General features: G+C 44.1%; 61 protein-coding genes (2 of these 61 running past the window's edge). 21 read left to right on the top strand and 40 right to left on the bottom strand.

Going from position 1 to position 56,214, the window contains the following annotated elements:
* The 6 genes from B158_RS0110215 to mpl form a co-directional block, all read right to left on the bottom strand.
* Positions 1–25 carry the start of a hypothetical protein gene (locus tag B158_RS0110215; protein WP_018625276.1) on the bottom strand. Its footprint begins 524 nt before the window's first position, so the window shows 25 of its 549 coding nt (coding positions 1–25); its start codon is at positions 23–25; its stop codon lies off the left edge, out of view.
* A gap of 82 nt (positions 26–107) precedes the next feature.
* Complete coding sequence (locus tag B158_RS0110210; protein WP_018625274.1) at positions 108–701, bottom strand: LON peptidase substrate-binding domain-containing protein; 594 nt, start codon at positions 699–701, stop codon at positions 108–110.
* Positions 694–1,455 (bottom strand): ABC transporter permease, encoded by a 762-nt coding sequence (locus B158_RS0110205; RefSeq protein WP_018625272.1) that lies wholly within the window; start codon positions 1,453–1,455, stop codon positions 694–696. The genes B158_RS0110210 and B158_RS0110205 overlap by 8 nt, the downstream gene beginning before the upstream one ends.
* Positions 1,452–2,384, bottom strand: a complete 933-nt coding sequence (locus B158_RS0110200) for an ABC transporter ATP-binding protein (RefSeq protein WP_018625271.1) — start codon at positions 2,382–2,384, stop codon at positions 1,452–1,454. The genes B158_RS0110205 and B158_RS0110200 overlap by 4 nt, the downstream gene beginning before the upstream one ends.
* A 123-nt stretch (positions 2,385–2,507) precedes the next feature.
* Entirely contained in the window at positions 2,508–3,143 is a 636-nt protein-coding gene (locus B158_RS0110195; protein WP_018625270.1) for a flavin prenyltransferase UbiX, read from the bottom strand.
* Positions 3,143–4,495, bottom strand: a complete 1,353-nt coding sequence (gene mpl / locus B158_RS0110190) for a UDP-N-acetylmuramate:L-alanyl-gamma-D-glutamyl-meso-diaminopimelate ligase (protein WP_018625269.1) — start codon at positions 4,493–4,495, stop codon at positions 3,143–3,145. Before mpl ends, B158_RS0110195 begins: the two co-directional genes overlap by 1 nt.
* 601 nt (positions 4,496–5,096) lie before the next feature.
* On the opposite strand from mpl, the gene B158_RS0110185 reads away from it, so the two are divergent.
* Positions 5,097–6,362: a 6-phosphofructokinase gene (locus B158_RS0110185; protein WP_018625268.1), complete on the top strand. Its 1,266-nt coding sequence runs from the start codon at positions 5,097–5,099 to the stop codon at positions 6,360–6,362.
* 66 nt (positions 6,363–6,428) lie between these two features.
* On the opposite strand, the gene B158_RS0110180 is transcribed toward B158_RS0110185, so the two are convergent.
* On the bottom strand, positions 6,429–7,043 hold the full coding sequence (locus tag B158_RS0110180; RefSeq protein WP_018625267.1) for an energy transducer TonB: 615 nt from the start codon (positions 7,041–7,043) through the stop codon (positions 6,429–6,431).
* 139 nt (positions 7,044–7,182) lie between these two features.
* Here B158_RS0110180 and B158_RS0110175 point away from each other — a divergent pair, with 139 nt between their 5' ends.
* Complete coding sequence (locus B158_RS0110175) at positions 7,183–8,658, top strand: rhomboid family intramembrane serine protease (protein WP_018625266.1); 1,476 nt, start codon at positions 7,183–7,185, stop codon at positions 8,656–8,658.
* 35 nt (positions 8,659–8,693) lie between these two features.
* On the opposite strand, the gene B158_RS0110170 is transcribed toward B158_RS0110175, so the two are convergent.
* Positions 8,694–10,139 (bottom strand): B-box zinc finger protein, encoded by a 1,446-nt coding sequence (locus tag B158_RS0110170; protein WP_033414106.1) that lies wholly within the window; start codon positions 10,137–10,139, stop codon positions 8,694–8,696.
* A 360-nt stretch (positions 10,140–10,499) separates the two neighbouring features.
* The gene (locus B158_RS0110165; protein WP_018625264.1) at positions 10,500–12,503 is read right to left on the bottom strand and encodes a sodium-translocating pyrophosphatase; all 2,004 of its coding nucleotides are present in this window, start codon (positions 12,501–12,503) and stop codon (positions 10,500–10,502) included.
* A 267-nt stretch (positions 12,504–12,770) separates the two neighbouring features.
* Between B158_RS0110165 and ppa the strand changes: the two genes are divergently transcribed.
* Positions 12,771–13,301: an inorganic diphosphatase gene (ppa, locus tag B158_RS0110160; RefSeq protein WP_018625263.1), complete on the top strand. Its 531-nt coding sequence runs from the start codon at positions 12,771–12,773 to the stop codon at positions 13,299–13,301.
* A 57-nt stretch (positions 13,302–13,358) separates the two neighbouring features.
* Here ppa and B158_RS0110155 read toward each other — a convergent pair whose 3' ends face one another.
* From B158_RS0110155 to B158_RS0110140, 4 genes are all read right to left on the bottom strand, one after another.
* Positions 13,359–13,931 (bottom strand): hypothetical protein, encoded by a 573-nt coding sequence (locus B158_RS0110155; RefSeq protein WP_018625262.1) that lies wholly within the window; start codon positions 13,929–13,931, stop codon positions 13,359–13,361.
* A gap of 54 nt (positions 13,932–13,985) precedes the next feature.
* Positions 13,986–14,510 (bottom strand): RNA polymerase sigma factor, encoded by a 525-nt coding sequence (locus tag B158_RS0110150; RefSeq protein ID WP_018625261.1) that lies wholly within the window; start codon positions 14,508–14,510, stop codon positions 13,986–13,988.
* 498 nt (positions 14,511–15,008) lie between these two features.
* Positions 15,009–16,028, bottom strand: coding sequence for a DUF2333 family protein (locus B158_RS0110145; protein ID WP_018625260.1), 1,020 nt, complete (start codon positions 16,026–16,028; stop codon positions 15,009–15,011).
* Positions 16,029–16,069: 41 nt separating this feature from the next.
* Positions 16,070–16,504 (bottom strand): copper chaperone PCu(A)C, encoded by a 435-nt coding sequence (locus tag B158_RS0110140; RefSeq protein ID WP_018625259.1) that lies wholly within the window; start codon positions 16,502–16,504, stop codon positions 16,070–16,072.
* Positions 16,505–16,580: 76 nt separating this feature from the next.
* Between B158_RS0110140 and B158_RS0110135 the strand changes: the two genes are divergently transcribed.
* Complete coding sequence (locus B158_RS0110135; protein ID WP_018625258.1) at positions 16,581–17,315, top strand: fumarylacetoacetate hydrolase family protein; 735 nt, start codon at positions 16,581–16,583, stop codon at positions 17,313–17,315.
* A gap of 69 nt (positions 17,316–17,384) precedes the next feature.
* Here the strand turns inward: B158_RS0110135 and B158_RS0110130 are convergent, their stop codons facing one another.
* Positions 17,385–18,278, bottom strand: a complete 894-nt coding sequence (locus B158_RS0110130) for an MBL fold metallo-hydrolase (RefSeq protein WP_033414149.1) — start codon at positions 18,276–18,278, stop codon at positions 17,385–17,387.
* Positions 18,279–18,407: 129 nt separating this feature from the next.
* Here B158_RS0110130 and B158_RS13065 point away from each other — a divergent pair, with 129 nt between their 5' ends.
* Complete coding sequence (locus B158_RS13065; RefSeq protein WP_018625256.1) at positions 18,408–19,835, top strand: M20 family metallopeptidase; 1,428 nt, start codon at positions 18,408–18,410, stop codon at positions 19,833–19,835.
* 439 nt (positions 19,836–20,274) lie between these two features.
* Here B158_RS13065 and B158_RS0110120 read toward each other — a convergent pair whose 3' ends face one another.
* From B158_RS0110120 to dusA, 4 genes are all read right to left on the bottom strand, one after another.
* Positions 20,275–21,438, bottom strand: coding sequence for a phospholipase A (locus tag B158_RS0110120; protein WP_018625255.1), 1,164 nt, complete (start codon positions 21,436–21,438; stop codon positions 20,275–20,277).
* 144 nt (positions 21,439–21,582) lie between these two features.
* Positions 21,583–22,122 carry an SRPBCC family protein gene (locus tag B158_RS0110115; protein ID WP_018625254.1) on the bottom strand — a complete coding sequence of 180 codons (540 nt, stop codon included), beginning with the start codon at positions 22,120–22,122 and terminating at the stop codon, positions 21,583–21,585.
* A gap of 109 nt (positions 22,123–22,231) precedes the next feature.
* Positions 22,232–23,212 (bottom strand): hypothetical protein, encoded by a 981-nt coding sequence (locus tag B158_RS0110110; RefSeq protein WP_018625253.1) that lies wholly within the window; start codon positions 23,210–23,212, stop codon positions 22,232–22,234.
* Entirely contained in the window at positions 23,178–24,137 is a 960-nt protein-coding gene (gene dusA / locus B158_RS0110105; protein WP_018625252.1) for a tRNA dihydrouridine(20/20a) synthase DusA, read from the bottom strand. Before dusA ends, B158_RS0110110 begins: the two co-directional genes overlap by 35 nt.
* 181 nt (positions 24,138–24,318) lie before the next feature.
* On the opposite strand from dusA, the gene B158_RS0110100 reads away from it, so the two are divergent.
* Positions 24,319–24,861 carry a DUF2799 domain-containing protein gene (locus B158_RS0110100; protein ID WP_018625251.1) on the top strand — a complete coding sequence of 181 codons (543 nt, stop codon included), beginning with the start codon at positions 24,319–24,321 and terminating at the stop codon, positions 24,859–24,861.
* 56 nt (positions 24,862–24,917) lie between these two features.
* On the opposite strand, the gene htpX is transcribed toward B158_RS0110100, so the two are convergent.
* The 5 genes from htpX to dnaB form a co-directional block, all read right to left on the bottom strand.
* A complete protein-coding gene (gene htpX, locus B158_RS0110095) occupies positions 24,918–25,814 on the bottom strand; it encodes a protease HtpX (protein ID WP_018625250.1) in 897 nt (298 codons plus the stop codon).
* A gap of 267 nt (positions 25,815–26,081) precedes the next feature.
* Positions 26,082–26,795: a PepSY domain-containing protein gene (locus B158_RS0110090; protein WP_018625249.1), complete on the bottom strand. Its 714-nt coding sequence runs from the start codon at positions 26,793–26,795 to the stop codon at positions 26,082–26,084.
* Positions 26,796–26,825: 30 nt separating this feature from the next.
* Positions 26,826–27,239: a secondary thiamine-phosphate synthase enzyme YjbQ gene (locus B158_RS0110085; RefSeq protein WP_018625248.1), complete on the bottom strand. Its 414-nt coding sequence runs from the start codon at positions 27,237–27,239 to the stop codon at positions 26,826–26,828.
* A gap of 1 nt (position 27,240) precedes the next feature.
* Positions 27,241–28,335 carry an alanine racemase gene (gene alr / locus B158_RS0110080; protein ID WP_018625247.1) on the bottom strand — a complete coding sequence of 365 codons (1,095 nt, stop codon included), beginning with the start codon at positions 28,333–28,335 and terminating at the stop codon, positions 27,241–27,243.
* Positions 28,336–28,349: 14 nt separating this feature from the next.
* Complete coding sequence (dnaB, locus tag B158_RS0110075; protein ID WP_018625246.1) at positions 28,350–29,735, bottom strand: replicative DNA helicase; 1,386 nt, start codon at positions 29,733–29,735, stop codon at positions 28,350–28,352.
* 363 nt (positions 29,736–30,098) lie between these two features.
* Here dnaB and B158_RS0110070 point away from each other — a divergent pair, with 363 nt between their 5' ends.
* The 6 genes from B158_RS0110070 to B158_RS0110040 all read left to right on the top strand — a co-directional run bounded on the left by B158_RS0110070 (position 30,099) and on the right by B158_RS0110040 (position 33,308).
* Positions 30,099–30,446, top strand: a complete 348-nt coding sequence (locus tag B158_RS0110070) for a hypothetical protein (protein ID WP_018625245.1) — start codon at positions 30,099–30,101, stop codon at positions 30,444–30,446.
* A 471-nt stretch (positions 30,447–30,917) separates the two neighbouring features.
* Positions 30,918–31,172: a hypothetical protein gene (locus B158_RS0110060; RefSeq protein ID WP_018625243.1), complete on the top strand. Its 255-nt coding sequence runs from the start codon at positions 30,918–30,920 to the stop codon at positions 31,170–31,172.
* Between the two features lie 15 nt (positions 31,173–31,187).
* Positions 31,188–31,586, top strand: coding sequence for a thiol-disulfide oxidoreductase DCC family protein (locus B158_RS0110055; RefSeq protein ID WP_026309355.1), 399 nt, complete (start codon positions 31,188–31,190; stop codon positions 31,584–31,586).
* Complete coding sequence (locus B158_RS0110050) at positions 31,583–32,005, top strand: hypothetical protein (protein WP_156823096.1); 423 nt, start codon at positions 31,583–31,585, stop codon at positions 32,003–32,005. The genes B158_RS0110055 and B158_RS0110050 overlap by 4 nt, the downstream gene beginning before the upstream one ends.
* A gap of 50 nt (positions 32,006–32,055) precedes the next feature.
* Positions 32,056–32,454 (top strand): GFA family protein, encoded by a 399-nt coding sequence (locus B158_RS0110045; protein WP_018625240.1) that lies wholly within the window; start codon positions 32,056–32,058, stop codon positions 32,452–32,454.
* 23 nt (positions 32,455–32,477) lie between these two features.
* Positions 32,478–33,308 (top strand): hypothetical protein, encoded by an 831-nt coding sequence (locus B158_RS0110040; protein ID WP_018625239.1) that lies wholly within the window; start codon positions 32,478–32,480, stop codon positions 33,306–33,308.
* Between the two features lie 140 nt (positions 33,309–33,448).
* Here the strand turns inward: B158_RS0110040 and rplI are convergent, their stop codons facing one another.
* Genes rplI through rpsF form a run of 3 tightly spaced genes read right to left on the bottom strand, consistent with a single transcriptional unit; the run spans position 33,449 to position 34,570 of the window.
* Positions 33,449–33,904, bottom strand: a complete 456-nt coding sequence (gene rplI, locus B158_RS0110035; protein ID WP_018625238.1) for a 50S ribosomal protein L9 — start codon at positions 33,902–33,904, stop codon at positions 33,449–33,451.
* A 25-nt stretch (positions 33,905–33,929) separates the two neighbouring features.
* Positions 33,930–34,157 carry a 30S ribosomal protein S18 gene (gene rpsR / locus B158_RS0110030; protein ID WP_012800504.1) on the bottom strand — a complete coding sequence of 76 codons (228 nt, stop codon included), beginning with the start codon at positions 34,155–34,157 and terminating at the stop codon, positions 33,930–33,932.
* Positions 34,158–34,171: 14 nt separating this feature from the next.
* On the bottom strand, positions 34,172–34,570 hold the full coding sequence (gene rpsF / locus B158_RS0110025) for a 30S ribosomal protein S6 (protein ID WP_018625237.1): 399 nt from the start codon (positions 34,568–34,570) through the stop codon (positions 34,172–34,174).
* A 137-nt stretch (positions 34,571–34,707) separates the two neighbouring features.
* On the opposite strand from rpsF, the gene B158_RS0110020 reads away from it, so the two are divergent.
* The 3 genes from B158_RS0110020 to B158_RS0110010 are packed head-to-tail and all read left to right on the top strand — an operon-like array spanning position 34,708 to position 36,776.
* On the top strand, positions 34,708–35,289 hold the full coding sequence (locus B158_RS0110020) for a hypothetical protein (RefSeq protein WP_018625236.1): 582 nt from the start codon (positions 34,708–34,710) through the stop codon (positions 35,287–35,289).
* A gap of 24 nt (positions 35,290–35,313) precedes the next feature.
* A complete protein-coding gene (locus tag B158_RS0110015; protein WP_018625235.1) occupies positions 35,314–36,294 on the top strand; it encodes a type II secretion system F family protein in 981 nt (326 codons plus the stop codon).
* Between the two features lie 2 nt (positions 36,295–36,296).
* Positions 36,297–36,776: a pilin gene (locus tag B158_RS0110010; RefSeq protein ID WP_018625234.1), complete on the top strand. Its 480-nt coding sequence runs from the start codon at positions 36,297–36,299 to the stop codon at positions 36,774–36,776.
* 8 nt (positions 36,777–36,784) lie between these two features.
* Here the strand turns inward: B158_RS0110010 and asnC are convergent, their stop codons facing one another.
* Positions 36,785–37,255, bottom strand: coding sequence for a transcriptional regulator AsnC (asnC, locus tag B158_RS0110005; RefSeq protein ID WP_018625233.1), 471 nt, complete (start codon positions 37,253–37,255; stop codon positions 36,785–36,787).
* Between the two features lie 166 nt (positions 37,256–37,421).
* On the opposite strand from asnC, the gene asnA reads away from it, so the two are divergent.
* Entirely contained in the window at positions 37,422–38,414 is a 993-nt protein-coding gene (asnA, locus tag B158_RS0110000) for an aspartate--ammonia ligase (protein ID WP_018625232.1), read from the top strand.
* Between the two features lie 350 nt (positions 38,415–38,764).
* On the opposite strand, the gene B158_RS13255 is transcribed toward asnA, so the two are convergent.
* A complete protein-coding gene (locus B158_RS13255; RefSeq protein ID WP_018625231.1) occupies positions 38,765–39,457 on the bottom strand; it encodes a hypothetical protein in 693 nt (230 codons plus the stop codon).
* Between the two features lie 124 nt (positions 39,458–39,581).
* Here B158_RS13255 and B158_RS0109990 point away from each other — a divergent pair, with 124 nt between their 5' ends.
* From B158_RS0109990 to B158_RS0109975, 4 genes are read left to right on the top strand one after another with little or no spacing between them, the layout of a single operon-like run.
* A complete protein-coding gene (locus tag B158_RS0109990) occupies positions 39,582–40,805 on the top strand; it encodes an Nramp family divalent metal transporter (protein WP_018625230.1) in 1,224 nt (407 codons plus the stop codon).
* 38 nt (positions 40,806–40,843) lie between these two features.
* Entirely contained in the window at positions 40,844–41,602 is a 759-nt protein-coding gene (gene pxpA, locus B158_RS0109985; protein WP_026309354.1) for a 5-oxoprolinase subunit PxpA, read from the top strand.
* Between the two features lie 12 nt (positions 41,603–41,614).
* Complete coding sequence (pxpB, locus tag B158_RS0109980; protein WP_018625228.1) at positions 41,615–42,313, top strand: 5-oxoprolinase subunit PxpB; 699 nt, start codon at positions 41,615–41,617, stop codon at positions 42,311–42,313.
* Positions 42,303–43,232 (top strand): 5-oxoprolinase subunit C family protein, encoded by a 930-nt coding sequence (locus B158_RS0109975; protein WP_018625227.1) that lies wholly within the window; start codon positions 42,303–42,305, stop codon positions 43,230–43,232. Before pxpB ends, B158_RS0109975 begins: the two co-directional genes overlap by 11 nt.
* Here B158_RS0109975 and B158_RS0109970 read toward each other — a convergent pair.
* From B158_RS0109970 to B158_RS0109955, 4 genes are all read right to left on the bottom strand, one after another.
* Complete coding sequence (locus B158_RS0109970; protein WP_018625226.1) at positions 43,229–43,906, bottom strand: hypothetical protein; 678 nt, start codon at positions 43,904–43,906, stop codon at positions 43,229–43,231. The two genes, B158_RS0109975 and B158_RS0109970, sit on opposite strands and share 4 nt — an antisense overlap.
* 29 nt (positions 43,907–43,935) lie before the next feature.
* Positions 43,936–44,676: a 23S rRNA (guanosine(2251)-2'-O)-methyltransferase RlmB gene (gene rlmB / locus B158_RS0109965; RefSeq protein WP_018625225.1), complete on the bottom strand. Its 741-nt coding sequence runs from the start codon at positions 44,674–44,676 to the stop codon at positions 43,936–43,938.
* 72 nt (positions 44,677–44,748) lie between these two features.
* Positions 44,749–47,163 (bottom strand): ribonuclease R, encoded by a 2,415-nt coding sequence (gene rnr / locus B158_RS0109960; protein WP_018625224.1) that lies wholly within the window; start codon positions 47,161–47,163, stop codon positions 44,749–44,751.
* Positions 47,164–47,308: 145 nt separating this feature from the next.
* On the bottom strand, positions 47,309–47,599 hold the full coding sequence (locus B158_RS0109955; protein WP_018625223.1) for a hypothetical protein: 291 nt from the start codon (positions 47,597–47,599) through the stop codon (positions 47,309–47,311).
* A 150-nt stretch (positions 47,600–47,749) separates the two neighbouring features.
* On the opposite strand from B158_RS0109955, the gene hldE reads away from it, so the two are divergent.
* The gene (gene hldE, locus B158_RS0109950; RefSeq protein WP_026309353.1) at positions 47,750–49,168 is read left to right on the top strand and encodes a bifunctional D-glycero-beta-D-manno-heptose-7-phosphate kinase/D-glycero-beta-D-manno-heptose 1-phosphate adenylyltransferase HldE; all 1,419 of its coding nucleotides are present in this window, start codon (positions 47,750–47,752) and stop codon (positions 49,166–49,168) included.
* A gap of 77 nt (positions 49,169–49,245) precedes the next feature.
* On the opposite strand, the gene B158_RS13250 is transcribed toward hldE, so the two are convergent.
* From B158_RS13250 to argC, 8 genes are all read right to left on the bottom strand, one after another.
* Positions 49,246–49,782, bottom strand: coding sequence for a hypothetical protein (locus B158_RS13250; protein WP_018625221.1), 537 nt, complete (start codon positions 49,780–49,782; stop codon positions 49,246–49,248).
* A 52-nt stretch (positions 49,783–49,834) separates the two neighbouring features.
* Positions 49,835–50,254 carry a hypothetical protein gene (locus B158_RS0109940; protein ID WP_018625220.1) on the bottom strand — a complete coding sequence of 140 codons (420 nt, stop codon included), beginning with the start codon at positions 50,252–50,254 and terminating at the stop codon, positions 49,835–49,837.
* A gap of 285 nt (positions 50,255–50,539) precedes the next feature.
* Entirely contained in the window at positions 50,540–51,301 is a 762-nt protein-coding gene (locus B158_RS0109935; protein WP_018625219.1) for a class I SAM-dependent methyltransferase, read from the bottom strand.
* 162 nt (positions 51,302–51,463) lie between these two features.
* On the bottom strand, positions 51,464–52,060 hold the full coding sequence (locus B158_RS0109930; protein ID WP_018625218.1) for a Yip1 family protein: 597 nt from the start codon (positions 52,058–52,060) through the stop codon (positions 51,464–51,466).
* Between the two features lie 45 nt (positions 52,061–52,105).
* On the bottom strand, positions 52,106–52,819 hold the full coding sequence (gene fnr / locus B158_RS0109925; protein ID WP_018625217.1) for a fumarate/nitrate reduction transcriptional regulator Fnr: 714 nt from the start codon (positions 52,817–52,819) through the stop codon (positions 52,106–52,108).
* Between the two features lie 72 nt (positions 52,820–52,891).
* Positions 52,892–54,268, bottom strand: a complete 1,377-nt coding sequence (hemN, locus tag B158_RS0109920; protein WP_018625216.1) for an oxygen-independent coproporphyrinogen III oxidase — start codon at positions 54,266–54,268, stop codon at positions 52,892–52,894.
* Positions 54,269–54,398: 130 nt separating this feature from the next.
* Positions 54,399–55,703, bottom strand: a complete 1,305-nt coding sequence (gene argH, locus B158_RS0109915; RefSeq protein WP_018625215.1) for an argininosuccinate lyase — start codon at positions 55,701–55,703, stop codon at positions 54,399–54,401.
* A protein-coding gene (argC, locus tag B158_RS0109910; RefSeq protein ID WP_018625214.1) for an N-acetyl-gamma-glutamyl-phosphate reductase crosses the window boundary here: on the bottom strand, positions 55,696–56,214 show its 3' portion. Its footprint extends 432 nt past the window's final position; 519 of the gene's 951 nt are visible here — the last part of the coding sequence; its start codon lies off the right edge, out of view; it ends in the stop codon at positions 55,696–55,698. Before argC ends, argH begins: the two co-directional genes overlap by 8 nt.

Genomic DNA, 56,214 nt, shown 5'->3' with positions numbered 1-56,214 from the left:
GTATTGCTATTCTTATTGTCTTCATATGTTCCCTCGGTTTGTTAATATGTAAATAAAACAGTCAAAAACCGAAAGATTCTCGCAAAATTACCTGATCTTGACAATAACTACTTAATCCAGCCTAGCATCTGATACAACATCGCAATTCGAGTGTCCAGATCATTTTCTTCTAAGACGGCCTGTTTCTGACGTTCACTGATTGGCATATATTCGGTTAGTCGTTCAAGCACAAAACTGAGTTCGGTCCAGCGCTCGGGAATATCAAGAATATCTACCTGAGGGTGTTTTGATAAATCACTAAGAAGATTAACCAGCTCCGACTGATCATCGGTCATGGGGCGTTGCAATACATTATCTAACCAAGACACGTTTGCTGTAATCAGTTTGTCCGGCATGATGGTCTGGCTATTAATACGAAAGCGTTGTTTGCCAACACAGGTAATCAGTAGCAAGCCATTATCTCTTTGATCAAAGTCGACAATTTCAACGTAGGTTCCATATTCAAATGGCGTCGCTGGAATACCGGCTTCATTACCTTTCTTTATCAGGGTAACGCCGAACCCTTGTTGCTGAGAAAGCTGCCTGGCGATCATGTCCAGATAGCGTTGCTCGAATATCTGTAATCTGAGAACGCTATCCGGAAAGACGACCCGCTGTAGCGGGAAGATGGGAATAACACGACTGGCTTCTTGATCAGGCACGAAGTCCTATACCTCGATTGAGCAAATAAATGGCAAGGCTGGTTAGTGCGGCAATGAAAACCAAAATCAGTGCGAATGCGACTTCAATGGCAATGTCTGAAGCTCCCAGGAAGCCGTAACGGAAAGCATTTACCATGTAAATAATTGGGTTGGCTTTTGATACGCCCTGCCAGAACTCTGGCAATAAACTAATTGAATAAAAGACGCCCCCCAGGTAAGTCAGCGGTGTCAGAATAAAGGTCGGCACAATTGCTACATCATCAAATTTACGTGCGAAAACGGCATTGATGAAGCCGCCAATAGCAAATAAGACTGAAGTCAAAAAGACCACACTGATAACCACAAAATAATTGTAGATTTTTAAGTCGACGAAGAATGAAGCAATAATGGTCACAATAAAACCAGTCAACAATCCTCGTAACACTCCACCACCAACATAACCAAACAGAATCACCCAATTCGAGACCGGAGAAACCATCATTTCTTCAATCGATCGCTGATACTTTGCACTAAAAAATGATGAGACCACATTACCATATGAGTTGGTAATCACCGACATCATGATTAAACCTGGCACGATGTATTCCATGTAGCCAAAGCCATCCATTTCGCCAACGCGCGATCCAATTAGATTACCGAAGATGACAAAATATAAAGTCATAGTGATTGCTGGCGGCAACAAGGTCTGACTCCAGATACGCGTCCAGCGAATAATTTCTTTGGTGACAATGGTTTTAAAGGCAACTAGATTCATGATGCTTGCCCTCCAGCTTTATTTTCAGTCAGTCTGACAAATAATTCCTCCAGACGGTTTGCCTTGTTACGCATACTGAGTACCGTAATATCATGCTGGCTTAAAGCAGAGAAAACACCATTAACGCCAAGTCCTTTGTGAACGTCTACTTCTAAGGTAGTTTCATCACGACGACGTACTTCATAGCCATCGATTGGCGGTAACTGCTCAGGAAGGCCGGTGGTATCCAGCACAAAGGTTTCCATATCCAATTTGGCAAGCAACGATTTCATGTTGGTATTTTCAACTATCTCGCCATGATTAATAATTGCAATATTGCGGCACAGGCTTTCTGCCTCTTCAAGGTAGTGGGTCGTTAATACAATCGTCGTACCTTTCTCATTCAAATCCTGCATGAAGTCCCACATAGAGCGACGAATCTCAATATCCACGCCTGCTGTAGGCTCATCCAGAATTAATAACTTTGGATCATGAATCAAACCGCGAGCAATCATCAGACGACGCTTCATACCACCCGATAATTCACGGGCTGGAGTATCGCGTTTATCCCACAGACCAAGCTGCTCCAATAAAGGCTGCGCACGCTTTCTGGCTTCTTTGCGACCGATGCCGTAATAACCGGCCTGTTGCCAGATAATCTGTTCAACGCCCTCAAAGATATTGAAATTAAACTCCTGCGGCACCAGACCAAGCATTTTCTTAGCGTTAGTCAGATCACTATCAATATCATGGCCAAATACCTTCACCTTGCCGCCAGTCTTATTGACCAGCGAACTGATGATACCAATGGTGGTTGATTTACCAGCGCCGTTCGGCCCCAGCAGCGCGAAAAAATCACCCTGCTCAACTTCAAGGTCTATCCCCTTCAAAGCCTGGACGCCATTTTTATAGGTCTTGCTTAAATTCGAAATAGATAATGCTTTTGTCATTTAATTACCATGCGTTTGATTGTTTTGATGTGCCTTGCAGTCCCTAGCCCACGGCTCACCCTACAAATTGAGAGTATTGGACAGGCATATCGGCCTGCCTCTACCAAGAACAAATCCCTGGAACTAATCTTTTGAATAACCCCATCTATGACCTAAGTTATGGTCAATATCCAAATGATCAAGGATACGCGCCACCACAAAGTCTACTAAGTCATCAATGGTCTTTGGCTCATTATAAAAGCCAGGGGATGCTGGCATGATGGTTACACCCATCTCCGACAGCTTGGTCATATTCTGTAGATGAATAGTGTTATAGGGCATTTCGCGCGGCACCAGTAATAATTGGCCGCGTTCTTTAAGTACCACATCGGCAGCCCGTTCTATTAAATTATCGGAAGCGCCATGAGCAATGGCACTTAAGGTACCGGTGCTACAGGGGCAAACGATCATCTGTTTCGGGGCGCTGGATCCACTGGCGACCGGTGACATCCAGTTATCACTGGAAAATGCCTTTATTTTACCCTCAGCAATGCCCAGGTGTTCGGTCAGCTCTTTTTCAATGACACTTGGCGCTTTGCTGACCTGTACCAGAACCTCAGTAGCAAACACTACTCGGGCTGCACTAGAAAGCATTAAATAGACAGTGTCGTAATGGTGTGTAAGCTGTTCCAGCAGACGCAGGGCATAAGGAGCACCGGAAGCCCCGGTCACCGCCAACGTTATTGCCTTACCTGCTTGTTGTTTTGAGGATTCGCTCATTAAGCCGCCAGTTGTTGCAATAGTTTCTGATGAATGGCGCCAAAACCGCCATTGCTCATCACGAGAATGTTATCGCCCGATTGTACCATTTCCTTGAGTGAATTCAGTATCGAATCCACGTCTGGCAATATCTGTAGATTATCGAAGTCATTGACCTGCTCTATCGGAAATTGCCAGTCAAACTCTGCGGGCTTGTGAATGATCACCTGATCGGCACCTTTCAGTGAGGCAAGCAAGGTATCTTTATGAATGCCCGAACGCATCGTGGCAGAGCGCAGATCAACGATGGCTATGACCCGCTGCTGGCCAACTTTGGCGCGGAAACCGTCCAATGTGGTTTTAACAGCGGTAGGATGATGGGCAAAATCATCATAGACTTTAACGCCACCTGCTTCGCCTTTCAGTTCCATGCGCCGTTTAACGTTTCGAAACTCCGCCAGTGCATCACAACAGTGACCGGCAGGAACGCCTGCGTGGCGAGCTGCTGCAATTGCCGCCAATGCATTATTCACATTGTGCAAGCCGATTAATGGCCAATTAACCTCGCCCTGTTTTTGACCGGCGAAATAGACTTCAAAGTGACCACCGTCGTCCTGTAATAATGTGTATTGCCAGCCCTGTTCATCGCCTATTAGCTCTTTACCCGACCATAAGCCGCGATCGACTACGTCCTGCAAATTGGCATCATCTTTCGGATAAATCACCAGACCATTACCGGGGACAATTCGTAGCAAATGATGGAACTGAGTTTTAATCGCCTCAAGATTGGGGAAAATATCCGCGTGATCGTATTCAAGATTATTCATGATCAAGGTACGCGGCCGATAGTGAACAAATTTGGAACGTTTATCGAAGAAGGCTGTGTCATATTCGTCGGCTTCAACAACGAAGAATGGTGACTCTGTAACGCGTGCGGACAGACCAAAATTTTCAGGCACCCCACCAATCAGGAAACCGGGATTAAGATTGGCATACTCAAGAATCCAGGCCAGCATACTGGCTGTCGTCGTCTTACCATGCGTACCTGATGCAGCCAGAACCCATTTGTCGTGGATGATATTCTCGGCCAGCCATTGTGGGCCCGAGCGATAGGTCAAACCCTGCTCCAGGACATATTCGACCGATGGATTGCCACGCGACATGGCATTGCCCACCACCACACAGTCGGTATGTTCAGGAATATGTTTCGGGTCAAAACCCTGAATCAACTCAATCCCCTGCTCTTCCAGTTGTGTACTCATGGGGGGATAAACATTCTGATCACTGCCACTGACTGAAATCCCACGTTGCTTCGCCAGCAGAGCAATACCGCCCATGAAAGTGCCACAAATGCCAAGAATATGAATATGCATGTTATCGATGTTGTTTCTAAGATGTGGGGATAATCATAAGCGAAGCAGAAAAATCCGTCATCTATTGATTAGAATTAATATTGTTTAACTTAGTGAGTATACTTTAAAGCCCTGCTTGTAACTTAATGCATAACATCACTCAAATATGGGTTTCGCTTCTCAGCGAGTTACTTTTCTTAGGTGGATAAGAAAAGTAACCAAAAGAAGTCCACCCCGTATATTGAGGTCGTCTAAACGACTACCCTCACCTCCATCAAGCCACTTAACGCACCGTAAAATACGTTCCATCCATGGCCCGAATTTTACTATTCAAAACGTCCTGTTTTGAATTGCTATGTCTGGATGGAGCTTCGGCTCAATATAAATGGGGGATAATTGGCAGTCGCTTAACCTACGTACTCACAAGCATCATTTCTTTGAACTCGGTACTTTGTAGATAAAAAACCTCTATCTATTGAAGCGATAATTCTCTAAATAAGGTAAAATCGCGTCAATTTTGTGGGTCATAACACCCTGCACAACCAGAATTTGTTAAAGGGCTGATTCACTCGCGTCATGAACAGTGAGCAGCCCGATGGCACAAGCTTTACGAGGAAATACGATGGCTAAGAAAAAATACAACGCCTTCTACGCCCAGTCCGGTGGTGTAACGGCTGTAATCAACGCAACCGCCTGTGGCGTTATCGAGGCGGCTCGCGCTTCTAAAAACATCGGCAAAGTTTACGCCGGTAAGAATGGCATCATCGGCGCTTTACGCGAAGAGCTGATCGACACCAGTAAAGAATCGAAAAAAGATATTGCTGGCCTGAAATTCACACCATCGGGTGCTTTCGGTTCTTGCCGCCATAAGTTAAAAAGCATTGAGGAAAACAAAGCTGAATACGAGCGTTTAATTGAAGTATTCAAGGCACATGATATTCGCTATTTCTTCTATAACGGTGGCGGTGACTCGCAAGATACCGCGCATAAAGTTTCCCAGTTAAGTGAAACCATGGGCTACCCGATCACCTGTATCGGTATTCCAAAAACCGTTGATAACGATTTACCAATCACTGATAACTGCCCAGGCTTCGGTTCGGTCGCTAAGTATGTTGCAGTATCGATTCGCGAAGCAGCTTTTGATGTTAAGTCGATGGCTGAGACCTCAACCAAAGTATTTGTTATGGAAGTGATGGGCCGTCACGCTGGCTGGATTGCTGCTGCGGGTGGCCTTGCCTGTGAAAAAGAAGGTGATGCTCCGCATATTATTCTGTTCCCTGAAATTGCATTCAACAAAGAAAAATTCCTCAAGAAAGTTGATCGTACCGTCAAGAAATTCGGTTACTGTGCAATCGTGGTTTCTGAAGGTACGGCATACAAAGACGGTACTTTCCTGGCAGATGCAGGAACGGTTGATGCCTTTGGTCATAAACAATTAGGTGGCGTAGCTCCAGTTGTTGCGAACATGATTAAAGACGAGCTGGGTTATAAATATCACTGGGCTGTTTCTGATTATCTGCAACGCGCTGCGCGCCACATCGCTTCAGCAACCGACGTAGACCAGGCTTATGCCATGGGTAAAGCAGCGGTTGAATTTGCTGATGCCGGAAAAAATGCGGTAATGCCGACGATTGTGCGTAAGAAAACCAAAAAATACAGCTGGACAGTTGGCGAAGCTAAGTTAGCGGATGTTGCCAATGTTGAGAAGATGATGCCACGCAGCTATATCACTCGTGATGGTTTTGGCATTACTGAAGAGTGCCGCCAATATCTACAGCCACTGATTCAGGGCGAATCATATCCTCCTTATAAAAACGGCTTGCCGCAATACGTTGAGCTAAAAAACGAATTGGTGAAAAAGAAGCTTAAAACTAAGTTTAAGATTTAGGTTTGTATTGTTCTAATTGCTCTCTTGTAGGGTGCGTCGTGACGCACCCTACAACTGCAGCTACCTTCATCTCTCCTGCTCCAAATTAAACTCAATCTTCACAGTCTGACCTTTAACAGAAATTGGTTGTCCATTATCCATTGCCGGTCTGAATTTCCATTTTTTCAATGCAGCTACAGCTTCTTTATCAAATGTTCTTCTTGGCTGCGCATCTAACACGTTAATATTAGACAGAGTTCCGCTAGTATCTACATCATATTGCAATAAGACCCAGCCCTCGATGCCCTGGCTTGCAGCAATAATAGGATAGTTAGGCTGCGCCTGAAACAGCGGCAAAGCACTGCGGCTATCCAATAACTCGTGTGGCGCTGGCGCTCCAATGATAGGTGCTTGGTAACTAACATCTACAGGTTCGAAATCTACTGTAGGAATATCCGGCGTATCAATAGTGGAAGCTCTTAACGGAACGGCCTCTCCGGCAGATGGTGCCACCGCTGGCGGCTGAGGCTTTGGCAACCTATTGGTTTTTGGCTGCTTCTCTGGAGGTAATGGTGTATCTACCAGTGTCACAACCTTTTGCTTTTCTACAACCTGATGATCACTATTAATCAGTTGGCTCATCAATAGCAATAACACCCCTGTTACAATCAGACCAATAAAACCCGCAGTGAAAATTTTCATACCCTTCTCCTTTGCTTTTTAAACTTTATTGTTCACCTATACAAACGACTATTCCTGGAGAAAGGGTTAATTTATTTTTAACAATGATTCTAAAATCAGTTAGAGTAAGGCCTTTGAGGGATATATATAATTATAAACAATGCTACTGATACCAGCCGAAAACCGAATTTCAAAGCAGAATCCGCCGATTCTGACCGTGCTTCTTATCATCGTTAACTGCTTCATTTTCTTTGTGCTCCAGTCAGGGGACGATGAGGTCTTCTATGAGGCAATGACGTTTTATGTTGAAGAAGATCTGCTCACTCTTGAGCAAAAAGCTTTAGAGGAGTACACACTTGAAGATAAAGGTGAGATATACGATCTACTTATAAATCCGAATGTACCCCAGGAAGCTTTGGTCCCGTATATACTGAATGATGGCCAATTTGCAAAATATGTTAAGACTCGCTCAGATTACTCAATGGAATGGCGTATAAAAAGAGAAAAGTTAGAGGCCATATTAGAAAATTCCATTACTGAAACTTATAGTTTTTCTACAACCGAAAGAAGCTTACTTACAGCTTTCACCAGCATGTTTTTGCATGCCGACTACATGCACTTACTCTCTAATATGGTGTTTCTTTTCTTGTTCGGCTACAACCTGGAGCTACTCATAGGTCGACCTAAAATGCTGTCCTTATACGTTATCTCCGGCCTATCGGCTGTCGCTTTCTTCTACATTACTTCAGGCGATAATGCTACAGGTTTACTTGGCGCTTCGGGTGCTATCGCAGGATTAATGGGCGGCTTTGCTGCATGGTACGGGTTGAAAAGTATCCGCTACTTTTATTGGTTTCTTATCTACTTTAATTATGTACGACTTCCTGGTGCCTTGGCCCTACTGTTCTTTTTAGCAAAAGAAGTCATTTATGATGTTACCAGCGAAGACAATGTTGCCTATATGGCTCACTTTGGTGGTTTGTTGGGCGGTGCTATCTGTGTCTGGCTATTTAAACTTATGAGCTTTAATCGTGAACGATCAATAGCCGGAGCTACAACCGAGTCCGTAGATATTCCAATAGAAGATGAAAGTGCCGATCGCATTGATGAGCATTATCGCCAAGGACTTGCAGCAACCCAAAACCTCGACTTCGATCAGGCCAAAACCCACTTTTATGCTGTCCTTAACGATCAGCCACACAACAAAGATGTGCTTAGTCGCCTATACAATCTGGAAAAGACCTCACCAGAATCAACCAGTTATGCACGGTTATGTGCGGACATTATGCAAGTTTCTATCCACAATGATTCAATAGCACCTCTTGCTGAGCAATGCATGAATGACCTGAAGCACAACGGTATTGGCTTTAAACCTATACCGGGAAATGTATTGTTAGATTATGCCCGTAAGCAGGTTCGCCATAAAAAAACCGAACCAATTAAACCCATCATCACCTTACTGGTTCAGCACTACAGTCATTTAGAAAAGTTACCAGACTTGTTGCTGCACTTTGCTTTTGCTGCTGGTCAAAATGGCGATTGGCAAGGAAAACAGAAAGTTCTGGGATTCGTTAGCAATAAGTATCCAGATACCTTTGCAGGTCAAGAAGCAAAAAAAGCGCTACAGGAAGGTTAACCCTGTGGCGCTTTCAATTGCTCATTAAAGATGCTTTATGGATTAGGGCTAAGCGTCTGTTTCATATTCATGCAAACTCCTAATAACTTTTCTGCTTCAATTTTATGGCTTCCATGCGGAAACTTGGCCAATAATTTGTTCAGCAAATCGATTGCCTTATCATCGTCGTTCATGACTTCAGCATAAAATTTAGCTTCTGCAGATAGAGCTTTTGCTAAATCCGGATCCTGCTCTAGTTTCTCTTGCATATCAGTAGTCAATTTTTCAACAACCGGCAAGAGCTTAGGATTACGGACTGCGCCAATCAATACAGCACGAGCATTCGCGTTCATGGGCTTAAAACGAGGCTCAAAGGAATCAATTTCCTGATAAAGTGCCAAAGCCTTCGGTGCGTGTTTGAATAGGTCTTTTTGCTCATAATAGGCTCGAGCAGCTTTAACGGTCGCTACTGGATTCTTACGCGCCATATTTAACTTAATAAGTCGCTCCAGAGCCTGTGAACTGTATTGGGTATTCTTAGCGGCTTCATATAAGGCTGACTCAGCATCATCAAAACGCCCTTCCTGAATATACACATCGGCATGCGCCAGCTTTCTTAACTCAGGTACCTGCTGAACATTTTCATTATTCATAATTTGCTCAGCGTCGATGCCATAACCTAATTCTGCATGGTATTGATAAACGGCATAGCCAAGCATACTGTGGATGTAAAGAAGTGACCATGATGCCAAGGCAAAAATTAAAAGGAAGGCGATTGGACCAGGAAACCAAAAATAAATTGAAACACTGGCCTTAATCAAACCTACCCCTAATAGCAATATAAATACTTTAAGGAGTAGGTATGGGAATCCAATGGCAATGATTGTTTTCAGTAATTCATTGGGCATCAAAGCGCTTGAAAGGTGTCTTGTCATAGCCAAGTTGATGATCATCGCAGAGTAGAGCAATCCAAATGCTATTGCTGAAATAAGAACAGCTTCATACATCTGAAACCAAAATAGGAGCACGAAATACAAGGATATAAAAAGATCTAAAGCTAGACCGGCTTTTCCTACTTCATCATCATTAAATGTAATGGCTTCATCGTAAGTTGGCGCTTCAAAGTCACCCCTCGCAACTTTTGTAACCACCTTCAAAGAATAACTGATTAATATGAAATAAAGAGCTAAATAAGTAAGCCATGTCAAAATAGATATGGACAAGAACGAAGTTATAAAACCTGCAGCTACACATATCGCTAAGAAAGACGCTACAAATCTAATAGCATTTCTATGTAGTGCATACTTTGCAAAATCATTCAGCTTATTCCAGAAAGGCTCAACCTGATCGCTGATGCCATAAGAATCCATGTGGTTTCGACACAATAAACAACGCGGTGCGTGCATACCGGGTTCGACATCGCAGCAGTCAATACAGAAAGGTGTGTCGCAATGATTACAATGCCACAAAGCTTTTTTATGTAGATGATATTTGCAGTTCATACCTAATCCTTGAACATTCATTTATAAGAATAATTGGTTTTTATGATTATTTTTTGAGACGCACCAGCCACTTTAGCAAAGGTAAGAGGAAATATGAACTTTCTGCGTGTATCGGATTGTAGTTGGAGGTGTTGGTAATATATTTACCAGGTGAAAATGGGCAGGCACATTGGCCTGCCCCTACCTTACCTCAAACGCAGTTATTGCTGAGGGCTTTATTTACTGCACTAGGCTTGAGAAGCGAAATAAATTCGCTCTCTGGCGCGGCAAATGGGCTGGTTAATTGAGGAGTTCACTAATAGTGAATGACGAAAATTAGCCAGCGCATTTAACAATGCCAGAGGTGAATTTAGACGCTTCCTACAATAGAGGGGCGATGACTAGAGAAACAATCGCCATAACATTAATCAAAATGTTCATCGATGGACCGGAAGTATCCTTGAACGGATCGCCTACGGTATCACCTACCACTGTCGCTGCATGAACATCCGAACCTTTGCCACCGAAGTTGCCTTTTTCAACATGCTTCTTAGCATTGTCCCAGGCACCTCCGGCATTGGCCATCATTAGTGCAAGCAATACGGCACTGACCAGAGCACCACCTAACATGCCACCCAGCGCTTCAGCACCTAAAAGGAAGCCCACTAAAGGCGGAGCTGCAACGGCAATCACACCTGGCAGGATCATTTTCTTTAATGCTGCATCTGTTGCAATGGCAACGCACTTTTCGGTATCTGGCTCAGCCTTGCCTTCAAGTAATCCTGTAATCTCTTTGAATTGACGACGGATTTCATGAATCATGGCGAAAGCGGCATCACCCACTGCGGTCATGGTGATTGAAGCAATCAGGAATGGAATCAAACCACCTATAAATAGCCCCATCAATACCTGAGGATCACCAATATGCAGAACAAAGTCATCGGCACCGTGCTTTGCATTCAGGGTTTCTACAAAGGCGGCAATGATTGCTAGCGCAGCCAGCGCGGCAGCACCAATGGCGAAGCCTTTACCGATTGCAGCAGTGGTATTGCCCAGCTCATCCAACGAGTCGGTAATTTCGCGAGTTTCTTTACCTAGGCCGCCCATTTCGGCAATACCACCAGCGTTATCCGCAACGGGACCGTATGCATCGATGGCCATGGTAATACCTACTGTCGCCAACATACCGACTGCCGCGATACCGACGCCATAAAGACCAGCAAGTTCGGTTGAGATAAAGATGATTGCCGCTAAGGTCAGTACTGGCACGACTACCGATTGCATACCAACGGCCAAACCAGAAATCATGACGGTTGCAGGACCTGTTTCACCCGACTTGGCGATATGACGGATTGGCGCACCAGAAGTGTAGTACTCAGTGACCAGACCTATGATGATGCCGCCGACAGCTCCGCACAACACTGCAAACCAGACATTGTTCGAAACATCCATATTCTGCAACAAGAAGTAGGCTGCAATTACAAAGAGTACTGCAGCACCGATAGTGCCAACGCGAAGTGCCACCTCGGGTTTGTTACTGGACATCATTTTAACAATCATGATGCCTAGAATTGAGCAAATCAGACCGACAGATGCTAGTGCTAATGGTGTTGCCATCAGAACATTTTGCGCCCCCAGATCGGAAGTGCTCATGGTTGCTGCAATCGCGATCGAGGCGATCATAGCTCCACAATAGGATTCGAAAATATCCGAGCCCATACCGGCCACATCACCCACGTTATCACCGACGTTGTCAGCAATTACACCTGGATTTCTTGGATCGTCCTCTGGAATTCCGGCTTCGATTTTACCAACCAAGTCCGCACCAACGTCTGCTGATTTAGTAAAGATACCACCACCGACACGACTGAATAATGCTACTGAGGAAGCCCCCATACCAAAACCATGAATGTAATGCGCAGATTCCGGGTCACCACCAAAGTACCAATAAAGCCCGCCAAGTCCAATTAACCCCAGCGATGCCACGCAAAGCCCCATGATGGAACCACCAAAGAAGGCTACACTTAAGGCTTCTGCAGCGCCTTTAGTATGGGCAGCTGTGGTCGTTCTGACGTTGGCTTTAGTTGCAGTGTACATACCGATATAGCCAGCCAAAGCAGATGACACTGCACCCACTGCAAATGCTAATGCGGTGTAGCCTCCGAGCGGAGAAAGCCAAAGTATAATAAGCAAAATGCCCGCAAACATGGCGAGCATTCTGTATTCTCTATTCATGAAAACCATGGCGCCTGAGTGAATGGCGTCACCAATTTTCTTAACCTTGTCTTCGCCTTCCGGGTATTTTTTTACGACGAAATAGATGATAAACGCGAAAGCCATACCTATTAGACCTAATAGTGGTGGCAAGATCATGTTGTCTGTCATACATCCCCCATTGTTGTTTCGATTGTTGTATTGAATGCTGTATTGATATTTATATGTTTGATTGTTATCGGTTTTTTGAAAACCTCGAATTCAGTCTATAGCAGTTTTTCGCTTTGTACAATTTTTATGCAGAATGTTCACTGATTATTCAATTTATTTTGTGAACAAAGGCCGTTATAATACGCGCCCTTCAAAGACTGAACGAATTTTATGCTCAAATGAGCACCGTTCATCGGGTTAACTCTCCTAACACTGAAAGGTAAAACAATGAGCTTGGACAATGTAGGTGCGGGTAAAAACGTACCGGAAGAAATCAACGTAATCATCGAAATTCCAGCACACAGCGATCCGATCAAATACGAAGTAGACAAAGAAACGGGTGCTTTGTTTGTCGACCGCTTCATGGCGACCTGTATGCACTACCCAACAAACTACGGTTATGTGAACAAGACGTTGTCAAAAGATGGCGATCCAGTGGACGTATTGGTTCCAACACCTTTCCCATTACTTCCAGGCTGTGTGATACCTTGTCGCCCAATTGGCGTTTTGAAAATGACCGACGAGTCAGGCGAAGATGCTAAAGTGGTTGCTATCCCTACGGGCAAACTAAGCTCAATGTATCAAGGCATTCATGAAATTGAAGAGCTGCCAGAATTGCTACGCAATCAGATTGAACACTTCTTTGAGCACTACAAAGATCTAGAGCCTGGTAAATGGGTTAAGATTGCTGGTTGGGAAGGTGCTGAAGCAGCTAAAAAAGAAATCCTGGAGAGTATGGAAGCTTACAACAATAATTAATAAGCTACTCCCTGCTCTAAATAAAAAAGCCTGCTCCTTGCAGGCTTTTTTGTTGTTTTAAACAATAATCTTCTGCAGCAATTGTCTTTCTTTCTGATACATCTCAATTAACTGCTGTTGTAACTGCAGATCGTTTGGTTGCTGCTCCAGCGCTGCTGTGTATTGTTGCTGAGCGTTACGCAAGTCTTTCAGTGATTGTCTGATGGATGGGTCAAGCCCGGCCTGAGACTGCTCTAACTGATAGCCCAGCTTGGCATAATACTGACTACTCGCTAATTCGAGGCTGGCAACGGTTAACTTGAAGCTTGTCAGGTCTGGTTGAGAGTTTATAGTTTGAGTTTGCGCCAATGTACCGTTTTCCACGTCCTGACTCTTCCAGGGAGAAATGGTATAGAAAGTTACTGCTAGCACCAACACTGCAGCCGCAGCCATTGGCTGCCAGAATTTTCGGTGAGTTACGACTGGCTGCTCAGCACTTTGGGCTGGTAACTCAGTTTGAGTAGTGGGCTGCTGTTCCAGTTTAGCCTGAATCTGCTGCCAACGATCGGGCGCATCAATGGCATCAGGCAATTGCTGTAAACGCTCAACAAGCGCTTTAGTTTCCTGTTCTGTTAAATGCTTATCTGACATACCATTACCTGTTCAAATTACTGATTACCGATTTCTGATTACAACCAGATTCGATCATCTTTCCAATTGCTCTTTAAGTAGCACTCTTGCTCGACTCAGGTGAGCTTTGCAGGTACCACTGGCGATACCTAATGTGTCGCCAATTTCTTCATGGGTCATGCCCATAATGTCATGCAGCAATAATACATTTCTAGCCTGCGCTGGCAATTTAACAATGGCTTTTTCCAGATCGATTTGCTGAGGGTGGTGAGTTGCTGACAGTTCATCCTCAAAAGCCTGTTGCCAATCCTGATCCGCATGGATTTCAATGTGGTTCTTGCGCTGCTCGTTCAAGACCACATTAACCGCAATGCGATAGACCCAGGTGCTGAACTTGCTATTGCCTTCAAATTTTCCCAATGCCTGCCAGGCCTTGATAAAAGCATCCTGCATATGTTCTTCGGCCAATGCCGGGCGCCCGGTCATACGCAAACACAGCAAATAAATCTTGTTACTGAACTGTCGATACAGTTGCTCAAACGCCTGCATATCCCCCTGCTTCGCTAATGCGACCAGCTGGTTTTCGTCATCTAAATCCATTTGTGTATGGGGCTGTAGTTGCAAGGCTGTGTTTTTCGCTGTGTTTAACCTTTAGATGCTCAGTCTAGCAAAATGGTTTAGTCACAGTCCTTTAATTTTTTGCCTATTCCCTAACACTTATATTTGTGCTTTCAGCCTCTTAGCTTTTCTTTTCCTTTCTCTTTCTTAGGGCACGCATAATTGCGCCAAGTCTAGTTTATCTACACTAAGCAAGTACAACGTAGTATAAAGGAAAGCTAAGCGCTGAAAAAAAAGGCCCTTGGGGAAGGGCCTAAATGGGGATGTCTTACTCTCTCATAGAGAAGAAATAAGAGAGTGACTTCACTTTCTACAGGGGGTAGAACCTTTGAGCAGACTTATGACTGGGAGGTAACTCCTGAAACAGTTTCTATCAGCTCTTTTCAGGAGTTATTATGAGGCGTTACATATAATTGATAAAATTGATTATCTTTATAACTTTAATAGCTCTTAACTATAAATGATAACCTACAACTATTATTAGCCACCCTTTAATAGATCAATCAAATCAATGGTGGCGGCATTGGCCCGTGAAATATACGAAGACATGACCAGTGAATGATTGGAGAAAAAGCCAAACTCATCGCCATTAAGAATCATCGGGCTCCAAATTGTCTCCTGCGTTGCTTCCAGTTCCATGATGATTTGCTGAAAGCTAGTACGCGCATTTTTATCTTCAAGTACATGAGCAAAATCTTTCTCAATCGCTTTCAGTAACTGTATCTGTGCCCAGGTTGCACCACGCGCTTCCCAGAATACATCATCAATCTGCATCCAGGGTGTCTTCACTGTGACAATCTGACTGGCTGGCGTGGACTGCTCGACAGAGGCATTGGACAGATGGGTGCTAATTCTTGAACGGCCAACGCTGGCACTGAGGTTTTGTGACAGACTTCCTAAACGTTTACTGAGAATCTCTAACCAGAAGCTAAGGTTATCTGCTCTAGCATAAAACTCAGTATTAGTATCTTTTGGATTCGCTAGCCGATCACGATACTCCCTTAGAAAGCGTACGCCCTTTCGATACTCACGTTCCGCTCTAGGAAACATCCATTTAGTATGTTGAATATTAAACGCTGGCTCGGCAAATTTGAGAGCCTCGTCTTCCAGAGACTGTGACTGCGAACGACTCATATCATTACGCAGTACTTGAGCCATGTCGCGAATCTGTACCAAAGCACCAAATTCAAAGGCAGGCATATTATCCATGAAGATGCTGGGCGGCATGATGTCATTACTGAGGAAGCCTCCGCTTTTATTCAGCAGCTTTTCCACTATCTGCGCTGTTGTTTCTACCGTTACGTAGCCACGTGGTATCTCGCCAACGTAAGTTTGCTCAATAGAGTCCACGTCTACCGGTTCAGGTTCAGAACTCCAGATAAAAACAAAAATCAGCATTAAAACCAACAGAACGATAATGCCAGCAAAAATAGCCGTCCATTTCTTCCGGCTAGTTCCTTTACCGTTGATTGCATCAAATTCAATATCAGATTCACTCATGCTTTGCGTATCCCTATGATTAGCGTAACTTTGCTCTGTTTCTATCTAGCTTGACGAACTTTAAAGGCAACCTCAATAGGTTCCCTATCCTTAAAATGTAAACGGATATTATAGCTCTGGCCCTCCACCAAGGGCTCTTTAACACCCATGATCATGATGTGTTTTGCGCCTGGCTGGAAAACCAGTTCATCATCAATAACTAATTCATCAAGGTGTTCCATCTTAGCCATGCCATCGACGACTTTGGATTCATGCATCATGGCGTGGTTTGCCCAGTCCAGCGACACATCTTCTAACACAATCGGAGCATCGGTATTGTTTTTGATGGTCATAAAGCCCGCTGTGCTACCGACGCCTTCAGGCATTAATCTTAACCAGGGATCAACAACTTCAATATCTGATTTAGGTTGTGAGCAGGCAGCCAACAAACCCAAAGTAACGATGGAAAGAAGTAAAAATCTCAAGAAATAGTTCATAGTTCAGCTAAATTGGAAAAATGGATGTGATGCGAGTATTGTACTGACAAACTCATGTTAACTCTATGACCAACTTATGAAGACCATTATCGATCCAGCTCCGACGCCAACCATCCCAGTCATTAATGTTATTGACTCTGACAGCGATGAAGGTTTCTCGACTGGCTCAGAGCCGATTTATGAAAGTGAATTCCCGGTCAGACGAATCTACTGTGTTGGTAGAAACTATGCTGCCCATGCCCGCGAGATGGGCCATGATGAGCGTGAAGCACCTTTTTTCTTCAGCAAACCGGCTGACGCCATTGTCGTTAATCCTAAAAGACTTGCCTACCCAAGAATGACCAATGATTTGCACCACGAAGTAGAACTGGTAGTTGCCATCGGTGAGCCTGCAGAATCGGTTTCCGTAGAACAGGCAGAACAGTGTATTTTGGGTTACGCCTTGGGAGTTGACCTGACCAAGCGCGATCTTCAAGCGGAGGCTAAAAGCAAAGGACGACCATGGGATCTGGCAAAAGGTTTTGACCAATCCGCACCGATCAGCTCAATTATTCTAAAAGAAGAATTAGGAGTGGTAACGTCTGGAAAGATTTCGTTATCAGTTGATAATGACCTCAAACAATCTGCAGATATCAGCGATATGATTTGGTCCATTCCGGAAATCATCAGCGAGCTGTCCAAACATATTGCTTTACAGCCAGGTGATCTGATTTTTACAGGAACGCCTGAAGGGGTTGGCCCCATTGAAAAAGGTCAATTAGTTCAGGCAGAAGTATTAAATCGATTGAAACTGGCATTTACGGTTGTTTAACCTGATTTCCAGTATTGAACAGAAAAGGGCGGCTCATGAACCGCCCTTTTTTATACAACCTTAATTAGGTTACAGAGTCTGATAAATAAAGGTTACTATCTGATCGGGTTTGATAAAGTTTTTGCCATTTTCTTCATCATATTTTGCGCTTGGTTTTGCCGCTAAAACATCTTCCAGACTCATGCCTTTGTCTTTCAGTGCAGCTACTGCATTACGCAAATCTTTTAACATGGCCACAAACTCAGAGAGTTCTTTCTTATTGGACATAGGACCATGTCCCGGAATAATCTGAGTCTCATCATCGGCTAATGAAAGCCCTTTCTCGACTGCCGCAATATAACCATCAACAGTACCACCGCTGCTCACATCAATGAATGGATAACCGATATTGAAATAGGTATCCCCCATGTGCAGTACATTGTCATTAGCAAAATAGATAATGGCATCGCCATCTGTATGTGCGTTGGCGACATGATACACGCGCATCTCATCACCATTCAGATGTAAACTTAACTCGCTATCAAAGGTGATAACTGGCAAAGCACCTTCAGGTGCTGGTTCAACTTTGCGACCAAGCGATGACATTTCAAGACCAGTGCTCATTCGCTGTCTGACATTATCGTGGGCTACAATTACAGTGCCACTTTTAGCAAAGTTTTCGTTACCACCGATATGGTCGCCATGCCAGTGAGTATTGATGATATAACTCACAGGTTGCTCTGTAACTTCGCTGATCGTCGCTTTAATTTTGTCGCTCAGCCTACCGTACTGATCATCAATCATGTAAACGCCATCTTCACCAACAGACAGTCCGATATTACCGCCCTGTCCAAACAAAACGTAAAGACCGTCAGTTAGCTTCTGCGCCTTAACTTCTACTTCATGCTCTACCCCTGCATGAGCAAAAGCCTGGCTACTGCAGAAGAGCATCAGGCCCACGGTTGTAATTGTTTGCTTTAACATAGTTCCTTTTAACATTGATCCGATAAACATAGTCTTACCCCATATTTGTTTACATTCGCGGTCTACAGTTTAACCGAAACTTATGTAAAATAATTGTGAATAGACCTAACAAACACTAAGAGAATTTTTATGGATACCCAGAAGGCACAAGCGTTTATCGATAAAAAGTGGGACGATGAAATTGTTCCCGAGTTGATTGAATACATTAAAATTCCTAACAAATCGCCGCATTTTGACCCTAAGTGGGATGAGCACGGCTACATGGAACAGGCCGTCCAGCAGATTGCCAATTGGTGCGAAGCACAGGATATCCCAAATAAGTCACTGGAAATTGTCAGAATTCCCGGTAGAACGCCGCTTATTTTCATGGAAATTGCTGCCAGCGATGGCACAAACAATCCATCTGATGACACGATTTTGATGTATGGGCACCTGGATAAACAGCCAGAAATGTCTGGCTGGGAAGAAGACCTTGGTCCATGGATTCCAGTAATGCGTGACAACAAGCTGTATGGTCGTGGTGGTGCTGACGACGGCTACGCAGCTTATGCATCATTAACGGCTTTGATGGCCATCCAAAAACAAGGGCTACCTCACGCACGAACTGTAGTAATTATCGAAGCCTGTGAAGAATCGGGCAGCTATGACCTACCCTATTATATTGATCAGTTACGTGATCGTATCGGCGAGCCTTCATTAGTCATCTGTCTGGACTCCGGTGCAGGCAACTACGAACAACTCTGGTGCACCATGAGTCTGCGCGGCATGGCCAGTGGCACCTTAAAAGTTGATGTGCTTCGAGAAGGTATCCACTCAGGAATGGGCAGTGGCGTTGTTCCTTCATCATTCCGAGTTATTCGCCAACTACTGAACAGACTGGAAGATGACAAGAGTGGTCGATTACTACCCAAAGAATTTTATGCGGATATCCCGCATCAGCGTCTTGAACAAACTCTGAAAGTTGCGGAAGTGCTTGGTGATGGCATCGTCGAAGCATACCCGTTCGTCGAAGGCGTCGAGCCGATGGCGGAAAACAACTTTGAGCGTTTACTTAATCGTAACTGGCGACCCGCGCTTTCCTACACCGGTGCATCAGGTATGCCAGAGATCGAAAATGCAGGTAACGTCTTACGACCAACCACATCATTGAAATTATCGCTTCGCCTACCACCCACTGCTGATAGTGAAAAAGCAACAGAAGCTCTTAAGCGAATCTTAACCGAAGACCCACCGAGCAATGCCAAAGTCAGCTTTGAGCCTGATCAAGCTGGTGACGGCTGGAATGCTCCGGATGTTGCTCCCTGGTTAGCCGACTCTTTAGAGCGCGGTTCGCAGAACGTTTATGGCAAACCAGCCATGTACATGGGCGAAGGTGGTACGATTCCCTTTATGGGAATGCTGGGTGAAAAATTCCCAGAAGCGCAGTTTATGATTACCGGTGTGCTTGGACCAAACTCCAATGCCCATGGCCCGAATGAGTTTTTGCATATTCCATTCGCTAAAAAACTCACCACCTGTGTGTCTCAGGTGATCGTTGATCATTACAAGCGGGGGTAATCTAACCTTGTTTGATGGGTTACGCTTTTTAAGCTAACCCATCCTATAAGCTAAGGTAGAAACTTTCAGCCTCGCACCCCAAATCCCCCTTTTGATTGAGCTGAGTAATAACCAATCCATAGCAATTCAAAACAGGAAGTTTTGAATAGTAAAATTCGGGCCAAGGATGGAACGTATTTTACGGTGCGTTAAATGGCTTGGTTTTTACGAAGGGAGTTTCGCAATGCGAAACCTCAATCATGGGGTGTCCTTTCTTTTGGTACCTTTTCTTTAGACAAGTAAAGAAAAGGTACTCGCCGAGGGGCGAAAAGCAGAAATTAAAGGAATGATATTAAGGAGCACATGGATTTACCCAAGGGCATTCACTTTGGTCACCCTCCTTCGCAGGCGACCGTAGGAAGTGCCGGTGGTGAATGACGCATGGAATAAAATAAGGCAATCACAACCAATCCGTCAGCACAAAACCAACCCCAAGGCGATTCACATGACGGTTATAATCAATCAGGCTTTCTCCATAGCCATTAAAATATTGAACGTAACCCCGTAGCTTTCCGTCATCATCCAGCGGGAAGGTCCAGTCCAATTGAATGGCACCTTTGTTATCACTGCGTAGATTATTTCGAATCATGACACCAAAGTTCTGATCGTCCCATTTATACGCAGTGTAAAGTTCGAAGTATCCCATATAATCATCAATATCAGGATTATCATCGCCATCAGGCTGTGCAGGATCTTCTTTCTCTTCTTCAGGAATTCTCCACCAGGGATTAAACAGAACAACCCAGCGGTCTTTTTCAAATGCCATACGTGCATACAATCGATTCCAGCTTCTAGACTTTAGACCACTTTGTCCATTGGACTGATGCGAAACACCTGCTGAGAATACCGGGATCTGCCATCCACCTATTTTCCAATCGGTTGCCCATCCTGCGTAAATTTCTGGCTCATGATTGGTTTCACGAAATGGACTGGATACATCAGAGTTATAAGCCTGCCAATATGACTGTCCGGTGTAGGCAAAAAATAAGGCGCTATTATCTCCAAATGGCTCTTCCCAGATCGGCGTTTTAAAGCTTACCTGGAACTTAACTTCGATATTATCAACATCTCTATTCTCACCCACAGCATCCAGACTTTCCTGGTTGGGCCTATTATTGAAGGTGACCGGTAGTAGATAGTTAGGTTTATGAGGCAGGATCGCAAATCGATTATCGCTGGCGCGGTATTCCAGTCTTAAACGCTTTTTCAATACATCAGAGTCTTCCTGCACAGTTTCGTCTGAAGCTTCCCCTGACTCATCGGTAAAACTATCCTCAGCCAACAGCTCCTTGCTTGGTCTATAAATCGCTAAGTTACTGTCTTTAGAGCAATATGCCTGAATTTCTGAGATTGGAGTATCTTTGTCTCGCTTATCAAATTCCTGTAACACACAACGATCATAATCTTCCTTAAAGCTCTGCAAAGTCTCTTTGGAGTGATCGAAAATGTCTTTTTGTTCATCTGATTCAGGTACCGATTGAGCACCTTCTTCCGCAGTAAAGCCCGCATGAGAATTTAAAAGAAGTAATGTCGCGCCAAACCAAAGCAATGCTCTAGATGTCATAGGATTACTGATTATGTGGATTAAGATTGACGAAAATTGTAGCAGATAAAAATGAAGAGAACATGAATTGTTATGATAAGTGGGAACAATGACAATAAGCCAAACAGGTAACCTCATTGAGAGGCTACCTGTCTAACTCATCGACTACCCCTCCACAACTTGCTTGAGGTTTTGCAGACCTTTTTCATATTGAGGGCCGACAGCTCCCTCCATCAGGAAGTACCCGACATAACGGCCCATCAGGTCGTTGCCAAAATCAACATCAAAGGTCCAGGTTACTCGAGTTTCCTCATATGAAATTTCATCAAGCAGGAAAGAGCTCTCGGCAGGCATCTGTTCCTGACCAAACTTCATCTCGAACTTAACCGCATTGGGATAATTACTTTCAATAATTTTATAGGTTCCTGAACCCACTTCCGGCATTTGGCTATCCCATGCCATAGTCGCGCCAACACCACTGTTCGGCCCAGTAAATGTATAGCTTGCATTAGGATCAATTTCCGCCCACGGCGACCAATTATTAAAGTTTTGAAGATTGTTTACTTGATTGAAAACTGTGTCTTTAGTAGCGCTCACAGTAATAGAACGCTCGACATGACGGGTTTGCGGCAGGAGGAAACCAACCACAACCAGAACAACGGCAAGAACCGCGATAATGATTAGTAACCATTTTAGGAACTTCATAGAACCTCCAACATTCAGGGAGAAATTCTACTTTAGCCTAAACTAATGCAAATTTGCAACTTTAGTGACACAGTTCACGTTTTAGCGAACAGCTGTGCGCTGATTGAATTTAACGTAAATGACATTCCAAGTAAGCATTAGCGTACTCTTCTAAATCACCCTGTAGGTAATCTGGATAAATGTCGAAGCCATAATACTCTCGGTCATGTTCCCAACGCTTCTTGAGTTCTTGGTATAAAATTTCTGCGTCAGATTCTATTTGTTTTTTAATTTCATCATAGTCTTTTCGATCAGCGTATAGCCGCTGAATGCTGTTTCTCCAACTGACCGAATCTAAAAACATACTTTTTAAAGCCGGATCGCTTTGATGAATATCCCTTTGCAACTTTTCATAGGCCAAACTTTTTGCAATCAACTCTTGAATAACTTTCTGATTACCCGACTTTGCGTCTAATCTCTTTGCCGCCATATCAAGTAACAGCGTCATTTCAAAAATCGCACCAACCTTTCCAAAAATAGCAGCGTTATAAAGATAACTCTCACCTTCATTAATGCCATCAAGATCCACTTTATGGTTATTCACAATATCTTTGGTTTGCTCCGAACTACGATAACGACTGTCAGGGCCTGAGAGCCTAACCCCTAAAGCCGAAAACCAAATTTTCTCCGAACCATAAATAATCATAGCCTTAGCATCATTTGAATCAGCAAGAGTTTTCAATGTTTCAAAAGGCATTCCTTGATACACCCCCTCTCCTGCCAGCTCATCTTCACTAAGGTAAAAGTCCTGAATCGTTTGATTTAACTGCTTATCCAGTTCCGGATACTGCTCTGCTAATTGCTCTTTACACACATTCGATGGAAGTTTTTCCGAAATGCCTTTAAGACCAGACTCATCATCTGTGGCATTAATTTCTTGCGAAGTTGGGGTAAGCTGAACAGAATTATCTTTTGACGGATTATCTTGAGTATCCTGAGAGGCATGCTGCGAAGTTGAATTATGATTGACAGTAAAATTTTCAGGTACGGGCCATAACGCAGCTAACACCAGCAAACTAATTAATAATAAGAGTATCAAGATCTTCTTCATAAATCGCTAAAGCTCCTTCAAGCACTTCCAGTCCTGCGCCTTTTTTATAGGCGTTCTCACTAAGATAACGGCGCCATAATTTGCCTTTAGGTTGGGCAAAGAACAGGCCAAGAATGTGGCGGGTCATGTGTCCTAAATAAATATCCTGATCCAACTGACTTTGTATATAGTCCATGTATTCTCGGGCAATCTCGATACGCGATGGGATTGAGTAATTTTTACCGTAGAAGCGATTATCCACTTCGGCTAGGAAATAAGGATTGTGGTATGCCTCGCGTCCAATCATGACGCCATCGGCGTGTTGCATGTGTTCTTCAGCCTGCTCCAGCGTATTGACTCCACCATTAACAATTATCTCCAGTTCAGGAAAATCTTTTTTGACCTGATAAGCAATATCGTATCTAAGCGGTGGGATTTCGCGGTTTTCTTTAGGGCTGAGGCCGCTGAGCCAGGCTTTTCGTGCATGAATGATAAAGGTTTTAACACCGGCTGATTGTACCGTATTAATGAAATGATGCAGGTGTTCATACGAGTCCAGATCATCAATCCCAATTCGACTTTTTACCGTAACCGGTACATCAACCACATTGGCCATCGCTGACATGCACTCAGCAACCAGTTCAGGTTCTGCCATCAGACAGGCACCAAACCGCCCATTCTGAACACGGTCGCTGGGACAACCAACATTCAGATTGATTTCGTCATAACCATAGTCTTCGCAGATTTTAGCGCAATGAGCCAAATCCTTAGGATCGCTGCCACCGAGTTGCACCGCAACGGGATGCTCTTCCTGATTATATTTCAGGTGACGTTCAGCTCCGCCGTGAATAATGGCACCTGTAGTAATCATTTCAGTGTAAAGCACTGCATGCTTAGTGATCAGGCGCATAAATCGTCGCTGATGACGATCAGTCCAGTCCAGCATTGGGGCTATGCAAATTTTGCGGTCTAGGGCTTTGCTCACGATTCGATTACTATTAGGAGATTGTACTTTGGGGCGCTATTATATGATCCTTTGCCATAAGACCCCAGCATTTTGGCCAAATTGGTCGGGGTCAACTGTTTAATGAGAAGGCGCTCAGTGATATGAGTGCGGGAGATAAGACATGACAACTATACGACTTGCAGCACTTGGCATTTTAGCCATCATTCTTAATGGTTGTGCCACACTTTCTGAAACGGAATGTGCATCAGGTAACTGGTATCAGATTGGTTACCAGGACGGTAAATTCGGCCGTGACTCAGACTATGTTCTAAATCATGAATCAGCCTGTATCGAATATGGGGTAAGAATTGATCGCAACCAATATGAACAGGGACGCCAAAAAGGCCTGGAAGTCTATTGCACACCTCATAACGGCTTCCAGCATGGTGTTAATGGCAACTACTCCAATCAAAACTGCGTCGCAGGTTTCCCTGAATATTCAGGTAGTTACAAAGATGGCTTATTTTCACGCCACGAGAATCTACAGGTTCAGTTGGACGAGTTAATGCGTGAACACGAAATCCTGCGCCAGGCCATTCGTCGTATTGAAGACGAGAAAGAAAAAGAGCGCCTGAGCCTAGAGCTGGATGATATTGATAAGCAGATTCAGAATACAAAGAATCAGATTAGTCGAGTGAATTACCTGTTGGATATGTATCGGTAAGACTGATCAAAAAAACGGGGCAAAGCCCCGTTTTTTTTTACGCCAATACTTTTTGATTAACGATTTCTTAACGCTTCAATACGCTGATCCAGCGGAGGATGCGACAGGAATAAACTACCGAACTTCTCCTGGAAAGAACCCGTACGACCATTCTTCAAACCGAATGCGGTAAATGTCTCACCCATATCAGAAGGCATGTCATATTCGACTTTCAATTTCTCAAGTGCTGAAATCATAGCACCTGTTCCAGCCAGCTCTGCACCCGCTTCATCAGCACGGAACTCACGACGACGCGAGAACCACATAACGACAATACTGGCAAGAATAGTCAAAATAATCTGCGCGACCATCACCGAAATAAAGTATCCGATGCCATAACCGCGCTCATTCTTCAGGATTACACGATCAACAAAATGACCAATCACACGCGAGAAGAATAATACGAAGGTATTCACGACACCTTGAATCAAAGTTAAGGTAATCATGTCGCCATTGGCTACGTGCCCAATCTCATGCGCCAAAACCGCGCGCACTTCGTCACGGTTCATGCGCTGCAATAGACCTTGGCTCACAGCAACCAATGATTTGTTTTTATTCCAGCCAGTAGCAAATGCATTCGACTGAGGTGATGGGAAAATACCCACTTCAGGCATGCCCACATTCGCGTCACGCGCTAAATCTGCCACGGTATTGACCAACCACTGTTCCGTTTCATTGCGTGGGTTGTCGATGACCTGCACGTGCATCGAACGCTTGGCCATCCATTTCGACATTAGTAACGAAATAAATGAGCCTGCGAAGCCAAAAATACCACAGAAAATCAATAAAGCATTGAGGTTAAGATCAACGCCGTTTTCAGCCATGATGCCATTGAAGCCAATAAGGTTAAGTACCGTACCAGCCAACGCTAAAATGGCAAAGTTGGTTAACAGAAATAAACCAATTCGTAACATGTGTTTCTCCGTAAAATAAAACTGCTCAGGTTGAGCACACACTGATGACTACTATATTGGGATTTTATAGCAATACACAAGTCAATTTAGAGTCAATCAATCGGTTAAGTTGTAAATAAGTATAAACCTACAACAAATAATTAAATATCAATAACTTAATTAACCAATAAAACCCTATCGCTGCTAGCAGGATGAGCAGGATAAGCTTATTGTTTTTGCTCCATTTAGACATACTAGGTAAAAAAGTTCTGCATAGGCTCAGTTCAATCAGGCTTTAACAACTCTGTTTCTTTTTGGCTTGAGGAATACCATTTTAATGACAAGGTAGAGTCCGCTCAGGGTCATGAATAATGCTAAGAAGGCTGCGAACACCACTAACGGATGGTTGAAGTCAGTACGATTTTTGTAGTCCATAATGTGTAGCATCCAAAAGAAATCAAACACTCGCCAAGTGTCATTGCGTCTGGCAACCACATCCCCGCTCTGTGGCGAAATATAGACTCGGGTATTATCGCTGTCGTTAAACTGCGCCTGCCAGATGGGCAGATCTTTGCCTCGCACCTCGCCCAACTCTTCTGATAGCAACTGGATACTAGCCAGCTCCCCTTCTCCGCTAAAATCAGCCAAAGCAACCTGACGTGCCATCGACTCATCCAATGGCGAAAGTTTCTGTCCGGTAGTGGCATCGACGATAGCCTGTTTACCTTCAGACTGGGCAACCCACACTGGATTTCCCAGTAAACCTTTCAAAGTCATGCTCTCTGGCTCGAAATCAATCTGCTGCAGTGCCTGGGTGGCTGTAATTGAAATATCGCTATTCAGAGTATAGGCCGCTGGTTGTGCCATGGTGTGCTCGCCGCGCACTTTTTCGATATCGAAAAAGGTCATTACAAAGCCGCCAGCTGCCCAGAACAACACCTGAATACCTATAACCAAACCAAGCCATTTGTGGAATTTACGGAAAAAAACAATCGGTTTCATAAAGAATCACTTATAGAAAAAATAGTAAATTTAATCGCTGATATGGATAACCAGCTGTCGAGTATGACTACCGTGTCTGTGTTCCCAGAGATAAGTACCCTGCCAGGTTCCAAGTGCTAACCGTCCATCCACAATTGGGATACTTAGTATAGTAGCAGTCAGTGCTGCTTTGATGTGCGCAGGCATGTCGTCTGCGCCTTCGTAAATATGAGTATAAAGAGGATCATTTTCGGGGACCAGGCGATTGAGCCAGTTTTCCAGATCATGCCTGGCGCTGGGATCGGCATTTTCCTGAATCAACAAACTACAGGACGTATGGCGTACAAAGATATGACAGATGCCAATACTCTTGTTAGCCTTTCTGACCACCGCCTCCAGCTCACGAGTAAATTCATGCAGAGCTTGGCCACTCGTTTTAACGGTTAGTGTTTCAGAAAAGCCCATGTCACATCTCGTTGGATTTATCTTTGTAGTAGAACCTGACTCGCTTGGTCACTCCGCAGAATAAAGTATAGGGAATGGTATCGGCATGGGGAGCCACGCGCTCGGCAGGTAATTCTTTGCCCCACAGTACTACCCTGTCACCGACCACATCCTGACAGTCTGGCCCTAAATCTACCGCCAGCATATCCATGGACACTCGGCCAACCAATGGCACCGTGCGACCATTAACCCAGACCGGCGTGCCGTTTTTGGCATGACGCGGATAGCCATCACCATAGCCAATCGCAACCAAGCCTAAATTGGTATCGCGATCTGCAAACCAGTGGCGGCCATAGCCGGTCGACTCGCCCTTTTTTATGGGCTTTATCGCCAGTACCTGCGACTCTAATGACATAACCGGCTTTAAATCATACTCAGACGCTTCGCTGCCAATTAAAGGTGAGCAACCGTACAGCAATAGGCCTGGTCGCACCCAATCATAATGCGCGTCTTTTTGCGTCAGAATACCAGCCGAGTTGGCCATCGATTTTTCGGTAGTGATGTGTTTGGTCGCCTGATCAAACGCTTCCAGCTGAGTGGCTGAGAAATCATCTTCCGGATCATCTGCCGATGCGAAGTGAGACATCAGTCGAATAGGATTGGCCAGACAGCTAATGTTAGACAGGGTTGATTCAATCAGCGCCAAATCCTGCAAAGCAAAACCTAAACGATGCATGCCTGAATCCAGTTTGACCCAGACTTTAATCTGCTTATCGGTTTTGAAATTTTGCAACGCTTCAATTTGTGGCCAATGATGCAGAACCACTTCAAGATCATGCTCCACCACCAGCTCCAGATCTTTGGCATTGAAAATGCCTTCGAGCAAAAGGATTGGCGTTTTTATGTCCGCTTTGCGCAAAGAAAGCGCTTCCTGCACCGTCGCCACCGCGAACATATCCGCGTCTTTGGTCAGTGCTTTGGCAATCTGTACCAGACCATGCCCATAGGCATTGGCCTTGACCACCGCCATGACACGGCTGCCGCTGGCAATGGATTTAATGGTTCTGAGATTGTGGCGCAGAGCCGCAAGATCAATTACTGCTTTGGTTGAGCGCATAAAGTCACCCGCTATTAATAGCCTTGCGCTTCGTAATCTTGATGCGCGAGGTTATCAAATCGACAGAACTGCCCCTGGAAGCTGAGCTCGACGCTACCAATTGGACCGTTACGCTGCTTACCAATTTTGATTTCGGCAATGCCTTTTCGTTCCGTTTCAGGGTGATACACCTCGTCGCGGTAAATGAATAGAATCAAATCCGCATCCTGCTCAATCGCACCCGATTCACGCAAATCCGACATCACCGGACGACGATCGCTTCGTTGCTCCAAGGAGCGGTTAAGCTGTGACAATGCAATCACCGGAACTTCCAGCTCTTTGGCCAGCGCTTTCAATGATCGGGAAATCTCACTGACCTCCAGTGTACGGTTGTCACTCATGCCTGGCACCTGCATCAACTGCAAGTAATCGACCATAATCAGACCCACACTTCCGTACTCGCGCGCCACACGGCGTGAACGCGAGCGCATCTCCGCTGGCGACAGACCGCCCGCATCGTCAATTAATAATTTGGTATGGTTTTTCAGCTGCAATACGCCGCTATTGAATTTGTCCCAGTCTTCACTTGACTGAATTTGACCAGAACGAATCTTGTTCTGCTCCAGTCGACCCAATGAGGAGATTGAACGCATGATGATCGACTCACTCGGCATCTCAAGACTAAACACTAAAACAGGCTTTTCCTGATTCAGAGCCACATTTTCTACGATATTCATGGCAAAGGTGGTTTTACCCATCGACGGACGAGCCGCCACAATCACCAGATCACCCGCCTGCAAACCGGAGGTCATCTTATCAAGGTCGGTGAATCCAGTCGCCAGACCTGTGATACCGCCTTTGGTCTTTTGGATAGTCTCAATCCGTTGAATCGTACTTTTAAGAATGTCCTCAACCTTGCTCGGACCTTCGCCGCTGGCTTCGCGAGCCTGCGAAATGGCAAATACCTTACGCTCCGCCATATCCATCAACTCCGCCAGGCTACGACCCTTTGGATTGAAACTAGCATCAGCAATTTCATTCGATGCCGAAATCAACTGGCGCATAATCGCCTTTTCACGCACGATCTCAGCATAAGCCCGAATATTAGCGGTACTTGGCGTGTTTTGCGCCAAATCACCCAGAAATGCAAGACCAATATCCGACTCACCCTTATGCTCAAGGTGCTCCGACAAAGTAATCACATCCATCGGCTTCGCCATATTGGCCAGCTCTTCCATCGCCTTGAAAATCTCGCGATGGTTCTTCACATAAAAGTCCGTGGACAACAGCATCTCAGACACCATCTCCCACACTTCATTATCCAGCATGACACCACCAAGCACCGACTGCTCGGCCTCGATAGAATGCGGAGGAACTTTTAAGTCTTTGATTTTATTATCTGATTGATTGGCTGTAAGCATTTTAAGGTTCTAGCGTTAACAATAAGTTTTGGCCGCATTCAAAACACAGAACACGCACCCATTCATAAACCACAAGAGTTTACCACGTAAGCCATTTTAACTCTTATGCAATCAACAGCAATACAATAAAGCTTTGGATGACTTGAGGATAAGTTGTGGATAAGTGTCACCGATAAACTGGCGAAAACATAAAGTCTCCGTCACTCCCGCGAAGGTGACCAACGGAAATACCCGCGGTGAATGACGCGACTGGAGTTATAGATTCAACTACTCCCATGTCATGAAAGAGTACTGTCAGTTGTAATGAAAGACCAATGATAATAAAGTCTTAGGCACTCATTTATTACAAACTTCCTTTATAAAATGAAAATTACAATTTCAATTCTCGTACTTGCTTTAATAATCACAAATGTCTTTTGGTTCTATCAAGTTATTGATGCAAAGGTAACGCTATCATATCGTGATCAGCATATTGAAGCCTTAGAGGAAACTAGGGAGCAACTTATGTCCATACTCCCTGATGTGACTAAAAACACAACCAAGGAAGAAATAATCAAGGCTGCGAGTAAATATACTAAGCAACAAGTGTTTGAAAAGGATGGCTGTACTTGGGTTGGTAAATTAGGTTTAAAGTTTGATGAAAACAATAAATTACAATCAGTATCACCTTTGTGGTCATTCGGAGAAAAAGATCCATGCTACCCTACCTAGCAACAATATTATTATCCCTTATGGCTAGTGTTGAATCAGCCAAAAAAGAATGCTCAGTTGGTGATGAGTGCATTTTAGTTGGAGAAATACAGGTGAGTTACACCCCACCGGTTCCAACAGCAATTTTAGACTTAGGAAAATACTGCGTACCTCTCGCACTTGATAGCAAACAACTTTCTCAATACAAAGAAGAGAACACAAAGGTAATAGTCAAAGGTAAAGCTTTATCAAATTACAAGGTCCCACAAGATGTTCTCACGTACAAAGTCGAGGCACGAAATTTGAGCACTATGTGTTCAAGCGACTATATACTTTGGGTTTTGAGTATAGAGGATATTTAATAAAGGTGATTAGCAAGACCTTATGTAAAGGAAAAAAGTGACTTCGGGGTTTGTATTGAATATACCTCGATTTCAAACATCGGAAGTACCATTGGTGCGCTGATACTAATCGAGGCTACGGACAAAGAAAATGAGTAAAGCATTTGAAAAATGGACAAAATGGTTCTGGTGGACAGCAGGCTCAATCTACATAATTGGAACTGCTCTCGCGCTATTTCTGGAAGCTGAAACAGTCTTCAATACCTTTACATCTGTTATATCGGTAATTGTTTATAACTTTTTATCAGTAGCACTAGTGGGTAGTGTTCTTTATGCCATATTATCTCTACCAATTTTGCTACTGATCAAACGAAAACACTCTCGAAGTCATTCGAGCCAAGACTAAGCATTTAATCAACCAATGCATACCCATCCAATCATACTCTTCGACGGTGAATGCAAGCTCTGCTCTGCGTGGGTGCCGTTTGTGATCAAGCGTGAGCCTGATGCGGTCTTTAAATTCTGTTCGGTTCAGTCGCCCAAAGGTCAGGAACTTTTGACTGAGCTAGGTCTTGATACTGACAATTTTGAGACCATGGTTTTAATTGATGACGGTGTTGCTAATTTCCGCTCGGAAGCTTTCTTTAAGATTATCAGACGACTTAAAAAGCCTTGGCCATGGCTTACCGTGTTGCGTATATTTCCCTTAGCCTTTCGTGATTGGTGTTATGACCGCATTGCGCTGAATCGCTACAAGCTATTTGGTAAACACACTTACTGTATGCTTCCGAGCAAAGAAATTATGGACCGCTTTTTATGATGAGCATTTCACTCGCCAAACGCTGGTTACAGACATTAGCCATTTTTCATATCATTGGTGGCCTGCTGTTACCCATCATGGTTTACACTCCGCTAGCTACCCCCTACTTCGAACACCTGCAAGCCGCTTTTACGAACAGTAACCCACAGTCATTACAATTTCTGATTGGTGTCTTTGGGCCTACTGTCGCCAGCTGGGGTTTGTTATTTTTCTACGCTATTGGGAAGGCTTTTGAGAGCCAGACTCGAAAAGATTGGTGGTTATTAGTTTCTGCGGCTCTAGTCTGGGCAGTATTAGACACGGCCTTTTCCATCGCTAATAATGTTTTTGCGCATCTTTATCTGAATGGGGGAGTTTTAATTCTCTTTTTACTTCCCTTGTTTTTTGCAAAGAATCACTTTCGTGCTAAAACGTCTTAGAGGTTTATAGTCAGATACTAAATTCGGTTAAATAGGTTTAGAGGGGTATTATGCAAATTTCAGGGTCATGTCTTTGCGGCAGCGTTCAATTTGATATCAGCGATAATTTTAATAGCTTTTATCTTTGCCATTGTTCCAGATGTCGAAAAGCAACCGGAACGGCTCACGCGGCAAACCTGTTTGCGACTGAGGCTACTTTAAACTGGATCCAAGGTCAGGAACTGGTAAAAGCATTCAATTTGCCAAACACACGTTTCACCAAAAGCTTTTGCACAGAATGTGGCTCGCCTGTACCCACCGAAATTAAAGATAAGCTGGTCATCGTTCCAGCCGGAAGCTTGGACACCTCTCCAACGATCAATCCGACGGCTCATATATTTTGTGATGACAGAGCAAGCTGGGAAGATGCGTTAGAAAATACCAAACGATTTCCTGCCCTTCCCCAATAATAAAACTTAATAAGGAACTAATAATGAAAAAACTTTTTGTTACTGTACTTGTACTGGTGATATGTGGCTGCCAGACAAACCAAAAACAAAGTACAAACCAAAGGAACAATGTCACTACTTCTGAGGAGTCGCAAAAGCCATTGTTCTATACACCTGAACAAATTCAGAAATTACAGTTCAGCGAGCAAGCTGGCTACCTCATCTGGATTAAAGACTCTCTTGCCTGGACGGCAACCGACAAAGTACGTGAAGAGTTGGATCTAAGCACTATTGATAACCCACTAGGCTGGCTTGTACATCTTGATCCTGAAGGCAATCATAGAGTGAGTTTTTATCGTTCTGCTAGTGATGGAGAAATCTTTTCATTCGCGGATGTGTACTATAACGACAGTTTCGAAATTTCTGGTTTTGAAGCTCATCCCAAACGAGCAGTTGCCGAAGACGAAATAATCATGCTTACCGCACTCTCTAGCGCTGGAAACAGTATTACCGAAGCTTGTTCAGAAAACTTAAACAGTGTTGTACTTGAGGATGATGATGGGTGGAATGTATTCTTTTTGACACCCCCCACTGAGCCTGGCGTTATTCCAATTGGTGGCGCACAAAGACTATTGGTTTCGCAAGACGGTAAATCAGTTTTGGAACATGAACACTACTCTAAAAGCTGTATGAACCTCCAACCCCAGGGGGACGATGTTGACGCACTGATGATGACTCATATTGTTGATGAAATCCCCTCTCCGGTTCATGTCTTCACCAGTTTAAGTTATGACTACCCTCTTTATGTAGCCACCTCATTAGGTTTATGGACAGTTATTGATGGGGATATAGAGGAAGTAAAAGATAAGAATTAAAACCAGATTCGAGAAAGCGGAGTGGACTTTGGGTCCATGAGCATTTCGAGAAGAGTTTTAACAAAGCATTGGCAACGATCAAATGCCAGAAAAAAGAAAAGGCACCCGAAGGTGCCTTTCTTACATAAGCTTTAAAACTATTAAGCTTGTTCTTCGCCAACAACAACAACTTTGATGTTAGCTTCAACTTCTGGGTGCAAGTGCACTTCAAAAGTGAATTCGCCAGTTTGACGAATTGCGCCTTCTGGCATACGAACTTCTTTTTTCTCAAGTTCAACGCCTTGGGCTGTAACTGCGTCAGCGATGTCAGCTGTACCAACAGAACCGAACAATTTACCTTCGTCACCAGCGTTAGCTGGGATAGTAACTGTTAAGCCAGCTAGCTGCTCTGCACGCGCTTGTGCTTTAGCCAATTTCTCGTCAGCGGCAGCTTGTAGTTCAGCACGACGCTCTTCGAAATGTTTGATGTTTTCCTTAGTTGCAGGAACCGCTTTACCTTGTGGAATCAGGAAGTTACGACCATAGCCGGCAGCTACAGTTACGCTATCACCTAAGTCACCAAGATTGCGGATTTTTTCAAGTAGAATGACGTTCATCGTTATTTCCTCTTAAAAATGCCGCTTATTCGTGGCTGTCAGTGTAAGGCAACAAAGCCAAGAAACGAGCGCGTTTTACTGCAGACGCCAATTGACGTTGGTATTTTGCGCTTGTGCCTGTGATACGGCTAGGTACAATTTTGCCTGTTTCTGTGATGTAGTTTTTCAAAGTTGCTGTATCTTTGTAATCGATCTCAACAACACCTTCAGCCGAGAAACGGCAGAACTTACGACGACGATTAAAACGTGCCATGATATGTCTCCTTATTACTCAGCCGAAGCTTCTTCAGTTGATTCAGATTTCTCTTCTTTGGCTTCTTTACGAGGCTTTTCAGCTTTCTCGTCTTTTTTAGCAGCAGCCATAGGAGAGGCTTCGGTAACAGCTTCTTTACGACGCATTACCATGTTACGCAAGATTGCGTCATTGAAACGGAATGCATCTTCAAGCTCTTCGATGATTTCGCCTGTAGTTTCAACGTTCATTAAAACGTAGTGCGCTTTATGAAGTTTGTTGATTGGGTAGGCTAGTTGACGACGACCCCAGTCTTCTAGGCGGTGAACTGTGCCAGCCGCGTCTGTGATCATCTTTGTGTAACGTTCGATCATGCCAGGCACCTGATCAGATTGGTCAGGATGCACTAGGAATACGATTTCGTAGTGTCTCATTAAAGTCTCCTTTCGGTTTCCAGCCACCAGTAACTCTTTGATTTGTATAAAAAGTTAAAGGCAACAAGGAGTAAACCAGATTGTCAAAAAATTAGTGGATAGCCACTAAGGGCGCGTATTTTAAGGATTTTAGCCCTTTGGGTCAAGGTAAATTGACCTTACCAGCCGGCTGTATTAGTATCGACCCCAACATGGATTTTAGAATTATAACTTTGGACTCTCTGCGCAAAAAATACCCTTTCCAGCTCGGTAAGAGCTTCTTTAAGGCCGATTCCTGGTTGAGCCTTGAGGTGATTTCTGTGCTGGCGATTATTACGACTCTTACCTTTTGGGGTATAAAAATCACTGCAGACTATTTCTATAAAGTTGCGATTGTAGCGCCCATAAGCCACCAGTTTATCGAATACCGCCTTGAACAGCAGGAATATTATGCTTGGCATGGTAATTTTAACCAGCAAAGAAAAGATTATGAGTGGTTCAAATTTGGCGATAATTCACCCAAAATTGATCAGCTTTATGCACAATTTGCTAAATTCAATTTGGTTATGCAGCCTTTTCAGCAATATCCCTCGACACAAGTGACATTCATGCTGGATGATAGCCATAACTCGGTTATAAACCCTGTGTGTACCGTTAAACAGGATGAAACGTTCCACCTGATGCCTTTTGTCTGTAAAGAGAACTTTTTAACTAAGTCATCAGTAAACAAGCAAAAATAAAATAAGCTAATCGAATACATCATTATGAAAAACAACAACTCACACTTTTACTTGCGCCAGTTCGTACATCTGATGGCCAAAGGCGAAGAGCCCCGAACCGCCTTCAATATCATGGTGAATGAAGTTCCTGCAGAGCAACGTGACCGCTGGCAGCAGGCGCACACAATCTATGAGGCGACGCAAAGCCTTGAGCGAGCCTTTGAAAAGCTGAATATCAAAGGTTCACCGATTACCGAGCAGCTTCGCCGCGGCAAAGAGCTGGGGCTTAATGAGCTTGAGGTCCTGCAGCACTATACCGAAGCCAACTCCAGCGAAATGCAGGTTGCGCAGATCATTAAAAGTCGTATCCTGCGAAGTACCGGCTATGCGGCGCTCCTGAGCGTGATTGCCTTGCTGGTGCTTGCAGTATTTAGTCTCAAGTTAATACCGCTCTACAACATACTTTTCTTCGATGATCAAATGTACTCCACCAGTTTCCAGCATCGTATGGATGTACTACAGTTTAAATCCTGGTGGTCGCTGCTTCTTTATGTGCCACCTGTTTTAATTATTACCCTGTTTATATTAGCCAACTTAACAACTGTTGAGTCATACACACAAAGCAAACTTCTTACCAAGCTGCCGATTATGCGCGGCATTATGATGCAGCTCAGTCGTGTTCGTTTTATTCATAATCTCAATGCATTTTACGAGCGCTTACCCGAGAATCAGGCCGAGCGTTTAAATGCGCTAAACTCGCCTTTCTTCAGTCAGTCAGAGCAACTGACGTTTGATCATATTTTCTATGCACAGGAAAAAGAACAGCTGCTGGCTCTTTTCAAGCTACAGACCTTTGCTGAAGAAAGCCCTACTTTAATCAACACACTGGAAACACAGGCAATTGAGTCGACACATCGTAAAACTGGCATGATGGCTATTATTATGCACTTGCTGGTCATCGCCATCGTCTTCCAGGTTGTTCTTTCAATTTATTTACCAATTTTCCAGATGGGTTCAGGATTTTAATTATGAAACACACAATAAAAGCATTCACCCTACTCGAATTAATGGTGGTCGTGGCCATCATCGGCATTCTCGCCGCCATTTCTTTACCGGCATATCAGGATTATATCGTCCGCGCAAAAATTGCTGAGAGCATCACTCTGGCCAGCGAAGTTCAAAGCACGGTTAAAGAATATTACAAATACCACACTAAGTTTCCGGCGGATAACCTGGAAGCTGGAGCACCTAAACCAGAGCATCTGCTAGGCAATTATGTGACTGGTATTGAAGTTGAAAATGGCGCGATTCATGTAACGCTGGGTAACAAGGTTAATCAGCCATTGGAAGGTAAGGTCTTGAGTATCCGTCCGATTTACGTGACAGCGAATCCTACTAGCCCAATCTCTTGGGTCTGTGGGGGCGATGAGCCACCAGAAGGTATGAGCGCGGCTGGCGAGAACAAGACCACAATTGAAGCCAAGTATCTACCTTCAAGCTGCCGCTAATCAAAGTATCAAGTTAACAAGCCATCAATATCCCTGTGGATTGGGTTTTGCAGGGATATCATGGTTTCCGTCGAGCGAACCTGCTCAATGGCCTGCAATTTATTAATCAGAACGTCCTGAAAGGTTTCTATATTGGGTGTCACCACCTTGGTCAGAATACTGTACTGACCCGTGGTGTAATAGGCTTCAATGACTTCCGGTATTTGCTCCAATAATGCTGCTACCGGCTGATAATCCTTGGCACTCTTTAGATAAATCCCGACAAAGCAACACACATCAAAGCCCAGAGCCTTGGGTTCGATACGCACTTTGGTACCTTTAATGATCCCCGCCTGACGCATCTTCTCAATTCGCACATGAATGGTGCCCGGACTGACATTTAACTGCTCAGCAATTTTGGCATAGGGTGTACGTGCTTCGCGTAACAATTCCGACAGTATCGATTTATCCAGATTGTCGATTTGATAATCCTTCTGCAATTTTTAGCCCCTTTATTAGATATCTTCTAACAAAACACAGTTTATTTAATATTAATATTCACAAATAAGACTTTTATTAGATGAGTATTGAATAGTAAGCCTAATAATTAGATAAATACAAGCTCGGACAGCAAATATATCAACAATTCACAATAAGGGGCTCACCATGCAACAGTTACCACACCAGGCTTTTGTTCAAGATCAAAAGCTCATTCAAGCCATTAAATGTCAATTCACAGATGCTTTATGCCAAGCACTTTCCCTGATCGAAGTTCAGGCACCGATTTTGACCATCAAAGGTGATGGCGTGCAGGATGATCTGAATGGCATCGAACGGCCCGTGTCGGTATCCAGCAAAACGCTTAATAAGCAGTTAGAGATAGTTCAGTCTTTAGCAAAATGGAAACGACTGATATTGGCGCGAGGAGGATTTTTACCAGGTCATGGCATTGTTGCGCAGATGCGCGCTTTGCGCCCCGACGAAGAAGCATTGAGCGAACGCCATTCCTTATATGTGGATCAATGGGACTGGGAGAAAGTGATTACCGCATCAGACAGAACCACTGACTATCTGCAACAGACAGTCAAACAGATTTATGTAGCCATGCGTTCTATTGATTTAACTATCGCGCAGCAGATGGGACGCGAACCCATTCTGCCAGAAGACATCACTTTTATTCACAGTGAAACACTTCGCCAGCGCTATCCTGAATTGACTGCCAAGCAGCGCGAACACGAAATTTGTAAAGAGTATGGCGCTGTCTTCCTAATGGGAATTGGCGGTCAGTTAGCGGACGGCAGCATCCATGATGGCCGCGCGCCAGACTATGATGACTGGAGCACACCAACCAGCGAAGGCCTGCAGGGTTTGAACGGTGATATTCTGGTCTGGAATCCAATCCTTAAAGATGCATTCGAAGTGTCTTCCATGGGGATTCGGGTGTGTAAGAATGCACTCATTCGACAGCTCGAACTGCGCCAGTGCCAATATCGCCTGCATATGCCATGGCATCAAAAGCTGGTACAGGATCAACTGCCTTTAACCATAGGAGGCGGAATCGGACAATCACGTTTAATCATGCTGCTGTTGATGAAAGCTCACATTGGGCAAGTACAGTTCAGCGTCTGGCCCGATGAAGTCGCGGTGGGATTGTTGTAGAGCAATGAACGCTCTATGACAAAACAAAATGGTGTCATCCCGCGGCTTGACCGCGGGATCCAGTGACTTTATAAACAATTACAACTGCAACCTCAGGAATTAACCACCATATTAAAGTAACAGGTTCTTAATATAGTCAGTGAAAGTAATACTCGCTTCAGTAGCCCCATTTAATGACCTGCTTATACATGGTAATTACGCCTATCTGAACCTACATATTTAGCAAGCCTATACACAGTTTACTGGATCCCGCGGTCAAGCCGCGGGATGACGTACAGTTTGGTAAAACCCATAGCACAGGATTCCGGTAGGGGCAGTGCCTGCGTGCCTGCCCGAAGAATTATGTAGAATCATTCTTCAGTGTCGGGTCTTGAAAGATAAACATACATCTCCCCTGACTCATCGCCCATATTGTCAGAAATAGTCACATATTTACTGTATTCGGTTTCTCTGAGTTGTGATGAGACATCAAAAAATGCTGTTACCTTGTGGCCCATCCCTTGCTCGTTTGGGGTTATTGAAACTCTACATTTGGTAGTTTTACATTCAATCCCATTAAAGCTCATACTTAAAAGTAAATCAGACTCATGAATCATATCAGTAATATCGTCCTGCACTTTATAAGCCCAGCTTGGGTCTACCTTTTCTGCTTCAAATTGCTCAATAACAGACTCCCTGTCTTGAATTGCTTCTTTAAAGTCCTTACTTTCTGGCAAGTCATTAATACTGCCGATCGTTGTCGACTGGGTAAATGATGAATTACCATCATTACTTTCTAATAATGCTTCCAACTCTTTAATTCGTGCCTGGTCAATTTTATTTTTAGAAGAAGTTTCAGCAACTGTTATTTCTAACTCTTTAATTTTTGCCTCAAGAGCCAATATTTTTTCAGAGTCAGTTGCTTGATTTTTATTATTCTGATTTGTCTGCTCTTTTGTCGGAGTGCTCATAACCTGTGTCATGCTCTGATCGTTATGATAAAAAAACAAATATGCATTTACTGCTAAAGACAAAATCAGGCATACGGTAAGGATTTTTTTCATTATTAACTCCATGTTTTATCAAAATTATTCGCTATGCGTTTATACCCCATGGCAATTCCTCATGCAAATAATTGCCTGACAAATCAAATAGATGTAGGCTCATATAAAACGAAATGTGGACTATATGACAAAACGTAAATTTTCTTTTGGGCCTGCTACCTTAGTCACGGCTGCTTTTATCGGCCCCGGTACAGTGACGGTTGCCACCAAGGCTGGAGCCAGCTTTGGTTTTGTACTGTTATGGGCACTGGTGTTTTCAGTTCTCGCGACCATGATTCTGCAGGAGATGACGGCACGCCTCGGCGTGGTTGGTCGCAAAGGTCTTGGCGAATCAATCCGAGAGCAGTTTACTAATCCTCTGGCTAGAGGCGTGGCAGTTATTCTAGTCATCAGTGCGATTGTCATCGGCAATGCGGCTTACGAAGGAGGCAACATTGCGGGGGCAACGCTTGGCATTGATGCAGTCTTTGGTGAATGGTTTCTGGCTGGTAGTCTCAACGGCTGGGCCTTACTCATTGGCATCATTGCGTTTACTCTGCTCTGGACTGGAAGTTATAAACTCATTGAGCGCTTCCTGATTGCCATCGTACTGTTGATGAGCGTGTCTTTCCTGCTGACCTTTATTATTACCAAACCCGATTTTAGCGAACTATTTTCCGGCCTGTTTATTCCCACTTTACCCGATGGCGCTACGCTAACGGTCATCGCCTTAATCGGCACCACAGTGGTTCCCTACAACTTATTCCTACACGCCAGTAGCGCTAAAAAGAAGTGGCATGATGAAAATGATTTACCAGAAGCTCGTCGGGACTTATTAATATCGATTCCGCTTGGTGGCCTGATTACCATGGCCATTATTTCTACCGCAGCCAGCGCATTCTTCGCTAAACAAATTGAGATCAACTCAGCAGCGGATATGGCGCTCAGTCTGGAGCCTTTGTTTGGTGCTAGTGCCAAATACCTGATGGCGCTGGGATTATTCTCCGCCGGTATTACTTCAGCAATTACTGCTCCATTAGCCTCGGCTTATGCTTTGGCAGGCTTGATGCAGCTGGGCAATGATATGCGCTCGATAAAGTTTCGTGCAGTCTGGATCAGTATTTTGATTACCGGAGTCATCCTTGCCTCGATTGGCTTTAAACCAATTTCGATTATCTGGTTTGCACAAATCGCTAATGGCATCTTGCTTCCGATCGTTGCGATTTTCCTACTATGGACCATGAACCAGTCTTTTCTGGGGAAACACAAAAACTCTTTATTGCAAAACATTCTTGGCGGTCTAGTGGTTCTGGTAACCTTAATGCTTAGCGCGCGCAGCTTGATGTCAGCGTTTGGTCTATTGAATTAACACAGCCTCGATACAAGAGTGTGCTAAAATAAGCCATTATGATGACCAAACATTCTATCGATATTAATTGCGATCTGGGCGAAAGCATCAACCCACAACAATGGGAAGCTGATTCGCACCTGATGCCCTACATTTCTTCCTGTAATATTGCCTGCGGTGGTCACGCCGGTAATTCTGAGAGCATCAAAGTGACTGTTGCCAATGCGGTTCACAATCAGTTGAAAATTGGCGCACATCCCTCTTATCCAGATAAAGATAATTTTGGCCGCGTTTCAATGACGATTGGCGAACAGGAATTAAGACAGACTTTGCGTCAGCAAATCGAATCGATTGCCGAAGAATGCCAGCGACAAAACACCAAGTTACACCATATCAAACCGCATGGTGCTTTATACAATGATGCAGCTGCCAATAAAGAACTGGCTTTTATCATTGCCGAAGAAATTAAACATTTTGATGCGCATATCAAGTTGATGGGGCTGGCTCATTCCAATCTCTATTCAGCAGCTCAGGAGCTGGAGTTAGACTTTCTACACGAAGGCTTCATGGACAGAAACTACCATGCCAATACTCACCTCGTCCCAAGGGGCCACATGCAGGCGTTACATAAAACGCTTGAAGAAAGTCTCACCCAGGCACTTAACTTGGCAAAAGGGCAAGCAATTAATTCGATTGAAGGCACGCCATTGACTTTGAAAGTGGATACCATTTGTTTGCATGGTGACAACCCCAATGCCAAAGATATTGCACAGCGACTCTATCAGTTGCTGCGCGAACATGACATTGAGATCAGCTAATTAACTTTATTCATGCCATTTAATTACCAACTCTTCATCAACAGTGACCATTCTATTCTTATCGAATTTAATGGTGATATTTCAGAAGACCTTTTACGTTACATTCTAGGCGTCGCTGAATCTATTGAGCAAAGTCCACCAACAGGATTTATCGAATTAGTTCCTGCCTACAACACTCTACTCATAATTTTTGAACCGCTAGAGTTTCAGCCGGAACATGCTTCGTCTCAAATACATAAAGCAATCGAGAAAGCAAAACCAGCAGATGCCAGCAATAGTCGAACCATCGAAATCCCAGTCTGCTACGACAAAAGAGTTGCTAATGATATCGAGCATGTTGCAGCGTACTGCGGCATGTCCGTAGCAGAATTGATTGAAGCCCACAGCAGCCAGGACTATACGGTTTATATGCTTGGCTTCCTGCCAGGTTTTCTTTATTTAGGTGGTCTTGATGAGCGACTGCACTGCCCTCGCCTCGATAACCCACGTACCAAAATCGAAGCTGGCTCTGTTGGTATTGGAGGCAGCCAAACAGGTGTCTACCCGATTGCCAGCCCTGGTGGTTGGCAAATCATAGGCCGCACTCCTATGGCAATGTTGGATGTCACAAAGTCACCACCATCTGTTGCCAATCCATTGGACAAAGCGCGCTTCGTACCAATTAGCTATGAAGAGTTCGAACAACTTACGAGGCCAGCGAATGAGTATTAACTTCATCAAAGCTGGCCTGCAAACCAGCCTGCAAGATCTGGGGCGCCCAGGTTTTAGACGGTTTGGAATTCCCAATAATGGCGCTCTTGATCCAGTTAGTCTGCAAATCGCCAACTGGCTAGTCAGCAAACCCTTGAACTCAGCTTGTCTTGAAATAACCCAGGCTGGCCCAGTTATTGAATTCACTCAGGACATGGCCATAGCTGTGACGGGAGCTCACTTCGAACTTTCGATTGATGATTTACCAGTGGATATGCATCAGACACTTTTGGTAAACAAAGGGGAACGGTTAACCTTTGGTAAGTTAGTCAATGGCGCCAGAGCTTATCTGGCGTTTTCTGCAGAACCAGATATGCCCAAAATCATGGAAAGTTACTCAACAAACTTAATGGCTCAGTTTGGGGGTTATGAAGGAAAAGCCCTTAAGAATAATGACACGATTCCATTAACCAACATCGTTATTCCCAAAACCAGAAAAACCCCAAAAGGACTCCAACTTCAGTTCAGCGATAATTATCAAATACGTTTTAATGAAGGCAGAGAATGGTCATGCTTTTCTAAAGATATGAAGCAACAATTTCTTCAAACAGCCTACCAGGTCACCAGCCAAAGTAATCGTATGGGAATGCGCTTGAAGGGCGAAGCTATAAAAACAGAAATGCCTTTGTCGATGACCACCGTCCCTATCACGCCCGGCACTATCCAGATTCCTCCTGATGGCCAACCTATCGTTACGTTAGCTGATGGCCAAACAACCGGTGGTTATCCGAGAATTGGACAGGTTATCACAGCAGATTTACCAATTTTAGGACAACTGAAAGCTAATGACTCGATTAGCTTTCAGAAGATAGATGTTGAAGATGCGATTGACTTGTTTAAAGCAAAAACAAACTTGATGAAGCAATTACTCGGTGTTTAATCTGACTCTTCATCTTCTTGATACAGATACATAAAGATTTCATTTGTTTCCTCATCAAAAGTGGCTTGGTTACTTAAGTTCTTTAACAAATCACTGCTATCGAATAATTGAGAAGCATCCATCATTGCCATCATTCTACTGGACTGCTTATCATCAAAGGTTTCCAGCGTGACTTTGCAGACAGTTGTTTTACAGGTAACATCTTTAAGATTTAATTGATTGGTAATGTCGGAATTGGCAAATAACTCATAAACTTCATCTTGGTGCTTAAATGCCCATGCAGGATCAACAGATTCTTTGTCAAAGTCCTCCTTTGGTTGGTTCATATCCAGTCTGAGCTTTTCCACCAACTCTTTATCCATCGCCTTGCTTGTTTTAAAAGTTATTGCACCAGTCGGTTTTGAGGACGCATCAGCTTGCTGTTGTTTTAGCAGTGCAATTTCACTTTCAAGTTCAGCAATTTTATCAAGATATAATTGTTCTTGATTGATATTTTCGACTTCCTTGGCTACTTCTTGCTTTTCAATTTTTTCTTCAGCTCCGGCTTTAGCTTTAACTTTTTGTGTAGTGACTTCTTTAACGATCACTTTTTCTTTTTGCGCGTCGTTATTTATTAAGAAATAACCATTTGCCGCTAAAGATAAACCCAATAAAACATAAACAACTTTATTCATTATTATTTCCTTCCCTTCAATTAATACAATTACTTTAATCTTTGTCGCACCGCCTCAAATAAGGTTACTCCAGTAGCTACCGAGACATTTAAACTGGACACTTCGCCAGCCATAGGGATTTTAATCAGGTAGTCACAGTTTTCACGAGTCAGACGACGCATACCCTCGCCCTCAGCTCCCATGACAATGGCCAATGGGCCTTTTAGATTGGCCTGATAGATATCCTGCTCTGCTTCACCAGCGGTTCCTGCAATCCAGACTCCTGCCTCCTGTAACTGCTTCATGGTTCGAACTAGATTGGTTACAGGGATAAATGGAACGGTTTCTGCCGCACCACAGGCAACTTTACGCACCACATCGGTAATGCTGGCAGCATTATCCTTGGGAGCAATAACCATGTGTACTCCGGCGGCATCGGCACTTCGTAAACAAGCCCCAAGATTATGCGGATCGGTCACGCCATCAAGGATCAGAATAAGTGGCGCTTCATCAATTTGATTGAGCAATTCTGGGATATGCTTTTCATGAAAGCTTTTTTTCTTTTCAGGACGACACACCGCAATTACGCCCTGGTGACGTTGGTCGGTCATTTCATCCAGCTCATCACGATCTTTTTGAATGACGGGGATGTTTTTATCCTGCGCAAGCTTGACCACTTTATGCGAACGCTGATCATGACGATTACTTTGAATATACAGTCGTTCAACTCGCTCACTACTGCGCTTTAATAAAACTTCAACGGCATGAAGGCCATACACTAATTCTGACATTGGATACTCTTTCTATTCTCTTGCTGTAACTTTTCTATAACTGTCTTTGTAACTCTTTTTATAAAGAGTAAATTAACGTTTTTTCTTACCGTTTTTACCACGCTTAGGTTTGGTATTCTTCGCCCCTTTCTTAGCACTACCGGACTCAGGTTTAGCACCTTTACTTGCGCCCTTTCGGTAATCACGGCGTTTCTTACCGTCTTTTCCTTTTTTTCCGTCACCACTTAGAGAGCCTGATTTTTTTGCTTTAGCGTAGAGTTTTTTTCGTTCCTGTCCCTTGGGTTCTTCACGTTTAACGTACTCACGCTCAATTAACGCAAAATCAATATTTCGCTGCTCCATATCGACATTGGCAACTTTAATCTTAACCCGGTCGCCAACACGATAAGACTGACGTTTATGCTCGCCAATCAGTCGCATCTTCAAGGCATCGAAGTGATAATAATCATCACCCAGCTCACTGATATGAATCAGACCTTCGACGAATAGTTCATCGAGTGCTACGAAAATACCGAAACTGGTGACACTGGAAATGGTGCCCCAATACTCTTCGCCAACACGGGTCAGCATGTATTCACACTTAAGCCAGTCAACCACATCACGCGTTGCTAAATCAGCCCGACGCTCGGTCATGGAGCTATGCTCGGTAAATGTAACCAGCTCTTTTTCTTCGTACCCTAGCCCACCATCAGTACCGGCCATATCAAATTCACGCGCCAGAATTGACTTAATAATGCGGTGAACTAATAGGTCAGGATAACGACGAATAGGTGACGTAAAGTGGGTATAGGAGTCAAACGCCAGACCAAAGTGTCCCTGATTATCAGGACTGTATACCGCCTGCATCATTGAACGCAGCATCATGGTTTGAATCAGTTCTTGATCCGGGCGTTCAGCGATCGCATCGTGCAACTCACGATAGTGACGGGGCTCTGGTGTTGAGCCGCCAAACAGGAAGATTCCTAATTCACCCAAAAACGCTCTGAACTTTTCCAGACGTTCCTCGGACGGCCCCTCGTGCACTCGGTACACACCCGGCTTCTCATATTTCTCAATAAACTCAGCCGCTGCCACATTGGCGCAGATCATGCATTCTTCAATAATCTTGTGGGCATCATTTCTGACTCGGCCAACAATTTTCTCAATCTTTTTATTTTCATCGAAGATAATTTGCGTTTCAGTGGTTTCAAACTCAATGGCACCACGGGCTTCTTTTAACTTGAGTCTGGCTTTAAATAATTCGTGCAGTTCTTTTAGGTCACCAACTAATGGAGCATATTCTTTTTGTAAGGCTTCGTCGCCACTTAAGATGCCCCATACTTTGTCATATGTAAATCGGGCATGAGAATGCATCACTGCTGGGTAGAATTTAGAGGCCGTCACTTGACCAGTTGCCGTTAAAGACATCTCGGCTACCATGCACAGGCGGTCTACTTTGGGCTTTAATGAGCACAGTCCATTGGATAATAACTCTGGTAGCATCGGCACCACAAATTCTGGGAAGTAAACCGAATTACCGCGCTCAAGCGCTTCCTGATCTAACGCTGATCCGGGACGAACATAATGACTGACATCAGCAATCGCCACCCATAAAGTCCAGCCGCCTTTCGCCTTGCGACGACAATACACCGCATCATCAAAGTCGCGTGCATCTTCACCATCGATGGTGACCAATGGTAACTGACGTAAATCAACCCGACCCTGCCAGTCTTTTTCGCTAACATCAACTGGTAACTCACCCACTTCCGACAGCACATCATCAGGCCATTCGTGTGGGATTTGATGATTACGAATGGCAATTTCGATTTCCATTCCGGCAGATAAATAGTCACCTAGAACTTCGGTGATGATGCCACGTGCGTGTTGATTACGTTTTGGTCTTTGCACAATTTGTGCAACAACGACCTGACCGATTTCTGCATTCATGCAGTCGTCAGGAGCAATGATTAAGTCATGTAAAATTCGTGGATCTTCTGAAGTGACAAACTTCATTCCGTTTTCTTCGTGCAGGCGGCCGACGATGTGGCTGGTTGAGCCGTCAAGAATTTCAACAATTGCGCCTTCGGTGCGGCCACGACGATCAACATTACGCACTCGTGCGAGAACCTTATCGCCATGAAAAACGGTCTGCATTTCTCGTGGTGACAAATACCAGTCATCACCACCTTTTTCCAGCGCCAGGTAGCCGTAGCCATCTCTGTGCGCCAGTACTTTGCCTCGCACCAGATCAGTAGCATCTACCAGGCAATAACGCCCTTTTCGATTACAAATTAATTGGCCATCACGCTCCATGGCGTTTAAGCGTTTCTGTAACGCTTCGACCTGTTCAGGCTCCTTCATCTCTAATCGCTTAGCCAGCTGATCCAAAGAGACAGGCTCATTGGCCTCTTCTAGCTGGCGCAGAATAAACTGACGGCTTGCGATAGGGTTTTGATAACGCTGGGCTTCTAGCTCAGCTTGAGGGTCCTGATTCTTTCTTTTTGACATAGAGTATTCCTAGTTACAGAGCTATCAAATAATAGCTCTAAGCCATTGTAACGGTTATCCGAAGCAAGGCCAATCAATCCCAATGAATATCTCCAGATAGCAAAAAGGCGACTTAAAGTCGCCTTTGATACTGATGGTCTACAGACTAACCTTTCTTCGACTCGGCAATGTAGTATCGAGCCTTGGTCGCATTTTTGACGCAAGCATCATACGACTCAAAGGTTTGATTGGTTTTAGCCGCGGTCAATAAACTGGCTGCCTTGGTGTAGTTCACGCTACCTGCGAACCCTTCGCTTTCAGCAAAGCTAAGCTCTTCATAGGCTACATCTAGTGCAGCACGGCAGGTTGAAGCACTTTCTTTCTTTGGCGCTCCAGCGCAGGCTAATAGAGTCAAACTCACTAACGATATTACTGAACATTGAATCAATACTTTCATCGCATATCTCCAGTTTTGTGTATGAAGTTACTATAGCCCAACCACTAGACTCCGCAAATACACTCTTCACAATTTTCTGATTAACTCTTACATGCCTGCTCACAAATGGGTATTATTACCGCAACATCAAGCAATGACTGGGTTTGCCCCTTGAAAGTAACGCTACCTGACTTTTCCAAAGCAAAGATTTTAGTAATTGGCGACATTATGCTGGATCGCTACTGGCATGGAGGGACTTCACGTATTTCCCCGGAAGCGCCGGTGCCCGTAGTCAATGTGCAGGAAACCGAAGATAGAGCTGGGGGCGCAGGCAACGTAGCACTTAATATTTCAGCGTTGGGCAGTCAGGTGACCTTATGTGGCATCACGGGTCAGGACGAAGCTGCTGACAGTCTCAGCAAATTGCTCGATGGTCATAATATCCAGTGTGCCTTTGATCAAAGAGCACACCAGAACACTATCACAAAACTGCGAATCATCAGCCGTCACCAACAACTGATTCGCCTTGATTTCGAAAAAGACTTTTCACTACAGTCAGGGGTGAACCTTGAACTGGCCGCAGACCTTATCAGCCAACATGACTTAATCGTATTGTCAGACTACGGCAAAGGCACTCTGCAGGATCCTCAGTCGATCATTCAGGCTGCCAGAAAAGCAGGCAAACCGGTCGTGGTTGATCCCAAAGGTTCAGACTTCTCTAAATACCAGAATGCCACCGTCATAACGCCGAATCAGTCTGAGTTTGATTTAATTGCTGGTAGTAGCGCTAATGAGGAAGAATTCCTAAGCAAAGGTCAAACACAAAGAGAAGCCTTGCAGCTCGATGCATTATTAGTGACTCGTAGCGAAAAAGGCATGGCCCTGTTCGAAGAAAGTCATGAGCCATTTTTACAACCCACTCAGGCACGTGAAGTCTTTGATGTGACCGGTGCGGGTGACACCGTTGTTGCGGCTCTGGCCACCAGCCTCGCAAGTGGTCTTGACCTTAAAACCGCAACCCAGATAGCCAATCTTGCCGCTGGCATTGTAGTCGCCAAACTGGGCACCGCAACCGCCACCCGTCAGGAACTGCTCAACGTCATGTTGCAACATCAGCCACTATCGCAAGGTGTGGTCAGTGAGTCAGAGTTATTGGAGTTGCTTCAGAAATCCAAGGCCAGCGGCGAAACCATCGTAATGACCAACGGCTGTTTCGACATTTTGCATGCGGGCCACGTCACCTACCTCAAACAAGCCGCCGCGCTTGGTGATCGACTGATAGTTGCCGTCAACAGCGACGACTCTGTACGCAGGCTTAAAGGCGAAGGTAGACCGGTGAATCCTGTTGACCAACGCATGGAAGTCCTCGCCGGACTTGCCAGCGTCGATTGGGTTGTTGAGTTTAACGAAGACACCCCAGCACGACTCATTGGAGAATGCCTTCCCGACATTTTAGTCAAAGGTGGCGATTACAAACCTGACCAAATTGCCGGCGGCGATGCCGTTATGAACAACGGTGGCCAAGTGATCATTCTCGATTTTGTGGATGGGGTTTCGACGACGAAGATAATTGAAAAGGCGCGAGGGTAGTTTACTGTTTGTAGAGCTCCCTAAAGCAAAACCTCGAAGTCTCGATTGCTCTTTCGAGGTTACGGTAACTATCATAATTAGCTAGTTGGAATACTAATTAGCCAAACTTGGTGTTCACTCTTGAGAGTATGGTGATTAGCTTGAATCATTCCCCATAAGTACGAAATTCTGAAGTGACCTTCTATTAAATGATATGGTTCTTTCATATAGTCATCTTTGAATCCCTTTGGATGTACTACATGACCGCAATTCTTTGCTACGATAATGGGCTCTGGGGATGTTCCATTCTCCAGCATATATTGCCCAAGCCATGTTTCACTTCTAGGCTTTAACTCTACTAACTCTCTTCCCCAGCCATTAAACGTCTCCGGCCAATCTCCAAAGTGATCAACCTTTAGGACTTCTTCATTATCGAATTCACATAACTCAAACTTCCAAGTATGAGGTTTAAGAACTATCCAATCTTGAAAATCTTGCCAATGTCTATGAATCCAATGTTCAACGATAGACTTAGGAATAGTCTTTAATTCATCTGGCCAACGTTTGTAATATTCCTCAAAATCTTCAGCCTCCCAACCCCCATAACCTATTACCTCAGGATATATATCTTTCATCTCATATGATGTTCCAAAATACTACTGTTAACCCTTAAGTTTCTGACCTTTTTTAGCCACCTATGTCCCCACACTTAGGGCATTTATACCGTCCAAAATCTTGGAATTGCTTGGGTAGCTCAGTAACTAATATCAATTTATGTTCGTCACTATAGCACTTCGCACAAAAAGGTCCCCCAGCTTTTCCTTCAATTGAATCTTTTAAGTAATAGAAGCTCTCCTTAAAAACCACCTCGTTTTCTTTATTTAATTCCTTCTCTAAAGCTTTAATAGTTTCTTTAAGCTCTTGATTCTCTTCCCGAGCTTCAGATAGCTGAATTTTGGCTTCAGATAATGCTTCTATTAATTCGGCAAGCTTTAATTTTACTTCAGCATCTTTTAGTGAAGAATTGATACTTCTCAACTCCTTTGTGATGTCGAGGGCTGTTTTTATTGATTGCAATCCTACTGATATTGAGCTTATGTCCGGCATAGTTTAGTTCCTATTTACCAAAAGAATTATGACTAGATAAAAATTTATCTCATGATTTAAATTTATAATAGACGTGTTTCGAGATATTTCAATGGCTTCAATGACTCGGGTATCTGTTTAGACCTGCTTTAAAAGCACTGGATTGTCGGGTCAAGCCCGACAATGACAGAATTTGTTGGAAGTTGGTGGGGGCAAGGCAGATACCGCATCACTTAAAGGTATATCCCTTGGTCACTATTGCTGAATGACAATCCTTTCACTTCAACGCAAATCATCCAACGATGATTAACTCTCTGGCTTACGACATACAGTAAGTTTTATCGGCCAGCGCACTTTTTTCATATGGTTGGTATCGCACCAGGCGAAGATGAGTTTTTGCGACAACTGGCTAATTGGGTTTTTCTGTTCCTGCTGAATATAATTTTGCGTTGCTGACCAGCTATTAAGGTAGCCGATGACTTGATCGAAGGTCCAGGTTTTTTCAACTTTAAAGTCTGGCGCAGGTATGGTCTGGAATGGGAACTGGAATTCAGAGAAATGATTTTCCAGTGTTTTGCGTTGCATAGGCCAATAGTCGCCTAGCACATGACCATAAAGGTGCCTGATTACGGCATCGACCTCTAGATTAATTTCCAGAAGCTGATAGTTCCAAACCGCTAAAATCCCACCGGGACGCAAGATTCGTTTTGCTTCAGAAAAGAATTTTTCGATATCCAGCCAATGCAAGGCTTGGGCGACGGTGATGATATCCATGCTTTCATCGGGGAATTTACATTGTTCGGCACTACCCACGAAGTATTTAATGTTTTTACGCTGATGGGCGTTTTCTAACTGACGGGTGCTGATGTCGGAGGCATAAACTTTGGTGAAATGCTGCGCGAGACCAATAGCTGCCTGACCATTACCGGTTGCCACATCCCATGCGTTTTCATGATTATCACTTAACATGGCCAGATAATGAAAAAGGTCATCCGGATAGTCCGGACGATAGCGCCGATAGTTTTCGGCATTTGAAGAGAAATTAAATCCTTTATATACAGATTCCATCGTATACCCCACTCCTATTCCCCTGGATATGTCGCCTGCATTATTTCAAAGACGACAAGGCCTAGAATAGCGCGGAAGCTGAATAATTTCAAAAGGTATTATGGTGGGTCCTGAAGACCCACTTAAGAATATCGATCGCTGCGTTACTAACTTATAAGTTTATTAACGGGTAAAGACAGGGCCCATACCGTTGGCCCAGAAGATAACACTGATGGCAAGAACTGCAACAATCAGTACCAGGGCAACTGTGAGTATCGAGTTGGTAAATAAAATACCGCGGTCTTTATCAATACCCATCATGATTGGGGTTCCTGCGAAGAGGATTCTCAACGCTAAAGCAACGGCAACCAAGGTCAGCAGTGTGTTAAGCCATAATAATGGATAGGCACTGGTTATACTGATAAGGAATAGTGGCATGCAGGAATAGGCCACCAGTACGAAAGCATCATTGACCGTCGCATTTGAATCGTAGGTTTGCGCCATCCAATGAACCAGGCGGGCAAAAATGTAAAGACCGACCAGAATGGCTAAATAGGCTGCGATTGAAATAGTCAGCGCACTTTGCCAGGTCAGCTTGACCGGCTCTTCGTAGCCGATTCGCCAACCGCTATACACTGCGCCAATAAATGCGAAAACTGGTGGCAGTAACGCCATCCAGATAACCATTCGTATATAAGCCTGTTTAACAGAAAAGTTTTCTTCTCTTAACTGCTCCCAGGCCTTTGCTGGATTATATAGAACGTTAAAACGATTTTTCATTGCCCTGCCCCCTTGTCCTTTCCGGTTCTTTTTAGTCTCTAGACTTTAGTGGTGACACTTACTCCCGGCTAGAACGTTCAATTGATTGAAATCGGTAATCGTCACTTCTTTATCTTTTATTGTAATCAAACCATTTTGTTGAAGCTTAGTGAAAAGACGGCTAACAGTTTCCACTGCCAGACCTAAATAGTTAGCTATGTCGCCACGCGTCATGACCAGGTTAAAACAGGTGCGTGATAAACCACGTTTGCCGAAGCGGCTGGATAGGTTCACCAGAAAAGCTGCCAGACGCTCGTCGGCACTTTTCTTGTTGAGTAATAGCATTAATTCCTGATCATCATGAATTTCACGACTCATGACGCGTACAAGCTGCTGTCTCAAACCAGGGATTTCGCCCGATAACATTTCCAGCTTGTGATATGGAATAGTGCATACCATCGAAGTTTCCAAGGCTTTTGCCATACTGGGATGTTTTCCAGAACTGATGGCATCAAGACCAATGATTTCACCGGCTAGATGAAAGCCAGTGATCTGCTCTTCGCCACTTTCGGAAATGGTATACGACTTGATACAGCCCGAACGGACTGCATAAATAGCCTGGAATTCTTCACCAGAACGAAAAAGCATCTCATTCTTATTGAGAGGCTTTTTGCGCTGAATAATACTGTCCAAATGTTCTACTTCGGACTCGGCCAGCATCACCGGTAAACATAACTGGTTGATACTGCAACTTTGACACTTAATTGATGGCAACGCCATAAGATTCACACACCTGAAAATTTATCCCAGTTTAGTACATTCTGCCCTTTTTTCAAACGAATTTAGGAGAATCTATATAGCTTTAGAATACGTCGGAATAATGTTAACTTCTTTGAAATATGCATCAAAAGCCATGCAAATGTTACGAATTAACAATCTACCTGCGTCATTAACCTGAATACCAGTATCCGTCAGGTTGAGCAGGCCATCTTCTTCGAAACGAATCAGCGACTCAAGCTCTTCGGCGAAGTATTCTTTAAAGTTGATATTAAAGGCTTTTTCGATATCACTGAAATCCAGTTTAAAGTGACAAATCAATTGCATAATCACTTCACGACGTAACAGATCATCGTCTTCCAGATAACAGCCACGCCATACAGCCAGCTCACCCGCTTCGACTCTTTCGTAATACTCATCAAGGCCACGCATGCTTTGGCTGTAACTATTGCCAACCTGACTGATGGATGAAACACCCAATCCCACCAGGTCACATTCCGCGTGAGTGGTGTAGCCCTGGAAATTACGATGCAAATCGCCATGTTCCTGAGCCTGAGTCAACTCATCATGTGGTAAGGCAAAGTGATCCATGCCGATGTAAACATAGCCCGCTTCAGTCAGCTTTTTGATCGCAGACTCAAGGATACGCAGCTTCTCTTGTGGCGATGGTAAATCATATGCATTGATGCGACGTTGCGGCTTAAAGCGATGCGGTAAGTGTGCGTAGTTAAATACCGACAAACGATCTGGCGCCATAGTGATAATTTTATCAATCGTTTCATTAAAACTTTCGACCGTCTGATGTGGCAGACCATAAATCAAATCGATATTGATTGAATCGAAGCCATGACGACGCGCCTGTAATAACAGATGGCGAGTATCTTCTTCCGGCTGGATTCGATTTACCGCTTTTTGCACTTCAGGATTGAAATCCTGCACACCCATGCTTAAGCGATTAAAGCCTGCATGAGCCAGACTGGCCATGGTTTTGTTGTCCACGCTTCGTGGATCAATCTCAATTGAGAATTCTCCATTGTCATCGTCAAACTCAAACAGTTCTCTTAATTTATTAACCAAACCTTCAATCTGTTCGTTTGACAGGAAGGTTGGCGTACCGCCACCCCAGTGAATCTGTGTAACTTTACGGCCTTTCACATAAGGCGCGATCATTTCCGCTTCTTTAACCAGTGCGACCAGGTAGCGATCGGCTTTTGATTTGTCTTTGGTAATGACTTTATTGCAGGCACAGTAGTAACAGATATTTTCACAAAAAGGGATGTGCAAATAGAGCGATAATGGCTTGCCAATATTTGAAGTTTTTAATGTCTTTTTAAAATCCTCAACGCCAAAATCATCGCTGAATTGCAATGCAGTCGGATAGGAAGTGTAGCGAGGACCTGCGATGTTATATTTTTCAACAAGTTCGCGGTTCCAGATTGATGATTGAGGCATGACTTTCACCTGTTTTACTTTACGATGTATACAGGATAGGCAATTTAATGAGCAAGCGGATTGATCTAGATCAACCCGCCCTCAGTCATATTTAATTCAATAATCTCAATCAGTTAAAAAGATGTATTTTTCACACATTTTCTAATCGATTAGCCATTTCAGATAACTTTAAGTTAGCACAGGCACCAGGTGAAACGCGTTCCTCCAGGGACTGGTTCGGAGATCTACTGGCAAGATCTTGATAATTGTCTTTTAATTGCTGATAAGCTTGCCTGAAAGGAACTCCCTCCCGAGCCAACTCAACCGCCTTATCCGTAGCAAACATTGCCGGCTCAATGGCTTTTTCACAATTCCTATGACAAATATCAATACCTGACAGCAGCTCAGGCACTAATGCCAGACATGACAAAGCTTCCGTTATGCCATTGATTAATGGTGCCTTTGTATTCTGAAGATCGCGCTGATAGCCACTGGGCAATGATAACAATGATTCAATTTCATTAAAGACGCCGACCAACTTGGCATATTGCGCTCGCATCAACTCTACTGTGTCTGGATTACGCTTGTTCGGCATAATCGATGAGCCGGTACTAAACAAATCGGGTAATTTCACCAGATTAAATTCAGCGCTGGTAAACAGGCTCAAATCCCAGGCCAAACGCCTGATATCCAACATTGCCTGCTTAAAAGCCATTAAAATCTGCAACTCAAATTTACCACGGCTATTTTGCACGTACATCGGATTGATTTGCATCCTGCCAAAACCGAGAGCTTCAGTGGTGTAATCTCTATCAAGCTGCAAATTAACACCATAGCCTGCGGCAGTACCTAATGGATTAGCATCAATCCAGTCCAGGGTCTGTTGAACCAAAAGAGCATTATCACAAAACGACTCTGCAAAACTGGCAAACCATAATCCCCAGCTGGATACCACTGCCCTTTGAATATGAGTGTATCCCGGCATGACGCTATTTTTATTCTGCTCTGCCTGAGTTAAACATGCTTTTGCAATGTCGATGCAGCTTTGTTTAAGCTCCACTAAAGCCTGCTTACAATACAACCGAGTAGCCACCATAACCTGATCATTTCGGCTACGACCTGTGTGAATTTTCTTGCCAAGGTCACCCAGCTGTTCAGTCAAAAAGTATTCGATCGCCGAATGCCCATCTTCGAATGATTGATCCAGAACAAACTTACCACTTTTAAATTGCGATAATAATTCATCCAGACTTGCTGTTATTTGATCAAGCTCAGTCTGGGATAAAATATCAATACGTTGCAATCCTTGTGCATGAACTTTACTGGCCTGAATATCAAACTCAAAAAGATAGTGATCAAGCATTACATCTTGGCCGGACATGAATTGTTCGACTCTCTGTTGCAACTCGTTCTTTTCAGAATTTTTGGTTGCCCACAATTGTTTTGGCTTAGTCATAATTAATAGCCTCTAAAGAATTAAGATTAAAAGCACGATTTGCATTTTGCAGTGCCTGCACCGCAGCGCCTTTAAGCAGGTTGTCGATAACACAGCACAGAACTAAATGCTTACCGCTTCGATCAAGCTTAAATCCACCAATAATTGCTCCGACCTTGCCCTGAATGTCTTTAACTAGAGGAATAGTCTCGCGCACTTCAATCAATGGATGCTTTTGATAGAATTTTTGGAACAGGTCGATCACAAGATTAAGCGACATGGTTTGCTGTAAGCTTATATGAGTCGTCATGGAAATGCCTCGAAAGAAACTGGCGACGTGAGGCGTGAACTTCACTTCTGTACTCAAATGAAGACTCACTTCTTTTTCGTGCAAATGCTCTGACAATTGATAAGGAATAAGGTTATTGTCTAGCAGTACAGGATTATTCTTATCACTCGGATTGGTTCCCGCGCCACTATATCCAGACACGCCAAAGCAATGCACCGCACCATCCAGAACTGGAGTCAGAGG

The sequence above is a fragment of the Kangiella aquimarina DSM 16071 genome (assembly GCF_000374105.1).
GTDB classification, from domain to species: Bacteria; Pseudomonadota; Gammaproteobacteria; order Enterobacterales; family Kangiellaceae; genus Kangiella; species Kangiella aquimarina.
The sequence above is the reverse complement of the archived record's forward strand: the minus strand, read 5'-3'. Positions and strand labels throughout refer to the sequence as shown.

What these genes read in the sequence shown, in the direction of transcription:
- B158_RS0110205 (WP_018625272.1), bottom strand. Translation starts at nt 1,455, where the DNA reads ATGAATCTAGTTGCCTTTAAAACCATTGTCACCAAAGAAATTATTCGC.
- B158_RS0110200 (WP_018625271.1), bottom strand. Translation starts at nt 2,384, where the DNA reads ATGACAAAAGCATTATCTATTTCGAATTTAAGCAAGACCTATAAAAAT.
- B158_RS0110195 (WP_018625270.1), bottom strand. Translation starts at nt 3,143, where the DNA reads ATGAGCGAATCCTCAAAACAACAAGCAGGTAAGGCAATAACGTTGGCG.
- mpl (WP_018625269.1), bottom strand. Translation starts at nt 4,495, where the DNA reads ATGCATATTCATATTCTTGGCATTTGTGGCACTTTCATGGGCGGTATT.
- B158_RS0110185 (WP_018625268.1), top strand. Translation starts at nt 5,097, where the DNA reads ATGGCTAAGAAAAAATACAACGCCTTCTACGCCCAGTCCGGTGGTGTA.
- B158_RS0110180 (WP_018625267.1), bottom strand. Translation starts at nt 7,043, where the DNA reads ATGAAAATTTTCACTGCGGGTTTTATTGGTCTGATTGTAACAGGGGTG.
- B158_RS0110175 (WP_018625266.1), top strand. Translation starts at nt 7,183, where the DNA reads ATGCTACTGATACCAGCCGAAAACCGAATTTCAAAGCAGAATCCGCCG.
- B158_RS0110170 (WP_033414106.1), bottom strand. Translation starts at nt 10,139, where the DNA reads ATGAACTGCAAATATCATCTACATAAAAAAGCTTTGTGGCATTGTAAT.
- B158_RS0110165 (WP_018625264.1), bottom strand. Translation starts at nt 12,503, where the DNA reads ATGACAGACAACATGATCTTGCCACCACTATTAGGTCTAATAGGTATG.
- ppa (WP_018625263.1), top strand. Translation starts at nt 12,771, where the DNA reads ATGAGCTTGGACAATGTAGGTGCGGGTAAAAACGTACCGGAAGAAATC.
- B158_RS0110155 (WP_018625262.1), bottom strand. Translation starts at nt 13,931, where the DNA reads ATGTCAGATAAGCATTTAACAGAACAGGAAACTAAAGCGCTTGTTGAG.
- B158_RS0110150 (WP_018625261.1), bottom strand. Translation starts at nt 14,510, where the DNA reads ATGGATTTAGATGACGAAAACCAGCTGGTCGCATTAGCGAAGCAGGGG.
- B158_RS0110145 (WP_018625260.1), bottom strand. Translation starts at nt 16,028, where the DNA reads ATGAGTGAATCTGATATTGAATTTGATGCAATCAACGGTAAAGGAACT.
- B158_RS0110140 (WP_018625259.1), bottom strand. Translation starts at nt 16,504, where the DNA reads ATGAACTATTTCTTGAGATTTTTACTTCTTTCCATCGTTACTTTGGGT.
- B158_RS0110135 (WP_018625258.1), top strand. Translation starts at nt 16,581, where the DNA reads ATGAAGACCATTATCGATCCAGCTCCGACGCCAACCATCCCAGTCATT.
- B158_RS0110130 (WP_033414149.1), bottom strand. Translation starts at nt 18,278, where the DNA reads ATGTTAAAGCAAACAATTACAACCGTGGGCCTGATGCTCTTCTGCAGT.
- B158_RS13065 (WP_018625256.1), top strand. Translation starts at nt 18,408, where the DNA reads ATGGATACCCAGAAGGCACAAGCGTTTATCGATAAAAAGTGGGACGAT.
- B158_RS0110120 (WP_018625255.1), bottom strand. Translation starts at nt 21,438, where the DNA reads ATGACATCTAGAGCATTGCTTTGGTTTGGCGCGACATTACTTCTTTTA.
- B158_RS0110115 (WP_018625254.1), bottom strand. Translation starts at nt 22,122, where the DNA reads ATGAAGTTCCTAAAATGGTTACTAATCATTATCGCGGTTCTTGCCGTT.
- B158_RS0110110 (WP_018625253.1), bottom strand. Translation starts at nt 23,212, where the DNA reads ATGAAGAAGATCTTGATACTCTTATTATTAATTAGTTTGCTGGTGTTA.
- dusA (WP_018625252.1), bottom strand. Translation starts at nt 24,137, where the DNA reads ATGCTGGACTGGACTGATCGTCATCAGCGACGATTTATGCGCCTGATC.
- B158_RS0110100 (WP_018625251.1), top strand. Translation starts at nt 24,319, where the DNA reads ATGACAACTATACGACTTGCAGCACTTGGCATTTTAGCCATCATTCTT.
- htpX (WP_018625250.1), bottom strand. Translation starts at nt 25,814, where the DNA reads ATGTTACGAATTGGTTTATTTCTGTTAACCAACTTTGCCATTTTAGCG.
- B158_RS0110090 (WP_018625249.1), bottom strand. Translation starts at nt 26,795, where the DNA reads ATGAAACCGATTGTTTTTTTCCGTAAATTCCACAAATGGCTTGGTTTG.
- B158_RS0110085 (WP_018625248.1), bottom strand. Translation starts at nt 27,239, where the DNA reads ATGGGCTTTTCTGAAACACTAACCGTTAAAACGAGTGGCCAAGCTCTG.
- alr (WP_018625247.1), bottom strand. Translation starts at nt 28,335, where the DNA reads ATGCGCTCAACCAAAGCAGTAATTGATCTTGCGGCTCTGCGCCACAAT.
- dnaB (WP_018625246.1), bottom strand. Translation starts at nt 29,735, where the DNA reads ATGCTTACAGCCAATCAATCAGATAATAAAATCAAAGACTTAAAAGTT.
- B158_RS0110070 (WP_018625245.1), top strand. Translation starts at nt 30,099, where the DNA reads ATGAAAATTACAATTTCAATTCTCGTACTTGCTTTAATAATCACAAAT.
- B158_RS0110060 (WP_018625243.1), top strand. Translation starts at nt 30,918, where the DNA reads ATGAGTAAAGCATTTGAAAAATGGACAAAATGGTTCTGGTGGACAGCA.
- B158_RS0110055 (WP_026309355.1), top strand. Translation starts at nt 31,188, where the DNA reads ATGCATACCCATCCAATCATACTCTTCGACGGTGAATGCAAGCTCTGC.
- B158_RS0110050 (WP_156823096.1), top strand. Translation starts at nt 31,583, where the DNA reads ATGATGAGCATTTCACTCGCCAAACGCTGGTTACAGACATTAGCCATT.
- B158_RS0110045 (WP_018625240.1), top strand. Translation starts at nt 32,056, where the DNA reads ATGCAAATTTCAGGGTCATGTCTTTGCGGCAGCGTTCAATTTGATATC.
- B158_RS0110040 (WP_018625239.1), top strand. Translation starts at nt 32,478, where the DNA reads ATGAAAAAACTTTTTGTTACTGTACTTGTACTGGTGATATGTGGCTGC.
- rplI (WP_018625238.1), bottom strand. Translation starts at nt 33,904, where the DNA reads ATGAACGTCATTCTACTTGAAAAAATCCGCAATCTTGGTGACTTAGGT.
- rpsR (WP_012800504.1), bottom strand. Translation starts at nt 34,157, where the DNA reads ATGGCACGTTTTAATCGTCGTCGTAAGTTCTGCCGTTTCTCGGCTGAA.
- rpsF (WP_018625237.1), bottom strand. Translation starts at nt 34,570, where the DNA reads ATGAGACACTACGAAATCGTATTCCTAGTGCATCCTGACCAATCTGAT.
- B158_RS0110015 (WP_018625235.1), top strand. Translation starts at nt 35,314, where the DNA reads ATGAAAAACAACAACTCACACTTTTACTTGCGCCAGTTCGTACATCTG.
- B158_RS0110010 (WP_018625234.1), top strand. Translation starts at nt 36,297, where the DNA reads ATGAAACACACAATAAAAGCATTCACCCTACTCGAATTAATGGTGGTC.
- asnA (WP_018625232.1), top strand. Translation starts at nt 37,422, where the DNA reads ATGCAACAGTTACCACACCAGGCTTTTGTTCAAGATCAAAAGCTCATT.
- B158_RS13255 (WP_018625231.1), bottom strand. Translation starts at nt 39,457, where the DNA reads ATGAAAAAAATCCTTACCGTATGCCTGATTTTGTCTTTAGCAGTAAAT.
- B158_RS0109990 (WP_018625230.1), top strand. Translation starts at nt 39,582, where the DNA reads ATGACAAAACGTAAATTTTCTTTTGGGCCTGCTACCTTAGTCACGGCT.
- pxpA (WP_026309354.1), top strand. Translation starts at nt 40,844, where the DNA reads ATGATGACCAAACATTCTATCGATATTAATTGCGATCTGGGCGAAAGC.
- pxpB (WP_018625228.1), top strand. Translation starts at nt 41,615, where the DNA reads ATGCCATTTAATTACCAACTCTTCATCAACAGTGACCATTCTATTCTT.
- B158_RS0109975 (WP_018625227.1), top strand. Translation starts at nt 42,303, where the DNA reads ATGAGTATTAACTTCATCAAAGCTGGCCTGCAAACCAGCCTGCAAGAT.
- B158_RS0109970 (WP_018625226.1), bottom strand. Translation starts at nt 43,906, where the DNA reads ATGAATAAAGTTGTTTATGTTTTATTGGGTTTATCTTTAGCGGCAAAT.
- rlmB (WP_018625225.1), bottom strand. Translation starts at nt 44,676, where the DNA reads ATGTCAGAATTAGTGTATGGCCTTCATGCCGTTGAAGTTTTATTAAAG.
- rnr (WP_018625224.1), bottom strand. Translation starts at nt 47,163, where the DNA reads ATGTCAAAAAGAAAGAATCAGGACCCTCAAGCTGAGCTAGAAGCCCAG.
- B158_RS0109955 (WP_018625223.1), bottom strand. Translation starts at nt 47,599, where the DNA reads ATGAAAGTATTGATTCAATGTTCAGTAATATCGTTAGTGAGTTTGACT.
- B158_RS13250 (WP_018625221.1), bottom strand. Translation starts at nt 49,782, where the DNA reads ATGAAAGATATATATCCTGAGGTAATAGGTTATGGGGGTTGGGAGGCT.
- B158_RS0109940 (WP_018625220.1), bottom strand. Translation starts at nt 50,254, where the DNA reads ATGCCGGACATAAGCTCAATATCAGTAGGATTGCAATCAATAAAAACA.
- B158_RS0109935 (WP_018625219.1), bottom strand. Translation starts at nt 51,301, where the DNA reads ATGGAATCTGTATATAAAGGATTTAATTTCTCTTCAAATGCCGAAAAC.
- B158_RS0109930 (WP_018625218.1), bottom strand. Translation starts at nt 52,060, where the DNA reads ATGAAAAATCGTTTTAACGTTCTATATAATCCAGCAAAGGCCTGGGAG.
- fnr (WP_018625217.1), bottom strand. Translation starts at nt 52,819, where the DNA reads ATGGCGTTGCCATCAATTAAGTGTCAAAGTTGCAGTATCAACCAGTTA.
- hemN (WP_018625216.1), bottom strand. Translation starts at nt 54,268, where the DNA reads ATGCCTCAATCATCAATCTGGAACCGCGAACTTGTTGAAAAATATAAC.
- argH (WP_018625215.1), bottom strand. Translation starts at nt 55,703, where the DNA reads ATGACTAAGCCAAAACAATTGTGGGCAACCAAAAATTCTGAAAAGAAC.